This window comes from Microbaculum marinisediminis, from assembly GCF_025397915.1.
Taxonomy (GTDB): domain Bacteria; phylum Pseudomonadota; class Alphaproteobacteria; order Rhizobiales; family Tepidamorphaceae; genus Microbaculum; species Microbaculum marinisediminis.
Genome location: NZ_JALIDZ010000015.1, coordinates 1 through 54,884 on the forward strand (window position 1 = coordinate 1; position 54,884 = coordinate 54,884).

Annotated in this window: 53 protein-coding genes and 1 pseudogene; 20 read left to right on the plus strand and 34 right to left on the minus strand. The window is 67.3% G+C overall.

The window, feature by feature from the left end; all coding sequences use genetic code 11:
• Positions 1–142: 142 nt before the first annotated feature.
• From greA to MUB46_RS23205, 3 genes are all read right to left on the minus strand, one after another.
• On the minus strand, positions 143–616 hold the full coding sequence (gene greA, locus MUB46_RS23195) for a transcription elongation factor GreA (protein ID WP_261618354.1): 474 nt from the start codon (positions 614–616) through the stop codon (positions 143–145).
• A gap of 115 nt (positions 617–731) precedes the next feature.
• Complete coding sequence (gene carB / locus MUB46_RS23200; protein WP_261618355.1) at positions 732–4,076, minus strand: carbamoyl-phosphate synthase large subunit; 3,345 nt, start codon at positions 4,074–4,076, stop codon at positions 732–734.
• A 195-nt stretch (positions 4,077–4,271) separates the two neighbouring features.
• Positions 4,272–4,547, minus strand: a complete 276-nt coding sequence (locus MUB46_RS23205; protein WP_261618356.1) for a helix-turn-helix domain-containing protein — start codon at positions 4,545–4,547, stop codon at positions 4,272–4,274.
• Between the two features lie 496 nt (positions 4,548–5,043).
• On the opposite strand from MUB46_RS23205, the gene ypfJ reads away from it, so the two are divergent.
• Positions 5,044–5,949, plus strand: coding sequence for a KPN_02809 family neutral zinc metallopeptidase (gene ypfJ, locus MUB46_RS23210; RefSeq protein ID WP_261618357.1), 906 nt, complete (start codon positions 5,044–5,046; stop codon positions 5,947–5,949).
• 18 nt (positions 5,950–5,967) lie between these two features.
• On the opposite strand, the gene rnk is transcribed toward ypfJ, so the two are convergent.
• Together rnk and MUB46_RS23220 are read right to left on the minus strand one after the other, a co-directional pair.
• Positions 5,968–6,384: a nucleoside diphosphate kinase regulator gene (rnk, locus tag MUB46_RS23215; protein WP_261618358.1), complete on the minus strand. Its 417-nt coding sequence runs from the start codon at positions 6,382–6,384 to the stop codon at positions 5,968–5,970.
• 139 nt (positions 6,385–6,523) lie between these two features.
• Entirely contained in the window at positions 6,524–7,057 is a 534-nt protein-coding gene (locus MUB46_RS23220; protein WP_261618359.1) for a GreA/GreB family elongation factor, read from the minus strand.
• A gap of 394 nt (positions 7,058–7,451) precedes the next feature.
• On the opposite strand from MUB46_RS23220, the gene MUB46_RS23225 reads away from it, so the two are divergent.
• Entirely contained in the window at positions 7,452–7,976 is a 525-nt protein-coding gene (locus tag MUB46_RS23225; protein WP_261618360.1) for a cupin domain-containing protein, read from the plus strand.
• Between the two features lie 158 nt (positions 7,977–8,134).
• Positions 8,135–8,602, plus strand: a complete 468-nt coding sequence (locus MUB46_RS23230) for a hypothetical protein (protein ID WP_261618361.1) — start codon at positions 8,135–8,137, stop codon at positions 8,600–8,602.
• A 116-nt stretch (positions 8,603–8,718) separates the two neighbouring features.
• Here MUB46_RS23230 and carA read toward each other — a convergent pair whose 3' ends face one another.
• Positions 8,719–9,951: a glutamine-hydrolyzing carbamoyl-phosphate synthase small subunit gene (gene carA / locus MUB46_RS23235; protein ID WP_261618362.1), complete on the minus strand. Its 1,233-nt coding sequence runs from the start codon at positions 9,949–9,951 to the stop codon at positions 8,719–8,721.
• Between the two features lie 242 nt (positions 9,952–10,193).
• Between carA and MUB46_RS23240 the strand changes: the two genes are divergently transcribed.
• The 3 genes from MUB46_RS23240 (at position 10,194) to rpoD (ending at position 14,985) form a co-directional block, all read left to right on the plus strand.
• The gene (locus tag MUB46_RS23240; protein WP_261618363.1) at positions 10,194–10,646 is read left to right on the plus strand and encodes a GatB/YqeY domain-containing protein; all 453 of its coding nucleotides are present in this window, start codon (positions 10,194–10,196) and stop codon (positions 10,644–10,646) included.
• 145 nt (positions 10,647–10,791) lie between these two features.
• A complete protein-coding gene (gene dnaG, locus MUB46_RS23245) occupies positions 10,792–12,771 on the plus strand; it encodes a DNA primase (RefSeq protein ID WP_261618364.1) in 1,980 nt (659 codons plus the stop codon).
• A 189-nt stretch (positions 12,772–12,960) separates the two neighbouring features.
• Entirely contained in the window at positions 12,961–14,985 is a 2,025-nt protein-coding gene (gene rpoD / locus MUB46_RS23250) for an RNA polymerase sigma factor RpoD (RefSeq protein WP_261618365.1), read from the plus strand.
• Positions 14,986–15,046: 61 nt separating this feature from the next.
• Here the strand turns inward: rpoD and MUB46_RS23255 are convergent, their stop codons facing one another.
• From MUB46_RS23255 to MUB46_RS23265, 3 genes are all read right to left on the minus strand, one after another.
• Complete coding sequence (locus MUB46_RS23255) at positions 15,047–15,640, minus strand: nucleoside deaminase (protein ID WP_261618366.1); 594 nt, start codon at positions 15,638–15,640, stop codon at positions 15,047–15,049.
• A gap of 102 nt (positions 15,641–15,742) precedes the next feature.
• Positions 15,743–16,006 (minus strand): YiaA/YiaB family inner membrane protein, encoded by a 264-nt coding sequence (locus MUB46_RS23260; RefSeq protein WP_261618367.1) that lies wholly within the window; start codon positions 16,004–16,006, stop codon positions 15,743–15,745.
• 42 nt (positions 16,007–16,048) lie between these two features.
• Positions 16,049–16,765 carry a PspA/IM30 family protein gene (locus MUB46_RS23265; RefSeq protein WP_261618368.1) on the minus strand — a complete coding sequence of 239 codons (717 nt, stop codon included), beginning with the start codon at positions 16,763–16,765 and terminating at the stop codon, positions 16,049–16,051.
• Between the two features lie 223 nt (positions 16,766–16,988).
• On the opposite strand from MUB46_RS23265, the gene MUB46_RS23270 reads away from it, so the two are divergent.
• The 5 genes from MUB46_RS23270 (at position 16,989) to MUB46_RS23290 (ending at position 21,051) form a co-directional block, all read left to right on the plus strand.
• Positions 16,989–17,597, plus strand: a complete 609-nt coding sequence (locus MUB46_RS23270) for a TetR/AcrR family transcriptional regulator (RefSeq protein ID WP_261618369.1) — start codon at positions 16,989–16,991, stop codon at positions 17,595–17,597.
• Positions 17,598–17,743: 146 nt separating this feature from the next.
• The gene (locus MUB46_RS23275; RefSeq protein WP_261618370.1) at positions 17,744–18,223 is read left to right on the plus strand and encodes a YtoQ family protein; all 480 of its coding nucleotides are present in this window, start codon (positions 17,744–17,746) and stop codon (positions 18,221–18,223) included.
• 852 nt (positions 18,224–19,075) lie between these two features.
• Complete coding sequence (locus tag MUB46_RS23280; protein WP_261618371.1) at positions 19,076–19,927, plus strand: class I SAM-dependent methyltransferase; 852 nt, start codon at positions 19,076–19,078, stop codon at positions 19,925–19,927.
• 107 nt (positions 19,928–20,034) lie between these two features.
• Positions 20,035–20,451: a ketosteroid isomerase-related protein gene (locus MUB46_RS23285; RefSeq protein ID WP_261618372.1), complete on the plus strand. Its 417-nt coding sequence runs from the start codon at positions 20,035–20,037 to the stop codon at positions 20,449–20,451.
• Positions 20,452–21,051, plus strand: a complete 600-nt coding sequence (locus tag MUB46_RS23290; RefSeq protein ID WP_261618373.1) for a GNAT family N-acetyltransferase — start codon at positions 20,452–20,454, stop codon at positions 21,049–21,051. It abuts the gene before it with no gap.
• Positions 21,052–21,061: 10 nt separating this feature from the next.
• On the opposite strand, the gene MUB46_RS23295 is transcribed toward MUB46_RS23290, so the two are convergent.
• The 9 genes and pseudogenes from MUB46_RS23295 to MUB46_RS23335 all read right to left on the minus strand — a co-directional run bounded on the left by MUB46_RS23295 (position 21,062) and on the right by MUB46_RS23335 (position 31,184).
• On the minus strand, positions 21,062–21,790 hold the full coding sequence (locus MUB46_RS23295) for an SIMPL domain-containing protein (RefSeq protein ID WP_261618374.1): 729 nt from the start codon (positions 21,788–21,790) through the stop codon (positions 21,062–21,064).
• A 147-nt stretch (positions 21,791–21,937) separates the two neighbouring features.
• Positions 21,938–22,867 carry a methylenetetrahydrofolate reductase gene (locus tag MUB46_RS23300; protein WP_261618375.1) on the minus strand — a complete coding sequence of 310 codons (930 nt, stop codon included), beginning with the start codon at positions 22,865–22,867 and terminating at the stop codon, positions 21,938–21,940.
• 145 nt (positions 22,868–23,012) lie between these two features.
• A complete protein-coding gene (locus MUB46_RS23305) occupies positions 23,013–24,473 on the minus strand; it encodes an aldehyde dehydrogenase family protein (RefSeq protein WP_261618376.1) in 1,461 nt (486 codons plus the stop codon).
• Between the two features lie 633 nt (positions 24,474–25,106).
• A pseudogene (locus tag MUB46_RS23310) lies at positions 25,107–25,811 on the minus strand (ABC transporter ATP-binding protein); the annotation flags it as partial.
• Positions 25,804–26,580: an ABC transporter ATP-binding protein gene (locus tag MUB46_RS23315; protein WP_261618417.1), complete on the minus strand. Its 777-nt coding sequence runs from the start codon at positions 26,578–26,580 to the stop codon at positions 25,804–25,806. The gene MUB46_RS23315 and the pseudogene MUB46_RS23310, both read right to left, overlap by 8 nt.
• Positions 26,577–27,545 carry a branched-chain amino acid ABC transporter permease gene (locus tag MUB46_RS23320; RefSeq protein WP_261618377.1) on the minus strand — a complete coding sequence of 323 codons (969 nt, stop codon included), beginning with the start codon at positions 27,543–27,545 and terminating at the stop codon, positions 26,577–26,579. The genes MUB46_RS23315 and MUB46_RS23320 overlap by 4 nt, the downstream gene beginning before the upstream one ends.
• Positions 27,542–28,408 carry a branched-chain amino acid ABC transporter permease gene (locus MUB46_RS23325; protein ID WP_261618378.1) on the minus strand — a complete coding sequence of 289 codons (867 nt, stop codon included), beginning with the start codon at positions 28,406–28,408 and terminating at the stop codon, positions 27,542–27,544. Before MUB46_RS23325 ends, MUB46_RS23320 begins: the two co-directional genes overlap by 4 nt.
• A gap of 70 nt (positions 28,409–28,478) precedes the next feature.
• Entirely contained in the window at positions 28,479–29,678 is a 1,200-nt protein-coding gene (locus MUB46_RS23330) for an amino acid ABC transporter substrate-binding protein (protein WP_261618379.1), read from the minus strand.
• A 54-nt stretch (positions 29,679–29,732) separates the two neighbouring features.
• Positions 29,733–31,184, minus strand: coding sequence for an aldehyde dehydrogenase (locus MUB46_RS23335; protein ID WP_261618380.1), 1,452 nt, complete (start codon positions 31,182–31,184; stop codon positions 29,733–29,735).
• A gap of 254 nt (positions 31,185–31,438) precedes the next feature.
• Between MUB46_RS23335 and MUB46_RS23340 the strand changes: the two genes are divergently transcribed.
• A complete protein-coding gene (locus MUB46_RS23340; RefSeq protein ID WP_261618381.1) occupies positions 31,439–32,341 on the plus strand; it encodes a helix-turn-helix transcriptional regulator in 903 nt (300 codons plus the stop codon).
• Between the two features lie 6 nt (positions 32,342–32,347).
• On the opposite strand, the gene MUB46_RS23345 is transcribed toward MUB46_RS23340, so the two are convergent.
• The gene (locus MUB46_RS23345; protein WP_261618382.1) at positions 32,348–33,691 is read right to left on the minus strand and encodes an alpha/beta hydrolase; all 1,344 of its coding nucleotides are present in this window, start codon (positions 33,689–33,691) and stop codon (positions 32,348–32,350) included.
• Between the two features lie 190 nt (positions 33,692–33,881).
• Between MUB46_RS23345 and MUB46_RS23350 the strand changes: the two genes are divergently transcribed.
• The gene (locus tag MUB46_RS23350) at positions 33,882–35,057 is read left to right on the plus strand and encodes a fumarylacetoacetate hydrolase family protein (RefSeq protein ID WP_261618383.1); all 1,176 of its coding nucleotides are present in this window, start codon (positions 33,882–33,884) and stop codon (positions 35,055–35,057) included.
• A 37-nt stretch (positions 35,058–35,094) separates the two neighbouring features.
• Here the strand turns inward: MUB46_RS23350 and MUB46_RS23355 are convergent, their stop codons facing one another.
• Positions 35,095–35,562: a MarR family winged helix-turn-helix transcriptional regulator gene (locus MUB46_RS23355; RefSeq protein WP_261618384.1), complete on the minus strand. Its 468-nt coding sequence runs from the start codon at positions 35,560–35,562 to the stop codon at positions 35,095–35,097.
• Between the two features lie 180 nt (positions 35,563–35,742).
• Here MUB46_RS23355 and MUB46_RS23360 point away from each other — a divergent pair, with 180 nt between their 5' ends.
• From MUB46_RS23360 to MUB46_RS23375, 4 genes are all read left to right on the plus strand, one after another.
• On the plus strand, positions 35,743–36,705 hold the full coding sequence (locus tag MUB46_RS23360; RefSeq protein ID WP_261618385.1) for a catechol 2,3-dioxygenase: 963 nt from the start codon (positions 35,743–35,745) through the stop codon (positions 36,703–36,705).
• 108 nt (positions 36,706–36,813) lie between these two features.
• Positions 36,814–37,545, plus strand: a complete 732-nt coding sequence (locus tag MUB46_RS23365) for a PIG-L deacetylase family protein (RefSeq protein WP_261618386.1) — start codon at positions 36,814–36,816, stop codon at positions 37,543–37,545.
• Entirely contained in the window at positions 37,545–38,219 is a 675-nt protein-coding gene (locus tag MUB46_RS23370; protein ID WP_261618387.1) for a 4-carboxy-4-hydroxy-2-oxoadipate aldolase/oxaloacetate decarboxylase, read from the plus strand. Before MUB46_RS23365 ends, MUB46_RS23370 begins: the two co-directional genes overlap by 1 nt.
• An 8-nt stretch (positions 38,220–38,227) precedes the next feature.
• Complete coding sequence (locus MUB46_RS23375) at positions 38,228–39,286, plus strand: 4-oxalomesaconate tautomerase (protein WP_261618388.1); 1,059 nt, start codon at positions 38,228–38,230, stop codon at positions 39,284–39,286.
• Positions 39,287–39,289: 3 nt separating this feature from the next.
• Here MUB46_RS23375 and MUB46_RS23380 read toward each other — a convergent pair whose 3' ends face one another.
• From MUB46_RS23380 to phnC, 7 genes are all read right to left on the minus strand, one after another.
• On the minus strand, positions 39,290–40,171 hold the full coding sequence (locus MUB46_RS23380) for an NAD(P)-dependent oxidoreductase (RefSeq protein WP_261618389.1): 882 nt from the start codon (positions 40,169–40,171) through the stop codon (positions 39,290–39,292).
• A 119-nt stretch (positions 40,172–40,290) separates the two neighbouring features.
• Entirely contained in the window at positions 40,291–41,166 is an 876-nt protein-coding gene (locus MUB46_RS23385; protein ID WP_261618390.1) for a DMT family transporter, read from the minus strand.
• 191 nt (positions 41,167–41,357) lie between these two features.
• Complete coding sequence (gene phnN, locus MUB46_RS23390; RefSeq protein WP_261618391.1) at positions 41,358–41,954, minus strand: phosphonate metabolism protein/1,5-bisphosphokinase (PRPP-forming) PhnN; 597 nt, start codon at positions 41,952–41,954, stop codon at positions 41,358–41,360.
• Positions 41,951–43,093: an alpha-D-ribose 1-methylphosphonate 5-triphosphate diphosphatase gene (locus MUB46_RS23395; protein WP_261618392.1), complete on the minus strand. Its 1,143-nt coding sequence runs from the start codon at positions 43,091–43,093 to the stop codon at positions 41,951–41,953. The genes phnN and MUB46_RS23395 overlap by 4 nt, the downstream gene beginning before the upstream one ends.
• Positions 43,094–43,100: 7 nt before the next feature.
• The gene (gene phnE, locus MUB46_RS23400) at positions 43,101–43,913 is read right to left on the minus strand and encodes a phosphonate ABC transporter, permease protein PhnE (protein ID WP_315902779.1); all 813 of its coding nucleotides are present in this window, start codon (positions 43,911–43,913) and stop codon (positions 43,101–43,103) included.
• 115 nt (positions 43,914–44,028) lie between these two features.
• Entirely contained in the window at positions 44,029–45,027 is a 999-nt protein-coding gene (phnD, locus tag MUB46_RS23405; protein ID WP_261618393.1) for a phosphonate ABC transporter substrate-binding protein, read from the minus strand.
• Positions 45,028–45,078: 51 nt separating this feature from the next.
• The gene (gene phnC / locus MUB46_RS23410; RefSeq protein WP_261618394.1) at positions 45,079–45,924 is read right to left on the minus strand and encodes a phosphonate ABC transporter ATP-binding protein; all 846 of its coding nucleotides are present in this window, start codon (positions 45,922–45,924) and stop codon (positions 45,079–45,081) included.
• Positions 45,925–46,162: 238 nt separating this feature from the next.
• Between phnC and MUB46_RS23415 the strand changes: the two genes are divergently transcribed.
• Both MUB46_RS23415 and MUB46_RS23420 read left to right on the plus strand, forming a co-directional pair.
• The gene (locus MUB46_RS23415; protein WP_261618395.1) at positions 46,163–47,515 is read left to right on the plus strand and encodes an NAD(P)/FAD-dependent oxidoreductase; all 1,353 of its coding nucleotides are present in this window, start codon (positions 46,163–46,165) and stop codon (positions 47,513–47,515) included.
• 41 nt (positions 47,516–47,556) lie between these two features.
• Positions 47,557–48,321 (plus strand): Stf0 family sulfotransferase, encoded by a 765-nt coding sequence (locus MUB46_RS23420; protein WP_261618396.1) that lies wholly within the window; start codon positions 47,557–47,559, stop codon positions 48,319–48,321.
• Here MUB46_RS23420 and MUB46_RS23425 read toward each other — a convergent pair.
• From MUB46_RS23425 to phnG, 7 genes are read right to left on the minus strand one after another with little or no spacing between them, the layout of a single operon-like run.
• Positions 48,318–48,950 carry a DapH/DapD/GlmU-related protein gene (locus MUB46_RS23425; protein WP_261618397.1) on the minus strand — a complete coding sequence of 211 codons (633 nt, stop codon included), beginning with the start codon at positions 48,948–48,950 and terminating at the stop codon, positions 48,318–48,320. The genes MUB46_RS23420 and MUB46_RS23425 overlap by 4 nt on opposite strands.
• Positions 48,951–48,960: 10 nt before the next feature.
• Positions 48,961–49,650: a phosphonate C-P lyase system protein PhnL gene (gene phnL / locus MUB46_RS23430; RefSeq protein ID WP_261618398.1), complete on the minus strand. Its 690-nt coding sequence runs from the start codon at positions 49,648–49,650 to the stop codon at positions 48,961–48,963.
• A gap of 10 nt (positions 49,651–49,660) precedes the next feature.
• The gene (gene phnK, locus MUB46_RS23435) at positions 49,661–50,458 is read right to left on the minus strand and encodes a phosphonate C-P lyase system protein PhnK (RefSeq protein WP_261618399.1); all 798 of its coding nucleotides are present in this window, start codon (positions 50,456–50,458) and stop codon (positions 49,661–49,663) included.
• A gap of 1 nt (position 50,459) precedes the next feature.
• Positions 50,460–51,326, minus strand: a complete 867-nt coding sequence (locus MUB46_RS23440; protein ID WP_261618400.1) for an alpha-D-ribose 1-methylphosphonate 5-phosphate C-P-lyase PhnJ — start codon at positions 51,324–51,326, stop codon at positions 50,460–50,462.
• A complete protein-coding gene (locus MUB46_RS23445) occupies positions 51,323–52,444 on the minus strand; it encodes a carbon-phosphorus lyase complex subunit (protein WP_261618401.1) in 1,122 nt (373 codons plus the stop codon). The genes MUB46_RS23440 and MUB46_RS23445 overlap by 4 nt, the downstream gene beginning before the upstream one ends.
• 3 nt (positions 52,445–52,447) lie before the next feature.
• Positions 52,448–53,062 (minus strand): phosphonate C-P lyase system protein PhnH, encoded by a 615-nt coding sequence (gene phnH / locus MUB46_RS23450; protein WP_261618402.1) that lies wholly within the window; start codon positions 53,060–53,062, stop codon positions 52,448–52,450.
• Positions 53,059–53,538 carry a phosphonate C-P lyase system protein PhnG gene (phnG, locus tag MUB46_RS23455; protein WP_261618403.1) on the minus strand — a complete coding sequence of 160 codons (480 nt, stop codon included), beginning with the start codon at positions 53,536–53,538 and terminating at the stop codon, positions 53,059–53,061. The genes phnH and phnG overlap by 4 nt, the downstream gene beginning before the upstream one ends.
• A gap of 137 nt (positions 53,539–53,675) precedes the next feature.
• On the opposite strand from phnG, the gene phnF reads away from it, so the two are divergent.
• Positions 53,676–54,476 carry a phosphonate metabolism transcriptional regulator PhnF gene (phnF, locus tag MUB46_RS23460; RefSeq protein WP_261618404.1) on the plus strand — a complete coding sequence of 267 codons (801 nt, stop codon included), beginning with the start codon at positions 53,676–53,678 and terminating at the stop codon, positions 54,474–54,476.
• Positions 54,477–54,884 lie beyond the last annotated feature (408 nt).

Below are 54,884 nucleotides of genomic sequence, written 5' to 3' on the forward strand. Positions count from 1 at the left end.
CCCGCGAAAGCGGGAATGAGCGGAGGTCCGCCGCGGCCGTGCCTGATCGCGTCCCGACTCCCGCTTTCGCGGGAGTGAGCGGGCGAAAAGGGAGCTTTTGCGGGAGTGAGCGGACGAAACGGGAGAGCCCCGCTCCGCCGGCCTACTTGAAGCTGATGTTGAGGATCTCGTAGCCGCGGGCGCCGCCAGGGGCCGCGACCTCGAAGGAATCGCCCTGCTGCTTGCCGATCATGGCGCGGGCGATCGGGGAGGAGATCGAGATCTTGCCCGCCTTCACGTCGGCCTCGGTGTCGCCGACGATGCGGTAGACCTTCTCCTCGTCCGTATCCTCGTCGACGATCTTGACGGTCGCGCCGAAGGTGACGGTGTTGCCGGCCAGCTTGGTGACGTCGATCACGTCGGCGCGGCCGATCTGGTCCTCGAGCTCGGCGACGCGCGCCTCGTTGAGGCCCTGGGCTTCCTTCGCGGCGTGGTACTCGGCGTTCTCCGACAGGTCACCATGCGCGCGCGCTTCCGCGATTGCCTGGATGATGCGCGGGCGTTCCACCTGCTTCAGCCTCTTCAGCTCGCTTTCGAGCGCGGAATAGCCTTCGGCCGTCATCGGAATCTTGTTCATCGGAGAAATCGCTCCAAAAGAAAACCGCCCGCGGAGCGACTCAGCGTCACCACCGCGGCCAGCAGGGATGTTCGAATATGCGCTGGAAAAGAGCAATGCCCTCTTTTTGGCGCACCTATTGCGCCGCCGAGATGGTCTTCGCCCCCGCGCCGGCCCCCACATAGGCCTGAAGCGGTTCGACTTCAAGAGTCCCGGTCTTCATCGCCCGGATGCCCTCGGCGGCCGCGACGGCACCTGCCACCGTGGTGTAGTAGGGCACCTTGTGAAGCAGCGCGGTGCGCCGGAGCGAGCGGGAATCGGCCAGCGCCTGCGCGCCTTCGGTGGTGTTGAAGACCAGCTGGACCTCGCCGTTCTTGATCGCGTCGACGATATGCGGGCGACCTTCCAGCACCTTGTTGATCTTGGCGCAGGCGATGCCCTCGCTTTCCAGGTAGCGCTGGGTGCCGCTGGTGGCGACGATCTTCATGCCGCAGTCGGAGAGCATGCGGATGGCTTTGAGGATCCTGGGCTTGTCGGAATCGCGCAGCGAGACGAACACGGTGCCTTCGACGGGCACGCGGGTGCCGCCGCCAAGCTGTGACTTGGCGAAGGCGAGCGCATAGTCGCGGGCAAGGCCCATGACCTCGCCGGTCGAGCGCATCTCCGGGCCGAGCACGGTATCGACGCCGGGGAAGCGGGCGAACGGGAACACGGCTTCCTTCACCGCGATATGGTCGAGCGGCCTGGACTGCAGGCCGAAGCCGGCCAGTGGCTCGCCGGCCATGACGCGCGCCGCGATCTTGGCGATCGGCAGGCCGATGGTCTTGGCGACGAAGGGGACGGTGCGGCTCGCCCGCGGGTTCACCTCCAGCACGTAGATGTCGTCGTTCTGGATTGCGTACTGGACGTTCATCAGGCCGCCGACCTCCAGCCCGAGCGCCATCGCCCGGGTCTGGCGCTCCAGCTCGGCGATGATCTCCTCGGACAGCGAGTGGGGCGGCAGGGCGCAGGCGGAATCGCCGGAATGGATGCCCGCTTCCTCGATGTGCTCCATCACGCCGCAGATGAACACGTCCTTGCCGTCGCACAGGGCGTCGACGTCGACCTCGATGGCATCGGCCAGGTAGCTGTCGAACAGCAGCGGGTTCTTGCCGAGCACCGTGTTGATCTGGCCGGTCTTGTCGTTGGGATAGCGCGTCTTGACGTCTTCCGGCACCAGCGCGGGCAGGGTGCCGAGCAGGTAGGCGTCGAACATCTTCTCATCGTGGATGATCGCCATGGCGCGGCCGCCGAGCACGTAGGAGGGGCGCACAACGAGCGGGAAGCCGAGCTCGGCGGTGACCAGCCGGGCCTGCTCGATCGAATAGGCGATGCCGTTCCTGGGCTGGCGCAGACGCAGCTTGTCGAGGAGGCGCTTGAAGCGGTCGCGGTCCTCGGCGAGGTCGATCATGTCCGGCGAGGTGCCGAGGATCGGCACGTCGGCGTCCTGCAGCGCCTGGGCGAGCTTCAGCGGCGTCTGGCCGCCGAACTGGACGATGACGCCCTTAAGCGTCCCCTTCGACTGCTCCTTGCGGATGATCTCGAGCACGTCCTCGGCGGTCAGCGGCTCGAAATAGAGCCGGTCGGAGGTGTCGTAGTCGGTCGAGACCGTCTCCGGGTTGCAGTTGACCATGATCGACTCCAGCCCGATGTCGTCGAGCGCGAAGGCGGCATGGCAGCAGCAATAGTCGAACTCGATGCCCTGGCCGATGCGGTTGGGACCGCCGCCCAGGATGATCACCTTGTCGCGCCCGCTCGGGTCGGCCTCGTCGGCGGCCTCGCCGATGAACGGGGTCTCGTAGGTCGAGTACATGTAGGCGGTCGGCGAGGCGAACTCGGCCGCGCAGGTGTCGATGCGCTTGTAGACGGGATGCACGCCCAGCGTCGCCCGCAAATCCGCGACCGTGCGTTCGTCGGTGCCGGTGAGTTCGGCGAGACGGGCGTCGGAAAAGCCCATCGCCTTGAGCCGGCGCAGCGGACCGGTGGTCTGCGGCAGGCCGAGGCGGCGCACCTCGGCTTCCATGTCGACGATCTCCTTGATCCGGGCGATGAACCAGGGATCGAACTTGGATGACGCGTGGACGACGTCCTCCGTCGCGCCGGCGCGCAGGGCCTGGGCGATCTTGAGGATCCGGTCCGGGCGCGGCTCGCCGAGGGCGGCGCGGATGGCGTTCTTGTCGTCGCCCTCGCCGAGACCGGGAATCTCGATGTCGTTGAGGCCGGTCAGCCCCGTCTCCAGGCCGCGCAGGGCCTTCTGCAGCGACTCCGAGAAGGTGCGCCCGATCGCCATGACCTCGCCGACCGACTTCATCGAGGTGGTCAGCAGCGGCTCGGCGCCGGGAAACTTCTCGAAGGCGAAGCGCGGGATCTTGGTGACCACGTAGTCGATGGTCGGCTCGAACGAGGCCGGCGTCGCGCCGCCGGTGATGTCGTTTTCCAGCTCGTCCAGCGTGTAGCCGACCGCGAGCTTGGCGGCGACCTTGGCGATCGGGAACCCGGTGGCCTTGGAGGCGAGCGCCGAGGAGCGCGACACGCGCGGGTTCATCTCGATGACGATGAGCCGGCCGTCCTGCGGATTGACGGCGAACTGGACGTTGGAACCGCCGGTCTCGACCCCGATCTCGCGCAGCACCGCGAGCGAGGCGTTGCGCATGATCTGGTATTCCTTGTCGGTCAGCGTCAGCGCCGGCGCGACGGTGATGGAATCGCCGGTGTGGACGCCCATCGGATCGACGTTCTCGATCGAGCAGATGATGATGCAGTTGTCGTCCCTGTCGCGGACGACCTCCATCTCGTATTCCTTCCAACCGATGATCGATTCCTCGATCAGCACCTCGTTTGTCGGCGAGGCGTCGACGCCGCGCTCGATGATCTCGAGGAACTCCTCACGATTGTAGGCGACGCCGCCGCCCTGGCCGCCGAGGGTGAACGAGGGACGGATGATCAGCGGCAGGCCGATCTCGTCCAGCGCCGGCAACGCCTCGACCAGCGAATGGGCAAGCATCGAGCGCGGCGTCTCGAGGCCGATCTTCGTCATCGCCTCGCGGAACAGCTCGCGGTCCTCGGCCTTGTCGATGACCTCGGCGCGGGCGCCGATCATCTCGACGCCGAACTTCTCGAGCACGCCGTCGCGGTTGAGAGACAGCGCGGTGTTCAGCGCCGTCTGGCCGCCCATCGTCGGCAGGAGCGCGTCCGGCCGTTCCTTCTCGATGATGCGGGCGACGACCTCCGGCGTGATCGGCTCGATATAGGTCGCGTCGGCCAGGTCCGGATCGGTCATGATGGTGGCCGGATTGGAGTTGACCAGAATGACCCGGTAGCCCTCTTCCTTCAGCGCCTTGACGGCCTGGGTGCCGGAATAGTCGAACTCGCAGGCCTGGCCGATGACGATCGGGCCGGCGCCGATGATGAGGATCGATTTGATGTCTGTGCGTTTGGGCATATCTGTCGGCGCGCTGGCTTGCGCGGGCGCCCCGCGCCGCTTTCGGGGGCGCGTTTCGCTCGCTGGGGTGTACGTATGGGTTGGCCGGGCGCGATACATAGGGGAAAACGCGCGCGTGAGGAAGCCCGGTATCGGGCGGAATTCGCGTAAGGCGGAATTGGCGTCGGAGGGAAGGCGTCTCGGGCGGAATTCGTCTCAGGCGGAATCCTGGCCTTCGGGCTCCGACAGCGTGCTGATCTCGGTGCCGTCGAAATCGGCGATGCCCTGGGACAGAGCGTAGCAAGCCAGCCGCACGGTCTTGGGAATCTCCACCTTCTTGCCGTCGCGTTCGCCCTTCTCATAGTACTGGATCATACGTTTCTTGAGGCCGAGCAGGTCTGCGGCCTCCTTCTGTCGCAGTCCCTGCGCCTTGCGCCAGGCGCGGAACTGGTTCGACGTCATGGTGCCGTTGAATTTCTCTGAATTCGGCATGCCGCGCCGGTCCCTGTTTCCGTCACGAAATATTCATTAACCTGACATGCACAATGTGCGGTTTATCCTTGACTGAATCGCACACAGTGCACATAGTGTGTCTCACGAAAGCGCACTTGGTGCCTTCGATCAAGACCAATTCTAGTTCGGAGCACCAAGAGACTGAAGAAAGGATAACAACATGCTGGTCGATCTGCTCATTGCACGGGCAGCCATGGGGCCGCGGCATGTGGACATGCATCGGTCCGCGACATTCAACTGTCGACTGCATGCCCTCCTGCGTCGCGCAGGGCGATTGTTCGGCTAGGTCCGGCAAGGAAACATCAAAACGGGGCGCGGCACTACGATCCGCGCCCCGTTTTGATTCCAGGCCGCGTCCGGCGCCGCATCCGGCGCAAGAATCGTCGAAGATGGTGCGGCGGCTTTGCGTTGCCGCCTGAGCGAACCCGCCCTACCATCGGCGCAGCCAATCGGAGCGGCGAAGGGAACAGCAGTCATGCGGTGGCGAGGCCGGCGGGGTAGCGACAACGTGGAAGACCGGCGCGGGGCCGGCATGTCGGGCGGGTTCGGCATTCCCGGAGGCGGCATGCGCATGCCGCGCGGCGGGGCCGGCCGGGCGGGCTTCGGCGGCATCGGCTTCCTGATCGTCATCGTCGTCGTGGCGATGCTGCTGGGCATCAACCCGCTGACGCTCCTGCAGGGCGTGGACGGCACGATGCCGGCGCAGCCCCAGGGCGAGGCGCCGGCGCCGCCGCAGAGCGACGAGATGGCCCAGTTCGTCTCCGTGGTCCTGGCCGATACGGAAGACACCTGGCAAAAGACGTTCCGCAGCGAATTCGGCGCCGACTACCCGCAGCCGCGGCTGGTGCTCTTCACCGGCGCGATCCGGTCCGCCTGCGGCTTCGCCCAATCGGCGACCGGGCCGTTCTATTGTCCCGGCGATCGCAAGGTCTACATCGACCTAGCCTTCTACGATGAGCTTCGCCGCCGCTTCCAGGCGCCGGGCGATTTCGCCCAGGCCTACGTGATTGCCCACGAGGTCGGCCACCACATCCAGAACCTCACCGGCGTGTTGCCGAAATTCGACGAGATGCGGCGGCGGCTGCCTCAGGCCGAGGCCAACCAGCTGTCCGTCCGCGTCGAGCTTCAGGCCGACTGCTATGCCGGGGTCTGGGCGCACGATACCGCGCAGAAGGGCCTGCTGGAGACGGGGGATATCGAGGAGGCGATGAACGCCGCCACCCAGATCGGTGACGACGCCATCCAGAAGCGCACCCAGGGCTATGTCGTGCCGGACGCCTTCAATCACGGAACCTCGGCTCAGCGCCAGCGCTGGTTCCGCATCGGCCTGACCGAAGGCCGAATGGAGGCGTGCGACACGTTCAGCCCCGAGCGGGTGTGACGGCTACGCGCCGGCCGCTCAGGCCGCCGGCGTGACCTCGAGGACCGTCAACCACCGGACTTCGCCGCCGCGGGTCGCCCACGAGATCTCGGCGCCTTCCGACAGTCCGATCAGGGCGGCGCCGATCGGGGTGAGCACCGAGACGCGCTTGGCGCCGATGTCCGCGTCCGCCGGCATCACCAGCGTGACGGACTGGACGCGGTCCAGGGCGTTGTCGCGATAGGTCACGGACGAGCCGATGCTGACGACGTGAGCCGGCAGTGAGCCGGCCGGCACCACCGTGGCGCGTTCGATCTCGCGCAAGATCCGGTCCGAAATCTCCGGAATCCGTTCGGATACGGCGAAGGCGAGGTCCTGAAGCCGGGCGGCATGGTCTGCATCGAAGAACACTGGCGGTTCGTCCTTCGAGGGGATGGGATTGTTTTCTGGCGACATTTCGATTGGTCTCCTATGACGCATCGCGCCGCGGCGCGACATGCGGGCGCCACGGCGTTAAAGAGCTGCTAGCGAATTCAAGATGCGGCGCGGACACCCGAGGGCGGCGCGGACCGCTCCTCGTGGCTGTCCGAGTCATTCAGCCCCGCAGAGTCCGGCGGGCGGCTTCGGGCTGAAACGCGACGTCCAGTACCGTGACGTGACCGATGCTGCCGTCGTCCTGTACCAAAGGCGCATGCTGCCCAGCGGTCATCCCGAGGAGCGTCATGCCCAGGAGCGAGCGGACGGTGACGGCAGCCGACTCGTCGTCCTTGTGCTCCCAGTGGCGGAGCACGCACGTGGTGTCCGGCTCACCGTTGACCGAGTAGGCCACGCGACTGTTTCCCGTGACCACGTCCGGCGAGATGTCGTCGCTCAGCACGATCCGCGCGTCCGCCAGCTTGGTGCGGATGAGGCGAAGCAGCAGGCGATCGTCGGTCCCGGTTCCGCGTGGCAATTGCAGCAGATGCCCTTCCACCAGGGTGTAGTCCTTGATGGTCATCTGGCACTCGATGGGTCTCAGCAGCTCCAGGCGAGGGGAATCCGCCGCGCCGTTAAGCGGGTCGAACCCCATTTCCAGTTTGTCCAGAAGCTGATCGTCCGTTTCGACGCACGGCAACGTGAATGCACGCATGGTGCTCCCTCCAGAGGACCGTGCGGTCATCCGGCCTCGGTTATCCAATCTGATTTTGTTGGAAACCCCCGAAGCGGGTGTAGCGTAAGCGCTAACCTGCCCGCTCGGGGCTAGGAGCCTGCGAGCAGGGACCCTGCAAATAGCAGGAATCGGTAATTTTTGACATTGTACGTCATGCAATAATAATGGTGATGGCGAGTGACAGTGTCAACCATGCTCCCATGGGCGGGCGCGTGAGGGTGGCGAGTGCGTGTCGAATGCCGTCTTTACAGCGGGCCGATCCCGGCCGTTTTGTGACGTCTGGATGATGATCCGCGGACCGAGGGCTGGACTCCCGGTGTTGCTGCGGTGCAGCATGCTGTCGCATCATTGATAATGCGCTAGGATCCGCTCGATGGCCGTTCAGGACTATGTCGCGTTGCCGCCGATCACGGCCGTCCATCTCGCCGATGACGGACGCATTCCCAACAGCCGCCTGCCGCTGTTGATCTTCCACGCCGCCATCGCCCCGCGCCTGGCAAGCGCCGAAGCGTTCGAAGCGCTGTTTTCGGCAAACGGCTGGACGCCGGCGTGGCGGTCGACGATCTTCCCGTATCATCACTTCCATTCGACCGCGCACGAGGCGCTGGGCGTTGCAGCCGGGACGGCACGTATCCTGGTCGGCGGCGACTACGGCCGGGAATTCGATATCGCCGCCGGCGACGCGATCGTCATTCCGGCCGGCGTCGGCCACAAGCGGCTGTCCTCGAGCCCGGACTTCGAGGTCGTGGGCGCCTATCCGCCCGGCCAGGACTGGGACTTGCTGAAGGGCGATCGCGGCGAGCGGCCGCTGGCGGACGAGAATATCAACCGTGTTCCGCTGCCGGATTGCGATCCGGTGAACGGATCGGGCGGCCTTCTGACCGAGCTCTGGAAATGAGCCCGGGCCCGGCGCCCGCAGGGGCACGGCCATTATCCTTACCGCTTTGCTAAAAACGTCGGAGCAATACCGCTTTCTGCCGCATTGTTTTATTTACCTGGCAAAGCTATCGAAAGCGAACAGCGTTTCGTGGACCAAGAGAGGAGATCACCAGTAAAATGACATTCTCACCCCGAAAGTCACTGTCCGCAGCGGGCGCCGCCCTGGCACTCTCTCTTGGCTGGTCCGCAGTCGCGGGTGCCGAGCCCGTCGTGTTGACGCCGTGTGCCGGCGACGAACTGGCGGGCGAATGGCTCGTGCTCTATCAGCTTCGTCAGGCGGAATATTGCCAACTGACGCTCGACGATACCGGGCTCATCACCGATGCGACCTGCTATTCGCGGAAGGGTAAACCCCTGCGCGCGGAAATGAGCGGCAAGCTTCTGCTCGAACCGAGTTGCGCCGTCGTGAACGACGGCGACCCTATCCGCCTGTCGAAACTAAAAGGCAAGGGGAAGGGCAAGTACGGGAAGTTCGAGGTCGAGGCGCAGTTGAGCGAGGACCGTTCGACCATGGTCGGGCTGTTCCGCTTCCGCACCCATCTGTCGCATATGACGGCGCAGCGCACCGACGTTCCCACCGAGTAACTCGGGGATATCCGCATCGAATTGCGGGGCGCCCGGTTCCCATGGAGCCGGGCGCCTCTTTTTTTGCGTGCCTGGCCGGTGACGTGCGTGCCGACGTCCGGCGAGCCGTCGCCGCCTCAGCGCTCGGCGAGCGCCGGCTCGTTTCTGTTTTCCCGGATCAGGTTGACGAAGCGCGTGAACAGGTAGTGGCTGTCCATCGGGCCGGGCGACGCCTCGGGGTGATACTGCACCGAGAAGACCGGCCTGTCCTTGACCCGGATGCCGCAATTGGACCCGTCGAAGAGAGAGACGTGGGTTTCCTCGACGGTGTCGGGCAGGCTGTCGCGGTCGACCGCGAAGCCGTGGTTCATGGACGTGATCTCGACCTTGCCGGTGGTATGGTCCTTGACCGGGTGATTGGCGCCGTGGTGTCCCTGATGCATCTTCACGGTGCGTCCGCCCAGGGCCAGGCCGAGCATCTGGTGGCCGAGGCAGATGCCGAAGACGGGCAGGCCGGATTCGACCAGCGTGCTGATGACCGGCACGGCGTATTCGCCGGTCGCCGCCGGATCGCCGGGCCCGTTCGACAGAAAGATCCCGTCCGGCTTCATCTCGAGGATCCGCGCGGCGTCGGTCGAGGCGGGTACCACCGTCACCTTGCAGCCGAGCCCGGCGAGCTGCCGCAGGATGTTGCGCTTCGCGCCGTAGTCGATCGCCACGACGTGGTACTCGGGCGATTCCTGCCGGCCGTATCCCGCACCCCATACCCAGGGCGTCTCGTCCCAGACATAGGTCTGCGCGGTCGTGACGTCGGGGACCAGGTCCATGCCCACGAGGCCCGGCCAGCCGGCGGCCTGGGCCTTCAGTGCCTCGATGTCGAAGCTGCCATCCGGGCTGTGCGCGATCACGGCGTTGGGCATTCCGGTTTCGCGGATCCGCGCGGTCAGCGCCCGCGTGTCGATGCCGCTGAGGCCGATGATGCCGCGATGCTTGAGCCATTCGCCGAAGGGCCGGGCCGAACGCCAGTTCGACGGCTCGGTGATCGGCGTGCGGAGAATGCAGCCGCGCACCCCCGAGGCAGAGGCCATGTTGACCGTCTCGATGTCCTCGTCGTTGGTGCCGACATTGCCGACATGCGGGAAGGTGAACGTGACGATCTGGCCGGCATAGGAGGGATCGGTCAGGATCTCCTGATAGCCGGTCATGGCGGTGTTGAAGCAGACCTCGCCGACCGCGTGGCCGGTGGCGCCAAGCCCCATGCCTTCCAGCACCGTTCCGTCGGCGAGGACGAGAAGCGCCGTCGCAACGGGGTCCGCCCAGCCTTCACCTTGCCCGGAGGCGACAGCCTCCACGGGACCTTGCGCAGCCATACAAAGCTCCTTACATATCCGCGCCGTGACGAGCCGCCCCGCCGTTCAGGCGGAGACTTGGCGGCTGATGTGTCGGCCAATAGGGATCCAAGCGGAAGCTAGGACACAGGCAAATCCTCGTCAAGGAACGAGGGTTAGAAATTATCGCTGAAATATCAATGACTTGCGGGATATCTCTCGGTTGCGTCACCGGCGCACACTAGGGTATTCTGCAATCTGTCGGGCAAAAGGACGGACAACAGATGTTGCGCGACCAGATCAACGATGCGCTCAAACTGGCGGTGAAAGGCCAGGACAAACGCCGTATGGCGACGCTGCGCCTCATTAATGCCGCGGTCAAGGACCGCGACATAGCGGCGCGGACGGGCGGCAAGGACAGCGTCAGCGACGACGAGATTCGCGAGCTCCTGCAGAAGATGGTTCGGCAGCGCGAGGAATCGGCGACGGTCTATGCCGAGGCCGGGCGCACCGAGCTTGCCGAGCAGGAGCGCGAGGAGATCGCGATCATCCGCGATTTCCTGCCCCGTCAGCTCTCCGAGGACGAGGTGCGCTGCGCCTGCGAGGCGGTGGTCAAGGACATCGGCGCGCACGGCCTGCGCGACATGGGCAAGTGCATGGCGACGCTGAAGGAGCGTTTCCCCGGCCAGATCGACTTCGGCCGCGCCTCCACCGTCGTCAAGCAGATGCTGGCCTGACCCGGCCCGCGCAACCGAATCGGACACTGAAGGTCCCGGCCATCGCCGGGACCTTTTGCGTTTCCGCCGGTGATTCGCGAATCGATTCGCTTCAACCGATTCGCGGGCGTATATTCACCGCCATAGCTCACGATCTTTGGTCCCGATGAAGTTTCCGCCCTCGTTGCTCGACGAGATCCGTGCCCGGCTGCCGGTTTCCGACGTGGTCGGCCGGAAGGTGAAGCTGCGTCGGCAGGGCCGCGAGTTCATCGGTCTGTCCCCGTTCAACGCCGAGAAGTCGCCGTCCTTCACGGTCAACGACCAGAAGGGCTTCTATCACTGCTTTTCCTCGGGCAAGCACGGCGACATCTTCCGTTTCCTGATGGAAACCGAGGGGTTGAGCTTCCCCGAAGCCGTCGAGCGGCTGGCCGGCGAGGCGGGCGTGCCGATGCCCAAACCCGACCGGCATGCCGAGCAGCGGGAACGGGAGCGCGCCGGCCTTGCCGACGTGATGGAGGCGGCGGCCGCGTTCTTCGAGGCGAGCCTCAGGCAGCCGGAAGGCCGGGAGGCGCGGGACTACCTGGTCAATCGCGGCCTTGACGACCAGACGTGCAAGCGGTTCCGCATCGGCTATGCGTCCGGCGGGCGCTATGCGTTGAAGGAACATCTGGGCAAGCTCGGCATCGCCAACGAGGCGATGGCCAAGGCGGGTCTGCTGATCACCGGCAGCGACATTGCCGTGCCGTTCGACCGCTTCCGCGACCGCGTGATCTTCCCGATCACCGACCTGCGGAACCGGGTGATCGCCTTCGGCGGGCGGGCGCTGCGGTCCGATCAGCAGCCGAAATACCTGAATTCGCCGGAAACCGAGCTGTTCCACAAGGGCCGGGTGCTGTTCAACATGGCCGCGGCCCGCCGCGCCGCCCAGGAAAAGGCCACGGTGATCGTCGCCGAGGGCTACATGGACGTGGTGGCGCTGACCAGGGCCGGTTTCGGCAATTCGGTGGCCCCGCTCGGCACCGCGCTCACCGAGGATCAGCTCGCGCTCCTGTGGCGGGTCGCCGACGAGCCGGTTCTGTGTTTCGACGGCGACGCGGCCGGCCTGCGCGCCGCCTTCCGGGCCGCCGACCTGGCGATGCCGCATCTGCAGGCGGGCAAGAGCCTGCGGTTCGCGCTTCTGCCCGAAGGCAGCGATCCCGACGATCTGGTGCGCGAGGCCGGTGCCGCCGCGCTGGCAGAGGTGATCGACAGGGCTCGGCCGCTCGCCGACATGCTATGGACGCGTGAGGTCGAGGCCACGCCGCTGGACACGCCGGAGCGGCGCGCGGCGTTCGAGAAGCGGCTCGCCGAGACCATCGGCCGGATTCCCGATGTCCGCGTGCGCCGCCACTACGGCGAGTTGTTCCGCGACCGGCTGGCCGAGTTCTTCGGCCGCCGCGCCGACCGCGACCGCGGCGGCCGGGCGGGGGGCTGGACGGGCGGCGGGCGCCATGGCAACGACCGGCGGGGCGGCGGGCGCGCGCCCTGGCAGCGCGGCGCCGACCGGGCGGCGGCGGGCGCATCGGCGGGCTTTTCGGGACAAGGGGGGGGCGGCCGGGCCAGTTCCGATCTGGTGCGGCGTCTGGCCAGTGCGCGGCAGGCGTTGCCCCGCCGCGAGGCGATCCTGCTGCTGACGCTGCTCAACCACCCGGAATTGCTGACGGAACGGGCCGAAGCCGTCGCGCACATGGAGCTGTCGCACCGCGACCTGGACCGGCTGCGCGGGGCGCTGCTCGATATCGCGGCGCACCACGACTGCGATCCGGCGGATGCCCGCAAGCGGCTCGTGGCGAAGGGGCACGGAGACCTGGTGGACCGGCTGGAATCACTCTGGACGGGGGCCGGGCGGGCCGAATGGTGGGTGGCGCCGGACACCGCGACAGTTGACGCGGAACGCGCTTGGGACCATACGGCGGCCTTGCATCACAAGCTCGTCACGTTACATAGGGAACTCAAGGCAGCCGAGATGGCGCTCCAGGCAGAGCCGAGCGACGAGAATCTGGCACGGCTGTACGACATTCAAGCACAGCTTGCCAACGCCGAGGGTACCGAGGCGCTGATGGACGGATTCGGTCAGGCGTCAGGCCGTCCGATGCGGGCTTTCTGAACCGGCGATAAAATCGGGCCGGAGCGAACCAGGAACGAAATCGGGTTAACTTTAATCACGGATTAAGGGGCAGGCAGTAGCACGGATGATCGACTAGGCGCAGTAGCCGCGATTTTCAAGGCCGCTCGCCGACGAGGCAATCGTCCGGTCCCCTTTGTCATCCGGGACCCTTTGTCGGGAGACAACTACATGGCGACTACCGCGAAGAAGGCGGAAGAGGCTCCGGAACAGCAGACCGACGCGCCGGACGGCCCGTTGCTCGACCTGTCGGATGCCGCGGTCAAGAAGATGATCAAGGCCGCCAAGAAGCGCGGCTACGTGACCTACGAGGAGCTCAATCAGGTGCTTCCCTCCGAGGAAGTCACCTCCGAGCAGATCGAGGATACGATGGCGATGCTCTCCGACATGGGCATCAACGTCATCGAGAACGAGGAAGCCGAGGAAAACGACGACTCGGGCGATGAGGAGGAAGGCGGCGAGCTGGTCGTCGCCCAGCGCACCGCGGTCGCCACCACGTCCGCGAAGTCCGAGCCCGCAGACCGCACCGACGATCCCGTGCGCATGTACCTGCGCGAGATGGGCTCGGTCGAGCTGTTGTCGCGCGAGGGCGAGATCGCCATCGCCAAGCGCATCGAGGCCGGCCGCGAGGCGATGATCGCCGGGCTTTGCGAGAGCCCGCTGACCTTCCAGGCCATCATCATCTGGCGCGACGAGCTCAACGACGGCAAGATCCTGCTGCGCGACATCATCGACCTCGAAGCGACCTATGCCGGCCCGGATGCCAAGGCGCCGGCCGCCGACAACAACAACGTCCAGGACGCGGCGAAGGACGAAGCCGAAAAGCCCGCCGCCAAGGGCAACGGCAAGGCCGCGGCCGACGGCGAGGCGTCCGAGAACGCCGAAGGCGAGGGCGACGGCGACGACGACGACGACGAATACGAGGCCAACATGTCGCTGGCCGCCATGGAGGCGGAGCTGAAGCCTCAGGTGGTCGAGACCTTCGACACCATCGCCGCGAACTACAAGAAGCTGCGCAAGCTGCAGGACCAGCACGTCGAGAACCGGCTGAAGAACGCCAATCTCTCGCCGAGCCAGGAGCGCCGCTACAAGAAGCTCAAGGAAGAGATCGTCGTCGAGGTGAAGAGCCTGTCGCTGAACCAGCAGCGCATCGACGCCCTGGTCGAGCAGCTCTACGACATCAACCGCCGCCTGCTGGGCTACGAGGGCCGGCTGTTGCGCCTGGCCGAATCCTACGGCGTCGACCGCGAGGACTTCCTCAAGCAGTACCGCGATCACGAGCTCGACCCGCACTGGATCCGCCGCGTCGCCAATCTCGGCGCCAGGGGCTGGAAGGACTTCATCGCCTCCGAAAAGGACACGACGAAGGACATCCGCTCGGCGATCCAGCAGCTCGCCACCGAGACCGGCCTGGAGATCGGCGAATTCCGCCGCATCGTCCACATGGTGCAGAAGGGCGAGCGCGAGGCCCGCATCGCCAAGAAGGAGATGGTGGAGGCCAACCTGCGCCTCGTCATCTCGATCGCCAAGAAGTACACGAACCGCGGCCTGCAGTTCCTCGACCTGATCCAGGAAGGCAACATCGGCCTGATGAAGGCCGTCGACAAGTTCGAGTACCGCCGCGGCTACAAGTTCTCCACCTACGCCACGTGGTGGATCCGCCAGGCGATCACCCGCTCGATCGCCGACCAGGCGCGCACCATCCGCATCCCGGTGCACATGATCGAGACGATCAACAAGATCGTTCGCACCTCGCGCCAGATGCTGCACGAGATTGGCCGCGAGCCGACGCCCGAGGAACTGGCCGAAAAACTCGCCATGCCGCTGGAAAAGGTGCGCAAGGTCCTGAAGATCGCCAAGGAGCCGATCTCTCTCGAGACGCCGATCGGCGACGAGGAAGACAGCCATCTCGGCGACTTCATCGAGGACAAGAACGCCGTGCTGCCGATCGACGCGGCGATCCAGGCGAACCTGCGCGAGACCACCACGCGCGTGCTCGCCTCGCTCACCCCGCGCGAGGAACGTGTGCTGCGCATGCGCTTCGGCATCGGCATGAACACCGACCACACGCTGGAGGAAGTCGGCCAGCAGTTCTCGGTGACGCGCGAACGCATCCGCCAGATCGAGGCCAAGGCGCTGAGAAAGCTGAAACACCCGAGCCGCTCGCGGAAATTGCGGAGCTTCCTCGACAACTGAGGCGGGCTTTCAGGACTGGACATGGAAGACGGCGGGCCTCGGCCCGCCGTTCTTCGTTTTCCTACCCGAACAGCGCCTTCGTCTCGTCGAGCAGAACGCCGCCGGTGATCTCGATCGTGCGGAACGGCGCCTGCGCGGCGATCTCGGCGGAGGGGACCATGATCTGGTGCATCCTGGTCGACAGCCAGTCGATAGAGACGCCGTAGACGACGCGGCCGAAGCCGCACCAGACGATCGCGCCCATGCACATCGGGCAGGGCTCGCCCGTCGTATAGAGCGTCGCGCCGTGCATCGCCTCGGCGCCATGCTCGGCGATGCAGGTGCGGATCGCGACCATCTCGCCATGCGCCGTCGGGTCGCGCGGGACGCCCGCGCTGCGGCCGGGATTGAAGCCGCGCGCGATCACCGCGCCGTCCCTGACGATCACGGCCGCGAACCGCTTCGTGTTGGAGGCGGCCAGATCGACCGCCTGGCGCATGAAGCCGTCGTCCTCCGGCCGGGCCGGCTGCGCGACGGCGCCGGCGCTGGCGGATCGCGGTTTCAGCAGGACGGGCGCCAGCAGGGCGGGGGCAAGAGCCGAGGCGGTTCCCGCGGCGATACGCGCGAGCTGCCTTCGGGTCGGGCGGCAGCAGGTGTGGTTGGTCTCGCCGGTCATGTCGGTCGGCCTCCGCGTTGTGCCTGCCGACACGATAGCAAAAAGCCCCCCGTTCAGGAGCGGAGGGCTTTCTGTTTCGTCATCGCTGGGGTAGGGCGCCGGTCAGGCCTCCTTGCCGACGTACTCGTTGATCAGCTTCTCGTTGCGCGCCTTCTCGATCTTGGAGGCGAGCTGCTCGGCGACCATGTCGTCCGTGCGGAACTTCACGAAGTTCACCAGGGCGGCGGTCAGGAGCAAAACGCCCATTCCCCAGTAGCCCTTGGTGGACAGGTCGACCGGGGCGAGCCAGACCGACAGGGCCAGCATGAAGTAGGCAACGACCACGGCGGCGCCGTTGAAGGTGATATAGATCTGATTGCGGTTCATCGTTTCAGTCCTCGTGTCTTGGTTCGATGGATCTGGTTGTGATCAGGCGGCCGTCTCGCCGGCCTTTGCTTCAGGGGCCTTCCCGGCCTTGCCCTTGAGACGGGCGAGGACGTCGTCGGCCCGGACCTTGTCCTGCGGACCGAAGCCGGCGGCGGCCATGCGGTCCTTGACTCCGTCGTGGCTGAGCTCCGCCTCGATCTCGTCGAGAATGCCGCTCTCCTCGAACGGGTCGTCGCGGGCGATGACCTGCTCGATCAGGTCCTCTGCCTCACGGATCGGAGTCGTGTTGCCGATCGACCGGTTCAGCTTGCGCTGCGCCTTCCGTTCGGCATCGATCGCCTGTGCGGTGATCTGTCCCTGCTTGAGGTCGACGACGCGGCGGTGAGCCTTTTCGATGGAAAGGCGCATCCGCTTGATCTTCTCTTCAAGGCTCCTGTGCGTGACGACACGCACCTCGCGCTCGTTCTCAAGCTCGGCGATGGCCGCGGCGCCGTCATGGGCGTGCTTCTTGTCGCCGGCGTTCAGGGCCTGGCGCGTGCGTTCCTCCAGATCCCGTATCTGGCCGTTCAAGGCTTCAACCGACCGGCTTTGCGCCCGCTCGCGCAGGATGATCGATGCGAGGGTCTCCTTGGCGGCCGAGAGCGAGGCCTCCGCCTCGCGGATTTTCTGGCCGATGAGATCGACCGCGTAGTGGTCTTTCAGTTTCGCCTCGGCCCGGGCACCGGCGCCGGACATCAGCGTCTTGAACAGGTTCAACATGATTGCCTCCCTTGGCTCATAGATTTGAACAATGTTCACAAATGCACCATATCCTATTTTGAATGTCGTTCAAGAACTGTTTTGAACTGTGTTCAAAGACTGGTGGTTATGATTAATGAACGGTTACGGAACCGAATCGCGGCGGACCGCTCCGGGCTCTTCGCGCCCTCGGCGGGCGTCGTTTTGAGCGGCGGCATCCGGAGGCGGAGCCGGGAGGCAGAACATGACACTGAACAAGACTGAGGTGCGCGAGCGCGCGCTCGAGGTCGCCGGCCAGCTGATGGCGGCGGAAGGCGGCGAGGGGCTCAAGGCCCGCGCCGTCGCCAAGGAGGTCGGGGTCTCGGTCGGTACGATCTACAATATCTTCGGCGACCTCGACGATCTTCAGAGGGCGGTCAATCTGAAGCTGCTCGACGCGCTCGGCGCGGCCAGCGAGACGGTTATGACCGAGATGCGGCAAGCCGGGGTTACCGATGTGCGCGCGCTTCTGATCGGCCTGGCCCGCACCTATTTCGACTTCGTCCGAGCCAACACCCGCCACTGGCAGGCGCTGCTTGCCCTGAACGCCCGCATTCCGCTTTCCGACCAGCCGGATTGGTACGCGGATCGCTTCGATCTCCTGTTCGGGATCATCGGCGATGTGCTGCGCGCCACGCCGCTCGGCGGCGACGATGAACGGCGCAACGTCGCCGCGCACGCCCTTTGGGCGAGCGTGCACGGCATCGTCACCGCCGGCTACGCGCGGCGCGGCCGCCTGGACGGGGAGACGGAGATCTGGCGGCAGGTCGACATGCTGATCAGCGCGTTCCTGAAGGGGCTGGACAGGGCCTGAAGGGGCTGGCCGGACCTGAAAAAGGCTGGAACGACTGCCCCACCCACAGGCAGCACGAAAGCGAACGGCACCTATGACGCCGGCGCGGTTTGTCCCCGCTCCCGCGCCCGTGCTACCTCCCTGGCGTCTATCAACGGAGGCTTTCCATGACCTGGCGCGTGTATCTTTCCGGCGAGATCCATACCGACTGGCGCGAGCGCATCGTCGAGGGGGCGCGGGCCGCCGGCCTCGACGTCGCCTTTTCCGCGCCGGTGACCCATCACGAGGCGTCCGACGATTGCGGCGTGGCGATCCTGGGACGCGAGCCCGACAAGTTCTGGCACGACCAGAAGGGCGCGCGGCTCAACGCGATCCGCACCCGTACGCTGATCGGCGACGCCGATGTCGTCGTCGTGCGGTTCGGCGACAAGTACAAGCAGTGGAACGCGGCCTTCGACGCGGGCTATGCCGCGGCGCTGGGCAAGCCGCTGATCATCCTGCACCCGGCGGAGCACCAGCACGCGCTGAAGGAGATTGACGCCGCGGCGTCCGCCGTCGCCGAAACGCCCGAGCAGGTGGTGGCCTTGCTTCGTTACGTCATCGACGGCGCCCTGGAGGGCTATACCGGCCGGCAGGCGGCGGAATAGCCGCCATCCATTCCGGATCCCGTCCCCGCAAGCGGGCGCACGCGAAGGCGCGAACGCGGCCCCGAATTGGTCTCGACTTGCCAGGACCCAACGAGATCGCTTCCCTTAAGGCAAGGGGGAGGCGATCCGGATTGGCCGGAAATCACGGCGGATTCTCTGTGTTTTGGGCCGATTTGGTGTTGGCGCCGGACCCATCGGTCGGCAAGCCGCGGATATGGGGTGGCAATAGTTCCCCTACCGGGAACGCTGCATTCCGTTTTTTGCGCCTTGTGACCGTCTGAAACATTCGAAACACTTTTTTTCGCTGCCGGCCGTGCAGCTGAAACGTATGGCAGCGAAAGTGACACCCGTCGGTCGCGGTATTAGCGTCGCAGACGGGACTTTAGAAGGTGCCACCGGTTTCCGTAGGGCGACGAGGGCCCCCAACCTCGTAGCCCGTTGCTGGGATCCAATTCCAGCCGGAACCGGCGGCGCCGACTAACACCCCGCTGTCCCCCGCGTTCTCGTCTCGCCATACGCTTGCGCCGTTGCCGACGAGGGCGATGCCGCCCTTCCTCCTACGCGGTGTCGCCCCCGATCTCGCAGCGGCGTCCCGGATTTCCCCGGTCCGGACGCCGCTGGCATTTTCCACCCGCCCCCACCCACACCGAGCCGGACTCCGGCACTTTGCCGGCGGGCGCGGATGTCGAAATCCGGACATTTCCTGTCGTGATTTGCAATCGCGTCACATTCGGCCTATATGGGGTGCGTCCAACCAAATATTTCTGTCTCGACGCGGAGGGTTATCGCTCTCGGTGCTGGAGATGCTTGTCTGTTAATCAGGAGGTAAAACGACGTCCAATGGGGGATAATATGACAGAGCTTGATAAGACGGGAAAAATTGTTCTTGATCATGTCTATAACAAGCCCGACCCGAGGCCGTATTTTTCTGCCCTTCAAGCCTTCGATTATTCGATCCCCGGCGAGGCGGCGCCCGTCTTCCGGCAGGTGATCGCGGCCCTGCGCGAGACGGGTGAAACCCAGCCGCTGAATCTCGTCGACCTGGGCTGCTCCTATGGCGTCAACGCGGCGATCCTCAAGCACGGCCTCAGCATGGACGAACTCTACGGCCGGTATGCGGGCGCCGAGACGGCGGACCTCGACCGCGACATCCTGATCGCGCGCGACCGGGACTTCTATACGGACAATCCGGCCGACCCGGACCTCGAGTTCTTCGGCCTGGACGTGGCCGACAAGGCGATCGACTACGCGGTCGAGACGCAGATGCTGGACGGTGGCATCGCGGCGAACCTGGAGACGGGCGCCCTGCCGGACACCGCGGCCGAGCCGGTCTCCGAGGCGGATCTCGTCATCTCGACCGGGTGCATCGGCTATGCCAGGCAGTCGACCCTGAAGAAGATCATCGAGGCCGGCGACGGCAATCCGCCCTGGATGGCGCATTTCGTGCTGCGCATGTTCCCGTACGAGCCGTTCGACGATCTGCTCAGCGAGTACGGCTATGTGACCGAGAAGCTGCCCGGCACCTTCCGCCAGCGGCGGTTCGCCTCGGCTGCCGAAGAGGCGCGTGTCCTCGACAATCTGGCCGCGCTCGGCATCGATCCGAGCGGCAAGGAGGCGGAGGGCTGGTACCACGCCGAGTTCCACCTGTCGCGGCCGAAGGCGGCGGCCGAGGCGGCTCCGCTGGAGCGCCTGTTCCGGCACTAGCGGCCCTGTCGGTCATGAGGCGGCGGTCATGACGGGGCGGTCATGGCGGGTTGGCGGGCGGACCCGGTGCGCTTGACGGCGCGTCCCGATTGCGGCCTAACAGCGTCATGACCGATGCCCAGACCAAGACCATAGACCTCGTCGCCCGCTACTACCGGGCTTTCAACACCGGCAATGTCGAGGGAATGCTCGACTGCCTTGGCGATCACGTCGTCCACGACGTGAACCAGGGCGAGCGGCGGGTGGGCAAGGAAGCGTTTCGCGAGTTTCTCGCCCATATGAACCGCTGCTACACAGAGCAGGCCGTGGACCTCCTGGTGATGGCCACGGACGACGGCGCGCGCGCCGCCGCCGAGTTCACCATCCTCGGCGCCTATCAGGTGACCGACGAAGGGCTGCCGGAGGCGCGGGGTCAGACCTATCGGCTGCCGGTGGGCGCCTTCTTCGAGATCGAGAACCACCGCATCGTCCGCGTCACCAACTACTACAACCTGAAGGACTGGGTCGCTCAGGTGGAGGCGTAGGTGGGCGTCGAGATCACGACGCTGTCGGGCGACGGCGTCGCGCCGATCATCGCCCCGATCATCGACGGCCTGGCGCGCCTGCGGATCTCGGTTTTCCGCGACTTCCCCTATCTCTACGCGGGCGACCGTGCCTACGAGGCGCGCTATATCGGCGATTTCGTCGCGATCCCCGGCGCCGCCGTCGTGGCGGCGATGGACGGCGGCCGGCTGGTGGGCGCGGCGACCTGCGCCCCGCTCGCCGGCGAGGTGGCGGCCTTCCGCAGGCCCTTCGAGGATGCGGGGATGGATGTCTCGCGGTTCTGCTATTTCGGCGAGTCCGTGCTGGACCCGGCCTATCGCGGGCAGGGCATCGGGCACCGGTTCTTCGATGGCCGCGAGGCGCATGCCCGCGCGCTGGGGCTCGACCACGCGACCTTCTGCGCGGTGATCCGTCCCGAGGACCATCCGATGCGGCCCGCCGGCTACCGCCCGCTCGACGCCTTCTGGACCAAGCGCGGCTACGGCAAGGTCGACGGTCTTGTCGGCCGGTTCTCCTGGACGGATATCGGCGCGGAGGCCGAGACCGACAAGCCGATGCAGTTCTGGACGCGGGCGCTGTAGCGCCTGCGCCTTATTCCTTGATTTCCCAGGTCACGCTGACAGTGACGCTGAGCGACTGCTCGCCGGCCTCGACCGGCACGGCGGGTGCGGCTTCGGCACGCATCATCATCGCCTTGCGCGGCGCCGGCGCGAAGCCGCCGGCCTCGGCGATCGACTGGATGCGCGAGAGTTCGACGCTGGCGGCGTCGGCATAGATCCGGGCCTTGCGGGTCGCATCGGCAATGGCGAGGCCGCGGGCCTCGTCGAGGCGCTTGTCGGCGTCGGAGACGATGAAATCGATACCGTTGATCCGGTTGGCGCCGACGGTGACGGCCTTGTCGAGCACGCCCCCGAGCGTGTCCAGATCGCGTACCTTGACCGCAACGGAGTTGGTCACCGAGTAGCCGACGATCTTCGGCGACTCGGCGTCGTCTCCGTTCTTGGGATAGTGGTAGCGGGGCTGCACGCTGAAGCCGGAGGTCTGGATGTCCCTGGCCTCGATATCGGCCTCTTTCATCGCCGCGATCACGGCGGCGATCGCTTCGTTGTTGGCGTCGAGCGCCGCGCGGGCGGTCTCGGCCTCGGTGACGACCCCGGAATGGATCAGGGCCATGTCGGGCCTGGCGAGGATCTCGCCGGTGCCGGTCAGCGAAAGGGTCGGGCGGGGGGCTTCATCGGCGTGCACCGGGCGGGCCATCAGCGCGGCGGTGACGATCGCGCCGGCAACCAGGCCGGCCCTCAGGATGACGGTAAGATGCATCGGATCCTTTCCGTTGCGGGTCTCAATGTTGGGGGAGACCTTCACCACCCAATTGAGACCGCAATACGGCGCCGTTATCGGAATATCGTGGTTAACGATGCGTAAAACCTGTCGATAAGGCGCCGTTTTAGAGCGGATTGGATCGGATCAGGCCCGGCGGTCGCGGATCAGGCCGGACCGCTCGATCACCTCGGGGATCGAGGCCTCGTTGAGCGGGGCCATGATATGGGCGCCGGCGACCCCGTCGATCCCGGCAAGCTGCTGCAGCAGCTCGACGCAGATCGTGCGGCCTTCCGCCTTCGGGTCGGCGGCCCGTTCCATGCGCTCGACGATCCACTCCGGCATGGTGACGCCGAAGAGCTTGTCGCGCATCCAGATCGCCGAACGGGCGGAGGCGAGGGGGGCGACGCCGATCAGGACATGCACCTTGTCGGTCAGCCCGTGGTCGGCCAGGCGGGCCACATAGCGGCGCACGACCTCGGGGTCCATGCAGAACTGTGTCTGGACGAACTGGGCGCCGCCGGCGACCTTCGCCGCCAGGCCGTCCGGGGTCCAGTCCGGCGCCGGGTCGATCGGCATGTCGGCGGCGCCGATGAAGAACGGGGCGTCGCCCTTCACCTCGCGGCCCGACGGCAGTTCGCGGCGGTCGCGGATGCCGATGACGGTCTCGGTGAGGCCGCGCGAATCGAGATCGAAGACCGGCTTGGCGTCCGGCTGGTCGCCGGCGGTGGGATCGTCGCCGCGCAGGATCAGGAGGTTTCGGATGCCGAGGGCGGCGGCGCCCATCAGGTCGCTCTGGATGGCGATGCGGTTGCGATCGCGGCAGGTCATCTGCATCACCGGCTCGACGCCGGCGCCGGCCAGCAGCGCGGCGGACGCGAGCGAGCACATGTGCGACCGGGCGCCGGCTCCGTCGGTGACGTTGACGGCGTCGGCGAGCCCCTTCAGCGGCATCGCCTTGTCGAGCAGCAAGCGCGGGTCCGTCGCCGCCGGGGGAACCAGCTCGGCGGTGATGGCGAAATGGCCGGCCTCCAGCACGGTCTGGAGATTGCTCTTGTGGTCTGCTTCTTCGGCCATGCCGGCGGGTCCCTTCCAGTTCTGGTGTCGTTGCGACCGGTCCGCCGGCGCGTCTTGGATGTAACTACCCAAGCCCGCGGCAGCGGTTCGATCAAGCCTGTCCCGGAAAGAAAGCGCCCGGCGACCGCTCGATCGCCGCTTGTCCTCAGAACATCGGCGGGTAGGGCCGGCCGCCGCGATCGAGCGTGATCCAGCGGGTCTCGGTGAAGGTCTCCATCGACCAGCGGCCCCCGTGCTTGCCGACGCCCGAGGCCTTGACGCCGCCGAAGGGCACGTGCGGCTCGTCGTTCACCGAGGAGCAGTTGACGTGGCAGTTGCCGGTGTCGAGCCGCCCGGCGATCGCGAGCCCGCGGCTCTCGTCCCCGGTCATCACCCCCGCCGACAGGCCGTATTCCGTATCGTTGGCGATGCGGATCGCCTCCTCGTCGGTCCGGAACGGGATCACCGGCACGACCGGGCCGAAGGTCTCTTCGTCATAGATCTTCATGCCGGGCGTGACGCCGGTCAGGATCGTCGGCTCGACGAAGCGGCCCTCGATCTTGCCGCCGAGCGCGATCTCGGCGCCCTTGGCCAACGCGTCTTCCAGCTGCGCGCGCACCTTGTCGACCTGCTTGTCGTTGATCAGCGGGCCGATGATGTTGCCCTTGTCCCTGGTCGGATCGCCGACGCCGAGCCTGGCGGCGCGTTCGACGAACTTCGCCAGGAACTGGTCGAAGATCTTCTCGTGGACGAGCACCTTCTCCACCGACATGCAGATCTGGCCCTGATGCATGAACGCGCCGAAATTGGCGGCCTGGGTGGCGCGTTCCATGTCGGCGTCGTCGCAGACGATGAGGGAATCCTTGCCGCCGAGCTCGACGCAGCATTTCTTCAGGTGCGCGCCGGCCTTGGCCGCCACCTGGCGGCCGACGGCGGTCGAGCCGGTGAACGAGATGCCCTTCACGTAAGGGTTCTCGATCAGCTCGTCTCCGACCTCCTGCACCTTGTCGCGCGAGCAGGTGACGACGTTGAGGACGCCTTCCGGCACGCCGGCCTCCTCGAATACCTCGGCGAACAGTAGGCCGCCGCAATAGGGCGTTTCCTCGGAGGGCTTCAGCACCACCGTGTTGCCGGCGGCGATCGGGAAAGCCAGGCCGCGCGCGGTCAGAAGCACCGGGAAGTTCCACGGGCTGATCACCGAGACGACGCCCATGGCGCGGCGTACCGCCATCGACATCTTGCCGTATTCCGAGGGCAGCACCTCGCCGACCGACTGGTAGTTGGCGGCCGCGGCGGCATGGAATATCTCCGGAACGTATCCGGTCTCGAACATGCCCTTGCCGAACCAGCCACCGCCCTCGGCCTGCAGCGCCTCGACGATCTCCATCTTCCGCTTCTCGAAGACCTCGGCCACCTTCAGCATGTAGTGGGCGCGCTTGGTGAAGGGCAGCTCGGACCAGGCCGGAAAGGCGGCCTGGGCGGCCTCGATCGCGGCGCGCGCTTCGGTGCCGCCGGCATCGGGCACCTGCGCCCAGACCGAGCCGTCGGCCGGGTTGTAGTCGGCGAAGGTCGACGGGGCTGTCGACCAACCGCCCGCGATGTACATGCCTTCGAATACTCTCGCCATCGTCGTCTCCCTGGTACGTGTGTCGTTGGATTCCGCCGCCTTCTTCCCGGCTGCTGTTGCAATGGGTCCTGGATCAAGTCCAGGACACACGGCTGTTCGTGAGGCTTGGCCGCGCCTCGAAAACAAAGGCGCGTCCCGGACCTGATCCGGAACCCAAAGGGCCGTGCCGTGTGCTTGTGGCCATCGTCTTCATCCCCTGGCCCTGCGCGCCCTTATGTGGGCCGCGTGAATTGCGCTGGCCCGGTCGGCCAGCTCAGCGGCCATGCGGCTCAGCGCGCTGACGTCGCCCTTGGCGCCCGGCGGGTTGCCCTGCGGGGCGGCCGGTGGGCTGGCCGGCGCCTGCTCTGCGGCCTCGTCCGTCTGCGCCGCCCGCCGCGCGCGGATGTGGGCGGCGTGGATCTCGGCTGCCCGCGTGGCCAGGTCGGCGGCCATGCCGGCGAGGGCCTTGGCGTCCGGATTCTCGTGCGCGGCGGCGGCACTCACCGCGCGCAGGCTTGCGATGTGGGCGGTCTGGATGTCGGCGGCGCGCCGGGCGAGGTCGCCGGCCATCCGTGACAGGTCCCGCGCCGTCGCTGCAGGGTCGATGGCGACGGGTTCTCCGCGTGGTTGCACTGCCGGTTCGGTTTCCGCCGCCCCGCCCAGATAGGCGCGGCGCACGGCGGGATCGCCGGCGAGCGCGGCGGCGGCGTTCTCGCCGACGATGTGGCCGTTTTCCAGAAGGTAGCCGCGGTCGGCGATGGCGAGGCTCTGCCTGGCGTTCTGCTCGACCAGCAGGATGCCGACGCCGGTCTCGCCGATGGCCTTGAGCGTCCTGAACAGCTCCGTGCACAGAAGCGGCGACAGGCCGAGCGAGGGCTCGTCCAGCATCAGGATGTCGGGACGGCTCATCAGCGCGCGGCCGATGGCCACCATCTGCTGCTCGCCGCCGGACATGGTGCGGGCGATCTGGCCGCGGCGCTCGGCGAGGCGGGGAAACAGCGCGAAGACGCGGCGGAGATTGGCGCTTTCCCCGGCGCGGGCGCGGCGGGCGTAGGCGCCCAGCGTTAGGTTCTCCAGGACGGTCAGATCACCGAAGATGCCGCGGCCCTCGGGCACCAGCGCGATGCCGCGCTCGACGATCTCGGCGGGGCTCAGTCCGGCGATCGGCCGGTCGTCCATCGCGACGGCCGAGCCGGGCGCGGGAACGACCATGCCCGCGATCGCCTTCAACAGCGTCGACTTGCCGGCGCCGTTGGCGCCCAGCACGACGCAGATCTCGCCTTTGCGCACATGCACCGAGACGTTCTCGAGCGCCTTGTGGCGGCCGTAGAAGACGGACAGGGCCTTGGTCTCAAGCATCGGACTCCCCCAGATAGGCGCGGACGACCTCCGGATCCGACAGAACGTCCTCGACGCTGCCGTCGGCGATTGTCCTGCCGGTGTTCATGACGACGCAGCGGTCGCAGAGCGAGCGGATCGCGTCCATCACGTGCTCCACCATGACGATGGTGCGCCCTTCCTCGCGCAGCGCGGCGACCAGCTCGATGCCGATCTTCAGCTCGCTCGGGTTGAGGCCGGCGAGCCATTCGTCGAGCAGCAGCACGCGCGGGTCGCCGGCGAGCGCGCGGGCGAGCTCGAGCCGCTTCTGGTCGATATAGGTCAGCGCCGTCGTCGGCGTGTCGCCGCGTCCGGCAAGACCGACCCGGTCGAGCAGGTGGCGGGCGCGGTCGCGAACCTCTCCGCCCCAGGACTGGCGGTGGCCGAACACCGCGCCGGCGATGACGTTGTCCTCGACGCTGAGCGAGGGCAGGACGCGGACGAGCTGGAAGGTGCGGGCGACGCCGGCCCGGGCGATGGCGTGGGCGGGCAGGCCGGAGATGCGTTTGCCGTCGAGCGTGATCGCGCCGGCGGTGGGCTTCAGCGCGCCGGAAATCAGGTTCAGCATGGTGGTCTTGCCGGAGCCGTTCGGCCCGATCAGGCCGAGCAGCTCGCAGGGCATGACGTCGAAGCTGACGTCGTTGACGGCGACGAGGCCGCCGAACGCCTTGCGGGCGCCGTCGATGGCGAGCAGAGGCCTGGGCCGCGGGCCGGCGTTCGGGCTGGCGTTCGGGGCGAGCGCGGGCGTCATGCGATCCACCGCGTCTTTCCGGCCGGCTGCGCCGCGCCGCCCCTGAGCCGGGCGTAGGCGGTTTCGATCCAGCCGGTGATGCCGTTGGGGATCAGGTAGACGACCGCCAGGAAGGCGAGGCCCATCAGGATCGACGTGTGGTTGGGAAACTGCGCCGAGACCGCGTCGAAGACGATGGTGAAGGGGATGACGCCGACGAGCGGGCCCCACAGCCGCCTGGTGCCACCGAGCAGCGCCATGATCACCACCTGGAAGGAGATCATCGGGTTGAAGGCCGACGGCGGCTCGATATAGGCGAAGCGCGGGGCGAGGATCGCGCCGACGACGCCGATGAAGGCGCCGGAGACGACGAACAGCAGCACTTTCGCCCGCGCGGTGTCGATGCCGACATGGGCCGCGACCGTCTCGTCGTTGCCGATGATGCGCATGGCGAAGCCGAGGCGGGAGCGGTTGATCGCCCAGCCGGTCAGGAAGATCGCGGCGGTCAGCGCCAGCAGCATCCAGAAGATGTGAGTCTCGGTGAAGTCGGTGAAGACGTAGAGGCCGATGCCGGTGGTGAAGTTGGTCTGTACCCAGGTGACGATCTGGCGGATCAGTTCGGCCAGCCCGAGGGTGAAGATGACGAAATATACGCCCGACAGCCTGAGCGTCGCCAGCCCGACGAGCGCGGCGACGAAACCGGACAGGACGGCGGCGATCGCCACCAGCAGCCAGAACGGCAGGGTGTCGATGCCGATGCCGACCGTGTAGGTGCCGATGCCGAAGAAGGCGGCGGTGGCGAGCGAGATGTAGTGGGTCGGTCCCGAAAACAGCGTCCAGGCGGTGCACAGGGCCGCGTACATGACGATGTTGACGCCGAGCGACAGGTAGTAGCCGTCGTCGAACAGGGGCAGGCAGGCGATGCCGGCGAATGCCAGCGCGGCCAGCAGCCCGACGCCGATCTCGTGCGGTTCCGGCCGGTTCATGCCTGCTTCCTCCCGAAGATGCCCTGCGGCCGGAACAGCAGGGTCAGGACGAACAGGAAGTAGGTCGCCGCCAGCGTCAGGCCGGGGTCGATCAGGCTCGCCACCGTCGTCTCGGCGACGCCGAGGATCAGGGCGGCGAGCACCGCGCCGCGCACGTCGCCGACCCCGCCCATGATGACGATGATCAGCGCCTTCATGGTGAAGACGACGCCCATCGAGGCGTTGAACGTGTAGAAGGTCGACAACAGCCCGCCGGCCGCCGCGGTCAGCGCGCCGCCGAGCGCGAAGGCGAAGGCCGAGGCCCGGGCGACGTCGATGGCGACGAGGCCGGCGGAGACCGGATCGACGGCGACGGCGCGCACGGCGGTGCCGTAGCGGGTGTGGTACAGGAACAGGTAGAGGGCGCCGGCGATGATCACGGCGGCGAGGAAGGCGACGACGCGGTTGAGCCCGAAGGGGCTGCCGAAGATGTCGAAGGGCTCGGCGAGGAAGGCGTAGCTGAAGTATTCGCCGCCGAAGCCGAGCAGCATCAGGCCCTGGAACAGGAACATCAGGCCGAAGGTGGCCAGGATCGAGTCGACCTCGAGCTGGCCGCGGTTGCTGGCGCGCGTCACCAGCGGGCGCAGCAGCAGCGCATAGACGAACCAGTTGATCACGAACGCGGCGGGGGCGACGAAGCCGAGGCTCGCGATCGGATTGATGTGCAGGACGGAGAAGAACCAGAACGCGCCGAAGCAGGCGGCGACCAGCGTCTCGCCGGTGGCCAGGTTCATGATGCGCGCGACGCCGTACTGGAGCGTCAGCCCCAGGGCGATGAGCGCGTAGGTCCCGCTCAGGAGTACGCCGGTTACAACGATTTCCATCGGGCCTTTCCGGTTCCGGACACCCGGCGCGGAGTATACCCCGCGCCGGATGAGGGAGTGTTAAAGGCGCTTACCAGCCCGTCTTGGCCACCGGCGCGACCGCGCCGTCGAGGCCGGTCGAGGCGACGCCGTGGAACTGGCCGTCCTTCCACTGGCCGACGGTCCAGAACGTCCGGTTGACGTTGCCGTCGAAGGTCATGCCGCCCATGATCGTGTCGAACGAGCCGTTGGTGAGCTGCTCGATGACCTTGGCCTTGTCCAGCGTTCCTGCCCGCTCGATGGCCTGCTCGAGGACCTGCAGGCTCGAATACATCACCGGGCTCGCCCAGTAGTCCGCGCCGACGCCCGTGACCTCCTGGTGCTGCTTGTACCAGGCCTGCATCGCCTCGGTGTCGGGATTGACGCCGCCGGCGCCGAGAACGCCCTCGGCCGAGGCGCCGAACTTGCCGACATAGGCCGGGAAGGCGGTGGCGACGCCGACATAGAAGGCGCCGACGTCGAGGCCGGCGATCTTGGCCTGGTCCGTCAGGCCGAAGGTGTCGGGCGGATAGGAGAAGGCGATGAAGGCGTCCGGATCGGCGTTCTTGGCCTCGCTGATGACCGGGGCGAGATCCTGGGTGCCGAGCGGATATGAGGAGTCGTAGACGATCTCGAAACCGGCCTTCTCCAGCGCTGGCTTGCCGGCATTGGCGAGCTCGATGCCGAAGGCGTCGGCAACGTTGACCACGGCGACCTTGTTGCCGATGGCGCCGGCGTCCTTGAGCGTGGTCAGGACGTCGGCGACCGACTCGGCGAAGGCCGTCGAGGTGCCCAGCGTCCAGAACGAGTTCGGCCAGCGCGCGGCCGACTCGTCGACCTTGTCGGACACCGCGGTGACGGCGATCTGCGGGTAGCCGTACTTGGCGAACAGCGGCGCGGTGGCGAGGTTCAGGCCGGTGCCGTAGGGCGCGACGATGAAGTCGGCCTTGTCGACGGTGGCGAGGCGCTGGATGTTCTTCACCGCCTCCTCCCCCGAGGTGCGGTCGTCATACTCGATCAGCTCGACCTTCATCTGCTTGTCGCCGACCTTTATGCCGCCCTTTTCGTTGACGTTGTGCACCCAGAGCTGAAGCGCCGGCCAATGGGTGACCGCGGCGCCGCCGGCCAGCGGGCCGGTCTTGGGGGCGCTGGCGCCGATCTTGATGGTGTCCTGGGCGGCGGCGGTCCCCGCCGTCAGGCTGCCGGCCACCAGCGCGGCGGCGCCGATCTTGAGGATGTCTCTGCGTTTCATGGTGTCCTCCCTGGTCGTAAGCGGTTTTCCGTTCTCGTTGCCCGATCCGACCGTTCAGATCGGGTAGTGCTGCGGTTCGGTCTGGATGGTGATCCAGCGCAGTTCCGTGAACTCGTCGATGCCGGCCTTGCCGCCGAAGCGGCCGTAGCCGGACGCCTTGATGCCGCCGAACGGCATCTGCGCCTCGTCGTGGATGGTCGGCGCGTTGATGTGGCAGATGCCGGACTCGATCGCCTGCGCCACCTTGAGCGCGCGGGCGATGTCGCGGCCGAAGACGGCGGCGGCGAGCCCGTATTCGGTGTCGTTGGCGACGGAGACGGCCTCCGCCGCGTCGGCGACGCGGATGACCGAGGCGACGGGGCCGAAGGATTCCTCGTAGTAGATGCGCATGGTCGGGATCACGTCGGCGAGGATCGTCGGATCGACGAAGACGCCGTGCTGGCTGCCGCCGGCGACCAGCCGGGCGCCCTTGCGCACCGCGTCGTCGATCAGCCCCTTGACGCGGATCGCGGCCTGTTCGGTGATCATCGAACCGAGCTGGCAGGCGGGATCGGACGGATCGCCGGCGCGGATGGCCAGGGCGCGCGCCTTGAAACGGGTCAGGAACGCCTCGGCGACCGTCTCGTCGACGATGATGCGCTCCGTCGACATGCAGATCTGGCCCTGGTGGAAGAACGCGCCGAACACGGCGGCGTCGACGGCCTCGTCGAGATCGGCGTCGTCGAGAACGATCAGCGGCGCCTTGCCGGAAAGCTCCAGCAGGCAGCGTTTCAGGTGGCGGGCGCAGGTCTCGGCGATGATGCGGCCGACGCGGGTCGAGCCGGTGAAATTGACGCGGCGGACGGCGGGATGGGCGATGAGTGCCTCGACGATGCGGTCGGCGTCGTCGGGCGCGTTGCTGACGACGTTGAGGGCGCCGGCCGGCAGGCCCGCCTCCTGGAACACCTCGCCGATCAGGCCGTGGGTGCGCGGGCACAGCTCCGAGGCCTTGAGAATGACGGTGTTGCCGCAGGCCAGCGGCCAGGCGGCGGCGCGCACGCCGAGCACGATCGGCGCGTTCCAGGGCGCCAGCGACAGCACGACGCCACAGGGCTGGCGAACCGCCATGGAGAACGAGCCGGATTTGTCGGCGGGGATCACCTCGCCGGCGAGCTGGGTGGTCATGGCGGCGGCTTCGCGCACGATCGACGCCGCCAGGCGGCAGTTGTATTCGCCCCAGCCGCGCGTCGCGCCGGTCTCGGCCGTCATCGCCCCGGCGAAATCGTCGATGCGGGTGAGGATCAGGTCGGCGACGCGGTTCAGCGTCTCGCGGCGCGCGTTCGGGCCGAGGCCGGACCAGACGGGAAAGGCGGAGGCCGCGACATTGGCGGCGTGGACGGCGTCCTCGACGCTGGCGGCGGCGGCGCGGGTCGCGACCGCGCCGGTGATCGGATTGACGCGTTCGAAGGTCGCGGCGTCCGAGGCCGCGACGCTTTCGTTGCGGATGAGGAGTGCTGCGTCGAGCATCTCCCGTCTGTCCTCCCGGTCACCCGGTCCCGGCCGTCGCGGTCATGTCGTCGTATTGGCCGGGGCAGGCGTTGTTAGTGATCTTTTCAGCAGTGCGGTCTCGGGCCGCTTGTGCCGGTGTCGCCTAGTCTTCAACCATAGAAGGCATTAGCTGGTTTAAAATGCAGATATGTCGGTTTCTCTTGCGAATATCTGGCTATTTGCGCCGGGCAGATCTATAAAAAACACTCCTAAACTTGCAAAATGAGCCGAGCATGGCGCTGCAAGCCGCATCAGCCTCCGTCCCGATCCGGGCCGAACGCATCGAAAGCGGCCTGCAGGCGCGGCACTGGTCGCTGAACCGCGAGGCCGCGGCGGCGGCCCGGCAGATCATCCTGCTGGCCGACGGCGAGGGGGAGGCCGAGACGGACGGCATCGCCTATCCGGTCTCCGCGCCCGCGATCCTGTGGCTCGGCAGCGCCCGGCCGGTGCGGCTGCGGACCGGGGCCGGCGCCACCGGCTTCCTGGGTGGCATCGGCAACGCGGTGCTGGTCGATGCGATCGGCGACGAACCGGAGTCGGTCAGCCTGCGCTACATGGTCGACCGCACCTTCCAGCTTTCGCTGGCCGGCCAGCGCGTGCTCTCCGCCGATATCGTGCGTGCCTTCGAGGCGATCCTGCGCGAGCTGCGCCAGCCGCAGAGCGGGTCGCCGATGCTGATCGCGGCCCATGTGCGGATCGTGCTGGTCTCGATGTTGCGGATTTCCGGGGTCGAGGAGCCGGCGATGCGTGGGCGCGGGGAGAAATCGCAGGTGCTGCAGCGGTTCCGGCAGCTCGTCGAGATGCACTTCCGCGACCACTGGGCCGTCGCCCGCTATGCCGGGACGCTGGGCATCTCGCGCGACCGGCTGCACGCCATGTGCACCGCGTCGCTCGGCAAGGGGCCGAAGGCGCTGATCGCGGAGCGGCTGGCGCGCGAGGCGGGCCTGCGGCTCGAGCGCTCGACGCTGACCATCGAGCAGCTCAGCCATTCGCTCGGGTTTCGCGATCCGGCGCACTTCTCGCACTTCTTCAAGCGCACCACTGGCCTGACGCCCGGCCAATACCGCAGGATGATGGCTTCGTCCGATCCGGAGACGATCGCCGGATCGCCGGCGAGCTTCGCCGACTGGCCGTAGCGGGCGCTACCGGCCCGAGATCGTCGCCTGCTCGGCGTCGCCGGTCGTTTTGTCGGGCGTACCGGCGACATCGGCCGCGTCGCCGTCTATCTGCAGGCTGTCGCTGACGGACTGGCCGAAATGGTTGACGCGGTCGTCGTAGGTTTCCCGCGTTCTCTGGTCGAAGACGGCGACGGGGGCGGTGACCAGCAGGCCGGCGGCGGCGCCGATGTTTGCGCCGGTCGTCGTCGCGAACTGCCCGATGTGGTCGCCAACTCCGGGCTCGTAGGTGTTGAGATCCTGCCCGGCGGCGAGCTGCCGGCCGATCAGATGCACCGCCTGCGGGCTCTCGGCGAAGGTCGCGTGGTTCATCCGGTCGCTGGTTTTCTCGTTGGTGAGGTCGACGACGGCGATGCGTTCGCGGGCCAGTTCGTCGCGATAGCGCGGGTCGTTCGGATCGATGGCGCCGAGCCGGTCGGTGCTGCCCCACAGGCGGCGCGAGAATTTCAGCGCCTGGTCCTTCTGCGAGACGAACAGGGTGAAGCGCGGGCGCGGCTCGCCGAACGCGGCGACCTGGGTGCGGAACACGTCGACGTCGACGTCCGGCGCGGCCAGCATGACGTCGCCGATCTTGGTGGCGATGTGGCCGTTGCGGATCGCCATCTGGCGCAGGGATTCGAGCGTCAGCCAGTTGCCCATCGAATGGGCGAGGATCGAGATGTCGGACACCGACTTGTCGCGGGCGAGCCGGGCCAGAAACTCCTCCAGCGCGTCGCGCGAATAGTTCGTGCTCTCCCGGTCGTAGGTGTAGGAGAGCAGGTTGCCGCGCGAGGGCCAGGTGAACAGCACCGGCACCACGTCGGCGTCGGAATCGTGGACGATCTGCGCGAAGCGGTAGACCGCGTCCTCGAAACGGTTGTTGTAGCCGTGGACGAAGACAAGAACGTGCCGGCCGGGCGTTCGCGCGATCTTGTCCTTGAATCGGGCGATCGCCGCGTCCTGGTCCATGTATTCCGACCTGACCGTGACGAAATCGCGCTCCGGATCGCCCGGCAGACGTCGCGGCCACTGAACCTCGCCGACCGTGCGGTTGTCTTCGGGCGGGATCGAGATCGCGAGGTCGGCATAGGCCATCCGGCTGCCGCGGTCGCCGGAGAACATCAGCGCGGGTTGCGTGTCGTCCGGGCTGCGGGTGGTGGCGACCAGGATTTCGACCTGCTCGGTGCCGTAGACCGGCCCGGGAAACGGCTCCAGAACGCCGGTCGCGCGCGTCGAGCAGCCGGCGGCCAGCCCCGCCAGCGCCAGCAGCGCCGCGATGCGGCCGAGGGGCCGTGCGAACGGTGCTTTCTGCGAACTCGAACCGAAAATCATGCAAACGCGATCCCGCCGCCGGAGCCTGGTTAATTTAGTCGGCGCGCGAGCTTCTATATCGGGTTTTGGCGCCGCTGTCGCCATTCTCGAATCGGAATGGTCACCGGCCCGCGCCGGATCGGGGACGGCTCGCCGCGCCGCGCCGCCGGTGCTATCGGTAGTCCCAGAAGACAAATGGGGGGAGAAACCGATGAGCCTCGATACGTCAACGATATTCGCCCTGCCGGATGATGCCGACAGCGCCGTGCTGGTGGGGCGCGTCTGGCGGCCCGATGTCGGCGGACCATCGGTGGTGGCGGTTCGCGACGGGACGGTCGTGGATATTTCGGCGGCCGTGGCGACGATGCGCGACCTCTGCGAGCACGCCGACCCGGCGGCGGTCGCGAAGGCGACCCAAGGTGAACGCGTGGGCGACCTAGCCGACGTGCTAGCCAACGCGCCGCGCGAGCGACGCGATCCCGCCAAGCCGTGGCTGATCGCCCCGATCGACCTGCAGGCGGTGAAGGCGGCCGGCGTCACCTTCGCCGTCAGCATGCTGGAACGGGTGATCGAGGAGCAGGCCGCCGGCAAGCCCGAACGCGCCGCCGAGATCCGCGCCATGATCACCGAGACGATCGGCCAGGATCTGTCGACACTGCAGCCAGGCTCCGAGCAGGCGATGGCGCTGAAGGCCTATCTGATCGAGAAACAGGCCTGGTCGCAGTATCTGGAAGTCGGAATCGGCCCGGACGCCGAGGTTTTTTCCAAGGCGCAGCCGATGTCGGCGGTCGGCCATCTGGCCGAGATCGGCATCCATCCGCGCTCCACCTGGAACAATCCCGAGCCGGAGGTGGTGCTGGCGGTCTCCAGCCGGGGCAGGATCGTCGGCGCCTGCCTCGGCAACGACGTCAACCTGCGCGATTTCGAGGGCCGCTCGGCGCTGCTGCTGTCGAAGGCCAAGGACAACAACGCCAGCGCCTCGCTCGGACCCTTCATCCGCCTGTTCGACGCCTCCTTCGGCCTCGATGACGTTCGCTCGGCGACTATTTCGCTGGAGGTGGTCGGCAAGGACGGATTCCGGCTCGAGGGGATGAGCGACATGGGCCGGATCAGCCGCGACCCGGCCGATATCGTCGGCCAGACGGTCGGCGAGAACCACCAGTATCCGGACGGTTTCGTGCTCTATCTCGGCACCATGTTCGCGCCGATCGAGGACCGCGACCACCCTGGCCAGGGCTTCACCCACAAGATCGGCGACGTGGTCACGATCGGCGCGGCGCGGCTCGGGCGGCTGTCGAACCGGGTGGTGCACTGCGCCGACGCCGAGCCGTGGACATTCGGAACGGCCGCGCTGATGCGCAACCTGGCGAAGCGGGGGCTGCTCTAGGACCGTTTGCCCGGCGGCGACCGTGGTGCAGTCGGCTTCACCGTACGCGGGTCTGGGCGCCCGTATCCTGACCGACGTGGTCGCGCAGGGCGTCGATCACCCGCATCATCATGGCGAGAAACCGATCGCGCTCGTCCGCCGACAGGCAGCCCAGTGCCGCCTCGTTGGCGTCGATGGCGCCCATGATCGCCGGCTCGAGTACGGCCTTCGCCTTGTCCGTCAGGTGCAGCGTCTGGGCGCGGCCGTCCGTCTCGTGCGGGCGGCGGAGGATGAGGCCGTCCCGCTCCATGCGCGACAGGGTGTTCGTCATGGTCCCCTGTTCGACGCCGAGGCGCTCGACCAGCAGGCGCTGGGTGACGCCGGGATCGCGCCAGATCTCCACCATGGTGGTGAACTGGGCCGGGGCGAGGCCATAGGGCTCGACGGCCTTCTGGAGCGCCTTGGTGAACAGGCGCCCCATCAGGTTGGCGAGATAGCCGGCGGATTCGCTGCGTTCGAATTTCATCGGCGCAGTTTAGCAAAGGCGCATGCTTTGCAAAGTGTATTGTATGCTTTGTAAATTTGCTTGCCCGGAGAGGCCCGCGACTGCGATAGTTGGGTTATCCTACTAGCGCGCTCGTCCGGCCGGGTATGGCCAGCGACGACTGCGACCGCGAATGAAGACGATCAGACGACGGGAACGCCCATGGCAACCGAACCCTGTTTCGACGTCGCCCATCTCGGCCATGTCGAGCTCTTCACGAACAAGCCCGAGCAAAGCCTCGATTTCTTCGTCAATGTCTATGGTCTGACCGAAAGCGGCCGCGACGGCGATTCCGTCTATCTGCGCGCCTGGGACGACTACGAGTTCCACACGCTCAAGCTTACCGCCTCGAAGGCCACGGGCATGGGCCACGTGGCCTACCGCACGTCCTCGCCGCAGGCGCTGGAGCGGCGCGTCAAGGTGATCGAGGACATGGGCTGCGGTATCGGCTGGATCGACGGCGATCTCGGCCATGGCAGGGCCTTTCGCTTCAACGATCCGGACGGCCATGTCTTCGAGCTCTACTACGATACCAACGACTACCTGCCGCCGGAGGCCGAGAAGCCGGCGCTGAAGAATATCGCCCAGCGCTACCATGGACGTGGCGTGGCCGTGCGCCGGCTCGATCACCTCAATCTTCTGGCGACCGACGTCTCCAAGATCCGCGACTTCATGGTCACGTCGCTCGGCAGCCGGGTCACGGAAATGATCCAGCTCGACAACGGCCGGCTCGGCGGCTGCTGGTTCACCGTCAACAACAAGTCCTATGACGTGGCCTTCACCGAGGATCACACCGGCATCCCGGCGCGTTTCCATCACATCACCTATGCCGTCGACCAGCGCGAGGACGTGCTGCGGGCCGCCGACATCTTCCTGGAAAACGGCGTCTTCATCGAGACCGGCCCGCACAAGCACGCGATCCAGGGCACCTTCTTCCTCTATGTCTACGAGCCCGCCGGCAATCGCGTGGAGGTCGCCAATGCCGGCGCGCGGCTGATCCTGCGTCCCGACTGGAAGCCGGTTGTGTGGACGGAAGCCGAACGCAGGAAGGGCCAGGCCTGGGGCCTGAAGACCATCGAGTCCTTCCACACGCACGGCACACCGCCGGCGGAATCGGTCGAGTAGGGCAGGCGCGGGACATGGCCCTGATCGTCAGGCGGGAAAAGGTGTCCGTCTTTTGCAAACTGATCGTGCGAGCGAAGATATCGGCGTAGTCGACACCGGGAGCCATGGATGGCCAGCAAGACCGCCCTCGTCATTTCCGCCCATTCCGCCGATTTCGTCTGGCGCTGCGGCGGTGCGATCGCCCTGCACCAGCAGCGCGGCTACGACGTCACCATCGTCTGCCTGTCATTCGGCGAGCGCGGCGAGAGCGCCAAGCTGTGGAAGCAGGACGGCGCGACGCTGGAGCATGTGAAGGCCGCGCGCCGCAAGGAGGCGGAAGCCGCCGCCCGGGCGCTGGAGGCCCATGACATCGCGTTCTTCGATCTCGGCGACTATCCGCTGGAGATGGACCGCGAGGCGAAGTATCGGCTCGTCGACGTCATCCGCAAGGTGCAGCCGGCGTTCATGCTGTCGCACTCCATGGACGATCCCTACAACACCGATCACCCGTACGCGACGAAGATGGCGCTGGAGTGCCGGATGATCGCGCAGGCCTGGGGGCACAATCCGGGCGAGACGGTCCTCGGCGCGCCGCAGCTCTACCTGTTCGAGCCGCACCAGACCGAGCAGTGCGGCTGGAAGCCCGACACGATCCTCGACATCACTCCGGTCTGGGACCGGAAGCGCCGGGCCATCGAGTGCATGGAAGGCCAGCAGCATCTCTGGGACTACTACACCAACGTGGCCCAGAACCGCGCCAACCAGTTTCGTCGCAATTCCGGCGGACAGTCGGGCGGGCGCGAGGCGAAATACGCCGAAGCCTTCCAGTCGATATTCCCGCGAACCGTGGATGAACTGTGATGTCCGGTATCGTCGTCCAGACCATCGAGCGCGCCGACACGGCCCAGCTCGCCGAACTCGCCGATTGCGGCGTCGCCACCGTTCACGAGGCGATCGGGCGGACCGGCATGCTGGCGTCCTACATGCGGCCGATCTATGCCGGCGCGCGGATCGCCGGCTCCGCGGTGACCGTGTCGATCCCGCCCGGCGACAACTGGATGATTCATGTCGCCGTCGAGCAGTGCCGGGCGGGAGACATCCTCGTCGTCGCGCCGACGAGCCCCTGCGACAACGGCTATTTCGGCGAATTGCTGGCCCGTTCGCTGATGGCGCGCGGGGTGCAGGGGCTGATTATAGACGCGGGCTGCCGCGACGTGCGCGATCTCACCGAGATCGGCTTTCCGGTCTGGTCTAAGGCGGTTTCGGCGCAGGGCACCGTCAAGGAGACGCTGGGCTCGGTGAACGTGCCGGTCGTCTGCGCGGGGGCGCTGATCAATGCCGGCGACGCGATCGTCGCCGATGATGACGGCGTCTGCGTCGTGACGCGCGAGGCGGTGCCCGACGCCGTCGCCCGGTCGCGGGCGCGCGAAGCGAAAGAGGCGGAGACGCGCAAGCGCCTGATGGCGGGCGAGCTCGGCCTCGACATCTACGGCTTCCGCGATCGCCTGAAGGCCAAGGGCCTGAGATATGTCTGAGCTGGCCCATGTCTGAGGGCATCCGCTGCATGTGGATGCGCGGCGGCACCTCTAAGGGCGGGTATTTCCTCGCCGCCGACCTGCCTTCCGACCCGGACGAGCGGGACGCCCTCCTGTTGGGTGTCATGGGCTCGCCGGATGCCCGCCAGATCGACGGGATGGGCGGCGCCGATCCACTGACGTCCAAGGTTGCGGTGGTGAAGCCGTCCGAGCGACCGGACATCGACGTCGACTATCTGTTCCTGCAGGTCTTCGTCGACCGGCCGATCGTCACGGACGCGCAGAACTGCGGCAATATCCTGGCCGCCGTCGGTCCCTTCGCCATCGAACGGGGACTGGTGACGGCGCAGACAACGCGGACCGACGTGCGCATCTTCATGGAAAACACCGGCCAGGTCGCGGTCGCGACCGTCGAGACGCCGGATGGCCATGTGCGCTACGACGGCGGAGCCCGCATCGACGGGGTGCCCGGCACGGCGGCGCCGATCCCCATCGCGTTCGAGGATACGGCCGGCTCCTCCTGCGGTGCGCTGCTGCCGACCGGCAATGCCGCCGATGTGATCGAAGGCGTCGCGGCGACCCTGATCGACAACGGCATGCCGACCGTGGTGATGCGTGCCCGCGACCTCGGTATCACCGGCCAGGAGACGCCGGCGCGGTTGGAAGAAAACGCCGACTTGCGGGCACGGCTCGAGGCGATCCGCCTGAAGGCCGGGCCGATGATGGCTCTCGGCGACGTCGCCGAGACGTCGGTACCGAAGCTGACGATGGTCTCGCCGCCGAAGGCGGGCGGGGCGGTCTCGACGCGGACCTTCATTCCCCACCGCTGCCATTCCTCCATCGGCGTGCTCGGCGCCGTCAGCGTGGCGACCGCTTGCCTGCTGCCGGGAAGTCCGGCAGCGGAGCTTGCCGCGATCCCCGAAGGCCGCGAGAAGACGCTGTCGATCGAGCATCCGACCGGCGAGATGACCGTGGTGGTGACGCTCGACGATGCCGGCGCGGTGCAGCGCGCGGCAATCCTCAGGACCGCGCGCAAACTGTTCGACGGGGTGGTGTTCGCCGATTAGGCCCTAGCGCTTCGCCCCGGGCTTCAGTGCTGCCAGCAGCGCATCGATATCCGCCGCGGTGTTCTTGCCTTTCGGCAGGATGCCGAGCGCGCCGATCCGGGTTTGCGCGGCGGCGATGGCCGCGGCGATGTCGCCGTTGAGGCCGAGTTCGCGCAGCGTGACGGCGGATTCCTCCATCTCCGCGCCGCGGCGAATGCCATGCCGAGCGACCCGCTCCAGTTCGTAATCGGCGAATTTCTCCCAGCCGAGGCCGGGGAAACTTGCCGCGAGCGAGGCGACGACACGGTCGAGACAGCCCGAAGCGCGGGCGGCGAGCAGCATTTCGACGGTGATCGCCTCGAGACCCTTCACGAACAGGCTGCGCACCATCTTGATCGCCGTCGCCTCGCCGATATCGTCGCTGACGATCTCGTATTCGAAGCCCAGACGGCCGAGATCCCGTTCGATCGACCGGGCGGCGGGACCAGCGAGCAGCACCGGCGTGGCGTGGCCGCGCGGGTGCACGGGCCCCATCACGGCCATGTCGACATAGGCGGCGCGGCTGCTTGTGAGGAGTTGAGACGAGACGCGCTTGCGGCCCGGCGAGACGGAGTTGATGTCGATGAAGACGTGGCGATCCTCGAGGCAGGTCGCGCATTCGCGGGCCGCGTCGAGGCTGGAGGCGGCGGTGACGGCGGAGATCACCCAGTCGGACTCGGCGGCGACGTCGGAGGGGTGCGCCAGCGGATGGACGTTGCGTTGGCGGGCGATATTCGCGGTCGGCCCGTCCATGCCTTCGGCGTCGAACAGGATGTCGTAGGTCGCGAAGTGCTCGACGCCCTTGTCTGCCAGCGTGTCGGCGAAGGCCCGGCCCGCCTCGCCGAAACCGATGAACCCGATACGCATCGACCTGGCTCCTTCTGCCAACACGATCCTACATCGCACCCGCCGGGCGTGTCACAAATAGGGCGCGGCCAGCAATTGGCGCGCTCAGCAGCAGGTTTGCGCTCAGCAATTTGTTGCGCTCAGCGCCGGGGCCGTTGCGCCCGCTGGGCGAGCACGATCGCGACACCGCCGAGCGTGGCAGCCGAGGCGACGAGAAGGCGCAGCGTCGGCTGCTCGGAGATCAGGAGAACACCACCGACGGCCGCGATGACCGGAACCGAGAGCTGCACCGTCGCGGCGCGGGTCGCGGTGAGGCCCGGCAGCGCGGCGTACCAGATGACGTAGCCGCAGGCCGAGGCGAGGGCGCCGGAGAGGACGGCGAGCGCGAACCCGTGTCCGCTCACGCTGTACTGGCTCATGAAGCCGAGGCTGGCGATCACGGTCAGCGGCACGGCGTAGATGAAGTTGCCCGCCGTCGCGGCCAGCGGGTCCCGTGCGCCGCGGCCGATCAGGGAATAGACGCCCCAGGAGATGCCGGCGACCGACATCGCCGCCGCGCCCAGAGGATCGGGCGCGGTGACCCCCGGCGAGACGAGATAGACGAGCCCCAGGATCGCTAACGCCAGCCCCGCCCAGGACAGACGCGAGAAGTGCTCGCCCGACCGCAGCGCGACGATGAACATCGTGAGCTGCACGGCGCCGAACAGGATCAGCGCGCCGGTTCCCGCGCTCAGCGACAGATAGGCGAAGGAAAAGAAGATCATGTAGGCGAACAGCGCGGCCACCGACCGCCAGTTCGCCTCCGGGCGGCCCTTTGTCCCGTGCCGCAGGAGCAGGATCAGCGCCAGCGTTGCCGCGCCGGAAATCAGGCGGACGCTGGTGAAACTCGCCGCATCGATCAGCTTCGGCGCCAGGGCGAGCCGGCAGAGCAGCGAGTTGGCGGCGAAGGCCAGCATCGCCGTCCCCGTCAGGAGCGCGGTGCGCGTCGTGATGTGACCGGTCGTTGCCGTGGTCATGGCGGCCCTCGTCGGCGCGACAAACCGTCATCCCTACGAGAGCCTCGCCGAGGGGCCGGGTCAACCGGTGATTTCGGTGCCGGCCCGCATGAGCCCTGTCGAGACAGGATTTTAGCCTGTGTCCGGGGGACTCGAAACTGTCGTGCCGGGCAAGCAACGGTCGAGCCGTCCGCGCACGTCGGCGGTCCCTCCTATTCCGCTGGCTGGCGAACCGCCTCGCGGATGTGGCGTTCCACGACACCTTGCAGCAGCCGGGCGGCGGCTTCCGGTTCTCTGTCGTTTACGATCTCAACCAGTTCCACGCCATCGGGGATGGTGATGGGAACCGGCGTCAACCGCTCCTCGATATCGGCGCCGGTCTCGCGGCCGCGTCCTTCGAGCCGTGCGCGCAGGATATCGGGGGACGCGGTGACGTTGACCACGGTCACGGTACTGTAGCGGTCCGCCACCGTGGGGATCGCCTTGCGCGACAGGTTGGCGATGACGACGGCGCCGGCCGCGATCCAGTCGTCGACGATCAGCGGGATCGCGTATCCAAGCCCGTGGGCGCGCCAATGCAGGGCGACATCGTCTGCCCCGACCATCCGGGCGAACGCCGCCTCGCTCAGGCTGTCGTGGTCTTCCGTGGCGCTATCGGCGGGCCGGGTGACGAGACGGCGGGCGAAGCGGACGCCGGAATGATCGGCGAACGCGTCGGCGACAAGACGGATCAGGGTATCCTTGCCCGCCCCCGAGGGGCCGACGACGGGCACGAACGTGCCCGGTCCGATCCGCTGACTGCCGCTCATGCGACCCGCTTTCCCTTGCGCCAGACCGCGCGCACCACCGGCACATCGTCCTCGAAGCAGACACGGACCAGATCGGCCGACAGCCCTTCCGCGATCTCGCCGCGATCGTCGAGACCGACGGATCTGGCCGGGTTGGCGGTGACGAGGCGGATCGCCTCTGGCAGCGTGATCGAGGCGACGCGCCGCGGCAGCACGAAGGCGGCATGCAGCAGGCTGAAAGGGATGTAGTCCGAGGACAGCACGTCGAGGAGGCCTTGTTCGGCAAGGTCTATGGCGGACACGTTACCCGAATGCGAGCCGCCGCGCACGACGTTGGGGGCGCCCATCAGAACCGCCAGACCGGCGCGATGTGCCGCGCCGGCGGCTTCGACCGTGGTCGGGAACTCCGACAGCACGACGCCGGCCTCGATCGCCTCGACGACATGGGCTTCGGTCGCGTCGTCGTGGCTGGCCAGGACGATCTCGGAATTCCGGCACTGGTGGTAGAGCGAGGCGCGGTTCGGCGCGGCGTGGCGGTCGTGCAGGGCGTGGCGTTCGGCGATGAAGGCGTCCAGCTCGGCATCCGACATGCCGACCTTGCCCTTGTAGTACTCGCGGAACTTGTCGAGGCTGACGAACTGGCGCTGGCCCGGCGTGTGGTCCATCACCGAGACGAGCTTGAGGGCCGGGTGGTCGAGAAACGCTTCGGCCTCCGACACCACGTTCGGCGAGGCGATCTCGCAGCGTAGGTGCAGAAAATGTTCGGCCCGCAGCCGGCCCGCCTTGCCGGCCGCCGTGATCGCGTCGGCGAGCGTGCGCATATGGTTCGCCACGTCGGTCTTGTCGTTGTCCGAGCCGACACGCAGCGCGTCGAGCACCGTGGTGATGCCGGAGGCGGCGATCTGCGCGTCGTGCGACTGCACGGCGGCGATCGGGTTCCAGGCGACGCCCGGACGCGGCGAGAAATGGCTTTCCAGATGGTCGGTATGCAACTCGACCAGACCGGGGATCAGGTAGTCGCCCTCGAGGTCCTCGGCGGCGGCGACGGACGTGGTGCCGGGATCGACGGCCCGGATCGTCCCGTCAACGATGGACAGGCTGCCGGCGACGACCTCGGCGGGAAGGACGAGGCGGGCGTTGGTCAGGATCGTGTCGTGCATGACGGCCTCAGATCACCAGCTTTCTGAGGCGCTGCGACACGATGTCGATGATCGACACGGTGATCACCACGATGATCAGGATCGCCGCGGTCTCGGCGTAGTAGAAGCCGCGGATCGACTCGAACATGATCTGGCCGATGCCGCCGGCGCCGACGATGCCGAGCACCGTGGCGGAGCGCACGTTGGTCTCGAAACGGTAGAGCGAAAAGGAGATCCAGAGCGGCAGCACCTGCGGCAGGACGCCGTAGATGATCTCCTGCAGCCGGGTCGCGCCGGTCGCGCGGATACCTTCCACGGGGCGCGGGTCGATCGCCTCGACGGCCTCGGAAAAGAGCTTGGAGACGACGCCCATGTTGTGGATGAACAGCGCCATGACACCGGCGAACGGGCCGAGGCCGACGGCGACGACGAACAGCACCGCGAAGACGATCTCGTTGATCGCCCGGCAGGCGTCCATCAGCCGGCGCACCGGCTGGACCACCCAGGCCGGGGCGATGTTGTTGGACGACAGGAGCGCGAAGGGAATGCCGAAGACGATCGCCAGCACCGTGCCCCATATGGCGATCTGCACGGTCAGGATCATCTCGGTGACGTAGTATTCCCAGTCGCGGAAATTCGGCGACAGGAAGCCCGAGGCGTAGTCCGCCATGTTGCTGGCGTCGGTGAACAGGTTCACCAGCCGGGACATCTCGGCCGGGCCCCAGCTCCAGGCGAGCACCAGGGCGAGACCGCCCCAGATCAGCAGCCGGTAAAGCATGTCGCCGAAGGACGTGCGCGGCAGTTCGACCGGGCGGGGGGCGGCGGGTGTTGCTGGTGTCATCGGGCCAGGTGTTATCGGGGAGACTGATGTCATCGGGCGTCTCGCGAGCGGTCTTTCCACGAAAAGAGGCGACGCCGGTCAGGTTGCCGGCGCCGCCTTGTGAGGGGGCGGCCGATCAGGCCTGCGGGACCTTGGCCATCAGGCCTTCGTACTTGGTCTTCTCCGCCTTCAGCTCTTCGAGCGCCTTGGCCTTCTCGTCGGCGGCCATCTTGTCGTCCGCCTGGACCTGGAACTCCTGCTTGGTGATCTCCATGATCCGGATCGGATAGAGCTGGGCGTCGGAGGACGGCTTGAACGGCGCCCACTTCAGGCCGGCGAGCACATCGCGCGCCTTGGCGACCTCGTCGGGGGCCCCGAGACGGCCGTAGGACATCATGAAGGTGTAGATCTTGTCCTTGGCGGCCTGATCCAGGTCCTTGCGCCAGACCAGCGGATCGGACGGGATCAGCGGCGACTTCCAGACGACCTTGATCTTCTTGAACGCCTCGGGATTGTTCTCCTCGATGCGGGCAAGGTTCTCGGTGTTGTTGGTGGCGACGTCGACCTGGTTGTTGGCCACCGCCATCGCATTGGTCTCGTGATTGGCGTTACGGACCGTCTTGAAGCATTTCTTCGGGTCGACGCCGTTCTTGGCGAAGATGAAGGTGGTGGGGACGAGGAAGCCCGAGGTCGAGTTCGGGTCGCCGATGCCGAAGTTCAGCGAGGCGTCGCACTTCAGCACGTCTTCCAGCGAATTGATCGGTGAGTCGACCGGCGCCAGCAGCAGCGACCAGTAGCCCGGATTGCCGGATACATCGACGGACTGGGCGAAGACCTCGCCGTCGGAGCGGTCGACCGCTTCCATGGCCGACTTGTTGCCGTACCAGGCGACGTGGACCTTGCCGAAGCGCATGCCCTCGATGATGCCGGCATAATCCGAGGCGAAGAACGGCTTCACCTTGAGGCCGGTCTGGGCCTCCATGGCGGCGAGGAACGGTTCCCACTGGGTCTTCAGGTTCTGGGTGGATTCGGTCGAGATGATGCCGAAGTTGATCTCGGTCGTCTCGGCGTGGGCGGCGCCCAGCAGCGAGACGGAAATCGCCGCGGCGGCAAGGCCCTTAGCGACAGCGTTCATGGTGTCCTCCATAGGAACTGGGGGTTGGGACCGTCTGGACTGATCAGGCGGTCACGCGCCGGCGAAGGCGACGGCCGGCTGCAGTGCGATCTGCGGCCGGGGCGCCCTTTCCGGGACGTCTGGGAGCACGAGTTCCTCGCTGGCATCGCCATAGAGTTCGCGCAGAAAATCATGCGTGAGGGCCTCGCTCGGCCCGTCAAAGGCGACCTCGCCGTCGCGCAGCGCGATGGTGCGCGGGCAGTAGCGGCGGGCGTATTCGACCTGGTGCAGCGATACGATGACGGTAATCCCGTCGTTGCGGTTGATTTCCGACAGCGCCTCCATGACGCGCTTGGCGGACGCCGGATCGAGCGAGGCGATCGGCTCGTCGGCAAGCACGATCTGCGCGCCCTGCACCATGGCGCGGGCGATCGCGGCGCGCTGCTGCTGTCCGCCGGACAGGGTCGAGGCACGCTGACGGGCGGTCTCGGCGATACCGACGCGCGCCAGCGCCTGCATGGCGACGATCTTCTCGTCGCGGCTGAACAGGCCGAGGGTGCCGCGGATGGCCGGTATGCGACCGAGCACGCCGGTCAGCACATTGGTCAGCACCGAAAGCCGGTTGACGAGATTGAACTGCTGGAAGATGACGCCGATGTCGCGGCGGATGTCGCGCGCGTCGGCCGTCAATCGGCCGCCGGTCTGCACGAACCGGTCTCCGACCATGACCTTGCAGCCGTCGTTCCGGTCCGCCTGGACGAGGCCGGCGACATGGCGGATGAGCGTCGACTTGCCGGATCCGGATGCGCCGATCAGGGCGACCATCTCGCCACGATCGACCGAAACGGAAACGTTCTTCAGCGCGCGTTTGCCGCCGCGAAATGTCTTCGAAAGCCCTTCGACCACGACTGTTGTCATGGCGATTACCCCGCTGGTTTAGCAATGATCCCGACTGTGAACTCGGGATGAGGCTTAGCGGGGCTACATGACGGCTGTTTTGCGCTTGCTTGTCGGTTCGATGACAATCCCCGGGCCCCGCAACGCAAGGGATTCATGGGGGTTTTCGCCGTGGTTCCCTGTGCAAAATGCGCTTGACGTGACGGTCTTTCGGGTCGCATCAGACTGACGGTCGCCGAATTGATCGGGAGAGCGGGTTTTGGCGCAGCACATCTATCATCCGGCGGCCTTCGATCCGTCCCGACCCGTCGGCAGCTACTGGGATGCGACCGCCGAACCGCTGACGGTCGACACGCCTGCACTGTCGGGGGACGAAACCTGCGAGGTTGCCGTCATCGGGGCCGGATACACGGGCCTGTCGGCGGCGCTGCATCTGGCCCGCGACCATGGCGTCGATGTGCGCGTTCTGGAAAAGGCACATCCGGGTTGGGGCGCGTCGGGACGAAACGGCGGTTTCTGCTGTCTGGGCGGAACCAAGGTGTCGCATTCGACGCTGGTGAAGCGCCATGGCGACGCCGAGGCGCGACGGTTCTCCGCCGCCCAGCGCGAGGCGATCGCGCTCGTTCGGGACCTGTCCGAAAGCGAAGGCTTCGACGTCGAGGCGAGCGGCGACGGCGACATCGAAGTCGCCCATGACAAGGGCGCGGTGCGGGATCTGGAGGCCACCGTCGCGCACATCCGCGACGTGCACGGCGTCGACTGCACGCTCTATCGCAAGGCCGAGCTCAGGCGGGCCGGTATGGTGATGGAGGGGGCGGAAGCAGCGCTGCACCTTCCGCTCGGTTTCGGCCTACATCCGATGAAATACGCCCGCGGCCTTGCCGCCGCGACGGTGAATCGTGGCGCCGGGGTGCACGGCCAAAGCCCGGTCGAGGCGTGGCAGAAGACGGACGGCTGGCATGTGCTGTCGACGCCGGGCGGGCGTTTGCGGGCGAAGACGGTGATCGTGGCGACCAACGGCTACACGGCGGAGGATCTGCATCCCGGCTTGACCGGCCGTGTGCTGCCCGCCCTGTCGAACGTCATCACCACGCGGCCGTTGACCGAGGCCGAGCGCGAGGCGCAGGGCTGGACGACCCATGCGATGGCGTATGACAGCCGCAATCTGCTGCACTATTTCCGTTTGCTGCCGGACGGGCGTTTCCTGCTCGGCGCGCGCGGCGGCGTGTCTGCGGCTCCCGACGGAACGGAGCGGATGCAGGACGACATGCGCAAGCGGCTCGCGCGCATGTTTCCCGCCTGGGCCGATGTCGAAATCAGCCATTTCTGGCGCGGCTTCGTGTGCATGACGGCCGATCTCGTGCCCCACGTCGCCCGGTTGCCCGACGACGGCAGCGTCATCCACGCGCTGGGTTATCACGGCAATGGCGTCGCGATGGGAACCTGGTCGGGCCGGGCCGCGGCGCGGCTCGCGGTTCGCGACAAGCCCGACCACGAGATCGTGCCGGCGGCGGCCGGCCAGCCCCTGCCACGCTTTCCGCTGCCGGGCCTGAGGCCGCTTTATCTGCGTGGGGCCTACGTCGCCTATTGGCTGATGGACGAAGTTCTCTAGGCTGCGGCCGATTTTCTCAACGACGAGCGGAACCGGGTACCATGTACGACGCATATATCCTCTGCGGCACGCCGCGAACGGGAAGCACGCTGCTGTGCGGCCTGCTCGCGTCGACACAGGCGGCGGGGGATCCGGACTCGTTCTACAGCCGCCGGTTCATGCCGGCGTGGGCGGAGGAGTGGGGTCTGCCGAGCCCGGATTCGATGGCCGAGAGGGACTACGACATCACCTATCTCGCAGCGGCGATCGAAGTCGGGAAGGGTGGAACGGCCATCTTCGGGCTTCGGCTGATGCGCGAGAACCTCGACGACCTGTCGGCGATCCTCGACCGGATCCATCCCGGCCTGCCGTCCGACGCGGCGCGGTTCGAGCGGGCCTTCGGCAAGACGCTCTACATCCATCTGTCGCGCGAGAACAAGCTCGCCCAGGCGGTCTCCCTGGTGAAGGCGCAGCAGACCGGTCTCTGGCATATCGCGCCCGATGGAAGCGAGTTGGAGCGGCTCGCTCCGCCGCAGGACCCTGTCTACGATTTCGAACGGATCAGACAGGAACTCGCCGAGCTCGAAAGCCACGATACGGCGTGGAACACGTGGTTCGCGGCGCAGGGCATCACCCCGGTGCGGATCGGCTACGAGCGCCTGTCGGCCGATCCCGCTGCGGCGCTGGTGCGCCTCTGTGAAGCGCTCGGGATCGCGGCGCCGCATATCGCGGACGTCAAGCCCGGCGTGGCGAAACTCTCCGACGAGACGAGCCTTGAATGGATGCGCCGCTACCGCGCAGATCTCGCGGCTGTCGCCCGGTCCTAGGCGCTTTGCGCGGCCTCGACTTCGTAGCGGTCGAGGAAGGCTTCGGCGTCGAGCGTTCGGAAGTCCTCGAGCGCGGTGCGCAGCCGCGCGTGCGGCCAGTCCCACCAGGCGAGCCGGTCCATGCGGTTGCCGATCTCCTCGGGGAACCGCCAGCGGATGAACTTCGCCGGCACGCCGCCGACGATCGCATAGGCCGGCACGCCCTTCGAAACCACCGCGCCGGCGCCGATCACCGCGCCGTTGCCGATCGAGACGCCCGGCAGGATGGTCACGCCGTGTCCCAGCCAGACATCGTGGCCGATGGTCACCGCGTTGTCGCGGCGCCAGTCGAAGAACGCGGTCTCGGTGCCGGCATCGTCGAAATAGTCGGCGGCGCGATAGGTGAAGTGATGCAGGGTGGCGCGCCACACCGGATGGTTGGTGGCGTTGATGCGGGCGTGGCTGGCGATATTGACGAACTTGCCGATCCGCGCCGCCCAGATCTCGCACTCGCGCATCATGTAGGAATAGTCGCCGACCGTGCTTTCGCTCACATGGCAGCGCTCGGCGATCTCGGTATAGCGGCCGAGGGCGGAGTCGGTGACGATGGCGCTCTCGTGGACCAGCGCCTTTTCGGAGAGGCGGGGCATCGCCATGTCCTCACGTGAAGGCCTGAACGTCGACGCAGTGGTCGGCGACCGCGTCGCGGACGATTGCATCGTGGAAGATACCGAGAACCGCGGTGCCGGCCTTCTTTCGCTCGTCGATCAGTTCGACCACGATGTCGCGATTGGTGGCGTCGAGCGAGGCGGTCGGCTCGTCGAGGATCAGAATCGGCCGCTGGGCGACGAGGCCGCGGGCGATATTGACGCGCTGCTGCTCGCCGCCGGAGAAGGTTGCCGGCGGCAACGACCACAGGCGTTCGGGCAGGTTGAGCCGGGCAAGCAGCGTCGCCGCGCGGTCCCGCGCCTCGGCGGGCGAGGTGCCGAGCGAACGAAGCGGCTCGGCGACCACGTCGATGGCGGGCACGCGCGGCACCGCCCGCAGGAACTGGCTGACATAGCTGATGGTGCGGAGCCTCAGGTCGATCACCCGGCGTGGCGGGGCCGAGGCCATGTCGAAGATGCGCGCGCCGTCGACCACCAGGATCTGGCCCTCATCGGCGACGTAGTTGCCGTAGATCATCCGCAGGATCGTGCTCTTGCCGGTGCCGGAGGGGCCGGTGAGGGCGACACATTCGCCCTCCTTCACCGCGAGCTCGACGCCGCGCAGGACGGGGATTTCGATGCCGTCCTGCAGGTGCATGACGAAGGTCTTGCCGACGCCGGAGAGACACAAACGCATGGTCATGGGGTTTTCCTCACGGCTGCAGGACGGACGCGACCAGAAGCTGGGCGTACGGGGTGCGGGGGTCGTCGAGAACCTGATCGGTGAGGCCGCTCTCGATGACCGTGCCGCGGCGCATCACCATCAGCCGGTGCGAGATCATGCGCGCGACCGCCAGATCGTGGGTGACGACGATCGCCGCGAGGCCCAGGTCGGCGACGAGGCCGCGCAGCAGGTCGAGCAGGCGCGCCTGCACCGAGACGTCCAGGCCGCTGGTCGGCTCGTCCATGAAGACGAGGCGCGGGCCGGTGACCAGGTTGCGGGCGATCTGCAGGCGCTGGCGCATGCCGCCGGAAAAGGCGTCGGGGCGGTCGTCGATTCGGTCGGCGGCGATCTCGACCCTTCCCAGCCAGTCGAGCGCCTCCGCGCGGATGGCGCCGTAGTTGCGCGCGCCCACCGCCATCAGCCGCTCGCCGACATTGCCGCCGGCCGAGACCGTCATGCGCAGGCCGTCGCGGGCGTCCTGATGGACGAAACCCCAGTCGGTGCGGGCCAGAAAGCGCCGCTCCGCCTCGCTCATGGCGAAGATATTGCGCGCCTGGCCGTCGCGCATCCGGTACTCGACGACGCCGGCCGTCGGCGTCAGGCGCCCCGACAGGCAGTTCATCAAGGTGGTCTTGCCGGATCCGGATTCGCCGACGATCGCCAGCACCTCGCCGGGCCACAGTTCGAAGGACACGTCGTGACAGCCGATCCGGCTGCCATAGAAATGCGAGACGCCACTGGCGCGCAACAGCGGCAGGTCGTCGTCGATATCGCCTGGGTGAGTCATGTCAGGTCTCCGCGGGGATTTCGGCCCGCCGCTCCTCGCAATGGTCGGAATCGGAACAGACGAACATGCGCCCGCCGGCGTCGTCGGTGACGATCTCGTCGAGGTAGACGCCGATCGAACCGCACAGCGCGCAGGGCTCGGAGAAGGTCTGGACCGCGAAGGGATGGTCCTCGAAGTCGAGGCTGTGCACGTCGGTGTGCGGGGGAAGTGCGTAGATGCGCTGCTCGCGGCCGGCGCCGAACAGCATCAGCGCGTCGGACCGGTTCATCTTCGGATTGTCGAACTTGGGGATCGGCGAGGGGTCCATCACGTAGCGGCCGTCGACCAGCGCCGGATAGGCATAGGTCGTGGCGATGTGGCCGTGGCGGGCGATGTCCTCGTACAGCTTGACGTGCATGATCCCGTATTCCTCGAGCGCGTGCATCTTGCGGGTCTCGGTCTCGCGCGGTTCGAGGAAGCGCAGCGGCTCCGGGATCGGCACCTGGAAGACGAGGATCTGGTCTTCGCCCAGGGGCCGCTCGGGGATGCGGTGGCGGGTCTGGATGACGGTCGCATCGGCCGTGCGCGTCGTCGTCCTCACCCCGGCGGTGCGGGCGAAGAAGCCGCGGATCGCCACCGCGTTGGTGGTGTCGTCGGAGCCCTGGTCGATCACCTTCAGCGTGTCGTCGGGACCCAGGATCGCGGCGGTGACCTGCACGCCGCCGGTGCCCCAGCCGTAGGGCATCGGCATCTCGCGGCTGGCGAACGGAACCTGATAGCCGGGTATGGCGATGCCCTTCAGGATCGCCCGGCGGATCATACGCTTCGTCTGCTCGTCGAGATAGGCGAAGTTGTAGGCGGTATCGGTCGTGGCGGCGTGCGCGTTCATTCCGCGGCCTCCTGGTGTTCGGCGCCGATGTCCTCGCCGGTTTCGTCCGAATATGCCGCCGCTTCGCGGTGCATTCGGCGGACGAGCTCCAGCTCGGCCTGGAAATCGACGTAATGGGGCAGTTTCAGGTGCTCGACGAAGCCGGTGGCGCGGATGTTATCGGCGTGCGACAGCACGAATTCCTCGTCCTGTGCCGGCGCGGTCGGCTCCTCGCCGAGCTCGTTCCAGCGCAGCGCCCGGTCGACGAGCGCCATCGACATGGCCTTGCGCTCCGACTGGCCGAAGACGAGGCCGTACCCGCGGGTGAACTGCGGCGGCGCCTTGGCCGAGCCCTTGAACTGGTTGACCATCTGGCACTCGGTGACGGTGATGCGGCCGATCGTGACCGGAAAGCCGAGCTCTTCGGGGATGACCTCGATTTCCACCTCGCCGATGCGGATCTCGCCGACGAAGGGATGCGACCGGGCGTAGCCACGCTGGGTCGAATAGCCGAGGGCGAGCAGGAACCCCTCGTCACCGCGGGCGAGCCCCTGCAGGCGCAGGGAACGGTCGGCGGGGAATTCCAGCGGCTCGCGGGTCAGATCGCGCACCGGCGTATCCGGATCGGCCTCCGGATCCGGCTCGATCAGGCCTTCGCCGCCGAGCAGGTCGGTGACGCGGGGGATCGGGGCGTCGCTGGCGGCGGCGGTTTCCGGGGGCGGCGGCGCGGTGTCCTCGGCCAGCGCGGGCTCGAGCAGCCGGTGGGTGTAGTCGAAGGTGGGGCCGAGCAGCTGTCCGCCGGGCAGGTCCTTGTAGGTCGCGGAGATGCGGCGGCGAATGCGCATCCGGGCGGTGTCGACCGGTTCGGACGCGCCGAAGCGGGGCAGGGTGGTGCGATAGGCGCGGATCAGGAAAATCGCCTCGATCAGATCGCCGCGGGCCTGTTTCACCGCCAGCGCGGCGAGATCGCGGTCGTAGAGCGAGCCTTCCGCCATCACCCGGTCGACGGCGAGGGCGAGCTGGCCGGCGATCTGATCGAGCGTGACATCCGGCACCGAGCGGTCGCCGCGCCGTTCGTCGGCGAGCAGCCGGTGGGCGTTGCGGATCGCCGATTCCCCACCCTTTACAGCGACATACATGAGTCAGGCTCCTTCTGTGCGGGTCGAGCGGGGCAGGGCGGAGAGGGTGTCGCCGCAGACGAAGACGAGGTCGACGCCGCGGGGAAACTGCGCGTGGTTGGCGCGAAGCTGATCGGCGAAGCCGACGGGAAGCGGGCCGGGCGCCAGCGTCGCCGTGGTCGCGATGCCGGGGCCGCGCAGGGTTATAAGGTTTTGATCTTTCAGGGTTTCGACGGCGACGATCAGCGTCGTCGAGCGGTCCGGATAGTCCGCCGTGCCCTGGCCGAAGGCCGACAGGGCGGGCATGCGGGCCGGGTCGGAGACGAGCGCGAAGGCGGCCTCGTCGGGCACCTGTGTGATCGGCGCGCCGGTATGGAAGCGCAGCCAGTCCGATACCGCTTGCGCGGCGGCGAGGTCGCGGTCGAGCCAGACCGGCGTTTCGTGGTCGAACAGGGTGAGCGCGAGCGCGCCGGCGGCCCGTGACAAGGGCGGTGGCGGGGCGGTTTTCGCTGTCAGTTCAACGACTTTCCCTGGACTCGCCATGGCGCTCATCACCCTGCGGAACACGGCCTGGGAGTCGAAGACCGGGTGTGCGAAACCGCCCGAGAGGGTTTCCGTCATTGCCGCGTGAGCCGTCATGACTCGTCCTCGCCGCGCACCATGGTGAGAAAGTCGACGCGGGTCGCCGCCGTGCGCTCGGCAACCGTGCTGTCCTCGGTCTCGCGGGCCCGGATCGCCGGTTCGACGACCGTTCTTTCCACCTCGGCGCGCCGGTCGCGGCGCTGCCACAGGGCGTCGAAAAGCGCGGCGAACCGGGCCTTTTCGGCGTCCCGGCCCATGATCCAGGCGAACCCGGCCTCGCCGCTGTCGAGCGAAACCGCGCAGCGGGTGACGGTGACCTCGCCGAGGTTGAACGGGGCACCGCCGCCGCCGATGCGGCCGCGGACCATGACGAGCCCGGCTTCGGGCTTGCGCAGCCAGCCCCAGTCAGGGCGGGACTCGAGGCGGTTCCAGGCGGCTTCGAGGACGGCGCGGTCGGCGGACGCGACGGCGTCCATCGCCCTGCGCCGGGCCTCCTCGGATGGTCTGTTCTCGGTCGTCTCGGCCGTCGTCATGGTCGTTCTCAAGTCGCCTCGCGTCGTCTTCGGGCCCGCTCGCGGGCCCTCCGTCGTTTCGGCTGGACCCAGGATGCAAAGTTGTCTATTAATCTAGACAATTGCATTGCCTTATAGCGACGGCAGGTGACGTCTCGATGACGGATGCGACGACGGCTGAAACGACCGGTTCGGGGACCAGTGCGGGGAGCGGCATCGACCCCGGGGCCGGCATCGGGGCGGCGCTGCGCGGCGAAGGCATCGCGCTGTGGCGCCGGATCGCCGACGTGCTGCGTCGCGAGATCGCCGCCGGCGCCCATCCGCCCGGGCAACGCATTCCCTCGGAGGCCGTCTTGGCCGAACGCTTCGGGGTCAACCGCCACACCGTGCGCCAGGCGATCGCGGCGCTGGCGCAGGACGGGCTGGTGAAGGCCGAGCGCGGGCGCGGCACCATCGTCACCAGCCGGCCCATCGACTACCCCATCGGCGCGCGGACGCGGTTTTCGGAAATCGTCTCGGGGCAGGCGCGGGCGCCCTCGGGGCGGCTGGTCTCGGCGAGCGAGACCGAAGCCGATGTGGAGGTCGCCGCCGCGCTGGCGCTGCCACGCGGCGCGCGGGTGCTCCGACTCGATACCCTGAGCGCCGCCGACGGGGTGCCGCTCAACGTGGCGACGAGCTGGTTCCCCGCCGACCGGCTGCCGGGCTTCGTCGCGCACTACGCCGAAACCGGGTCGATCACCAAGGCGCTGCGGCGTTGCGGCATTTCCGACTACCGGCGCCGTGAGACGCGGGTGACGGCGCGGATCGCCGATCCGGAGGACGCGCTGGCGCTGCACCTGCCGCCGGGCAGCGCGCTGCTCGCCACCGAAAGCGTCAACACCGATCCGGACGGCAAGCCGATCCAGTTTTCGCTGGCCCGCTTCGCCGCCGACCGGGTGCAGATCGTGGTCGAGAGCTGAGGGGCGCCTAGTCGCGCGGCATCATCGCGCGGATGGCCTGCATGGGTCCCGGATCACGTCCGGGACACGCGGCTTTTCGGGGGGCACGGCGGTGCCAAACAGTACGGCGGCGTGCTCCGGACTTGATCCGGAGCCCAGGGGGCGAAGCTAGCCACCCGGTGCTCAAGCACTACGGCCATGGCCGTATCGTCGTGCCCCTCCATTCACGTCATGCCCGGGCGCGACCCGGGCATCTCGTGCCACACGCCCGGGATTGCCGGGTCAGGCCCGGCAATGACGTAGGTGGGTCGGGAGGCCGCTCGGGCGTTTGCCGGACCCGGATCGCAATACCCGCCGCGGCAGCCCCGCGCGGGCTGGCCAAATCCGCCGGTCCCGGTGCCCCCCGTTCCGGACGCAAGGCGGGTGGCG

Bases quoted from the DNA above. Each gene is read 5' to 3' on its own strand.
- greA (WP_261618354.1), bottom strand. From the start codon at position 616: ATGAACAAGATTCCGATGACGGCCGAAGGCTATTCCGCGCTCGAAAGC.
- carB (WP_261618355.1), bottom strand. From the start codon at position 4,076: ATGCCCAAACGCACAGACATCAAATCGATCCTCATCATCGGCGCCGGC.
- MUB46_RS23205 (WP_261618356.1), bottom strand. From the start codon at position 4,547: ATGCCGAATTCAGAGAAATTCAACGGCACCATGACGTCGAACCAGTTC.
- ypfJ (WP_261618357.1), top strand. From the start codon at position 5,044: ATGCGGTGGCGAGGCCGGCGGGGTAGCGACAACGTGGAAGACCGGCGC.
- rnk (WP_261618358.1), bottom strand. From the start codon at position 6,384: ATGTCGCCAGAAAACAATCCCATCCCCTCGAAGGACGAACCGCCAGTG.
- MUB46_RS23220 (WP_261618359.1), bottom strand. From the start codon at position 7,057: ATGCGTGCATTCACGTTGCCGTGCGTCGAAACGGACGATCAGCTTCTG.
- MUB46_RS23225 (WP_261618360.1), top strand. From the start codon at position 7,452: ATGGCCGTTCAGGACTATGTCGCGTTGCCGCCGATCACGGCCGTCCAT.
- MUB46_RS23230 (WP_261618361.1), top strand. From the start codon at position 8,135: ATGACATTCTCACCCCGAAAGTCACTGTCCGCAGCGGGCGCCGCCCTG.
- carA (WP_261618362.1), bottom strand. From the start codon at position 9,951: ATGGCTGCGCAAGGTCCCGTGGAGGCTGTCGCCTCCGGGCAAGGTGAA.
- MUB46_RS23240 (WP_261618363.1), top strand. From the start codon at position 10,194: ATGTTGCGCGACCAGATCAACGATGCGCTCAAACTGGCGGTGAAAGGC.
- dnaG (WP_261618364.1), top strand. From the start codon at position 10,792: ATGAAGTTTCCGCCCTCGTTGCTCGACGAGATCCGTGCCCGGCTGCCG.
- rpoD (WP_261618365.1), top strand. From the start codon at position 12,961: ATGGCGACTACCGCGAAGAAGGCGGAAGAGGCTCCGGAACAGCAGACC.
- MUB46_RS23255 (WP_261618366.1), bottom strand. From the start codon at position 15,640: ATGACCGGCGAGACCAACCACACCTGCTGCCGCCCGACCCGAAGGCAG.
- MUB46_RS23260 (WP_261618367.1), bottom strand. From the start codon at position 16,006: ATGAACCGCAATCAGATCTATATCACCTTCAACGGCGCCGCCGTGGTC.
- MUB46_RS23265 (WP_261618368.1), bottom strand. From the start codon at position 16,765: ATGTTGAACCTGTTCAAGACGCTGATGTCCGGCGCCGGTGCCCGGGCC.
- MUB46_RS23270 (WP_261618369.1), top strand. From the start codon at position 16,989: ATGACACTGAACAAGACTGAGGTGCGCGAGCGCGCGCTCGAGGTCGCC.
- MUB46_RS23275 (WP_261618370.1), top strand. From the start codon at position 17,744: ATGACCTGGCGCGTGTATCTTTCCGGCGAGATCCATACCGACTGGCGC.
- MUB46_RS23280 (WP_261618371.1), top strand. From the start codon at position 19,076: ATGACAGAGCTTGATAAGACGGGAAAAATTGTTCTTGATCATGTCTAT.
- MUB46_RS23285 (WP_261618372.1), top strand. From the start codon at position 20,035: ATGACCGATGCCCAGACCAAGACCATAGACCTCGTCGCCCGCTACTAC.
- MUB46_RS23295 (WP_261618374.1), bottom strand. From the start codon at position 21,790: ATGCATCTTACCGTCATCCTGAGGGCCGGCCTGGTTGCCGGCGCGATC.
- MUB46_RS23300 (WP_261618375.1), bottom strand. From the start codon at position 22,867: ATGGCCGAAGAAGCAGACCACAAGAGCAATCTCCAGACCGTGCTGGAG.
- MUB46_RS23305 (WP_261618376.1), bottom strand. From the start codon at position 24,473: ATGGCGAGAGTATTCGAAGGCATGTACATCGCGGGCGGTTGGTCGACA.
- MUB46_RS23315 (WP_261618417.1), bottom strand. From the start codon at position 26,580: ATGACGCCCGCGCTCGCCCCGAACGCCAGCCCGAACGCCGGCCCGCGG.
- MUB46_RS23320 (WP_261618377.1), bottom strand. From the start codon at position 27,545: ATGAACCGGCCGGAACCGCACGAGATCGGCGTCGGGCTGCTGGCCGCG.
- MUB46_RS23325 (WP_261618378.1), bottom strand. From the start codon at position 28,408: ATGGAAATCGTTGTAACCGGCGTACTCCTGAGCGGGACCTACGCGCTC.
- MUB46_RS23330 (WP_261618379.1), bottom strand. From the start codon at position 29,678: ATGAAACGCAGAGACATCCTCAAGATCGGCGCCGCCGCGCTGGTGGCC.
- MUB46_RS23335 (WP_261618380.1), bottom strand. From the start codon at position 31,184: ATGCTCGACGCAGCACTCCTCATCCGCAACGAAAGCGTCGCGGCCTCG.
- MUB46_RS23340 (WP_261618381.1), top strand. From the start codon at position 31,439: ATGGCGCTGCAAGCCGCATCAGCCTCCGTCCCGATCCGGGCCGAACGC.
- MUB46_RS23345 (WP_261618382.1), bottom strand. From the start codon at position 33,691: ATGATTTTCGGTTCGAGTTCGCAGAAAGCACCGTTCGCACGGCCCCTC.
- MUB46_RS23350 (WP_261618383.1), top strand. From the start codon at position 33,882: ATGAGCCTCGATACGTCAACGATATTCGCCCTGCCGGATGATGCCGAC.
- MUB46_RS23355 (WP_261618384.1), bottom strand. From the start codon at position 35,562: ATGAAATTCGAACGCAGCGAATCCGCCGGCTATCTCGCCAACCTGATG.
- MUB46_RS23360 (WP_261618385.1), top strand. From the start codon at position 35,743: ATGGCAACCGAACCCTGTTTCGACGTCGCCCATCTCGGCCATGTCGAG.
- MUB46_RS23365 (WP_261618386.1), top strand. From the start codon at position 36,814: ATGGCCAGCAAGACCGCCCTCGTCATTTCCGCCCATTCCGCCGATTTC.
- MUB46_RS23370 (WP_261618387.1), top strand. From the start codon at position 37,545: ATGTCCGGTATCGTCGTCCAGACCATCGAGCGCGCCGACACGGCCCAG.
- MUB46_RS23375 (WP_261618388.1), top strand. From the start codon at position 38,228: ATGTCTGAGGGCATCCGCTGCATGTGGATGCGCGGCGGCACCTCTAAG.
- MUB46_RS23380 (WP_261618389.1), bottom strand. From the start codon at position 40,171: ATGCGTATCGGGTTCATCGGTTTCGGCGAGGCGGGCCGGGCCTTCGCC.
- MUB46_RS23385 (WP_261618390.1), bottom strand. From the start codon at position 41,166: ATGACCACGGCAACGACCGGTCACATCACGACGCGCACCGCGCTCCTG.
- phnN (WP_261618391.1), bottom strand. From the start codon at position 41,954: ATGAGCGGCAGTCAGCGGATCGGACCGGGCACGTTCGTGCCCGTCGTC.
- MUB46_RS23395 (WP_261618392.1), bottom strand. From the start codon at position 43,093: ATGCACGACACGATCCTGACCAACGCCCGCCTCGTCCTTCCCGCCGAG.
- phnE (WP_315902779.1), bottom strand. From the start codon at position 43,913: ATGACACCAGCAACACCCGCCGCCCCCCGCCCGGTCGAACTGCCGCGC.
- phnD (WP_261618393.1), bottom strand. From the start codon at position 45,027: ATGAACGCTGTCGCTAAGGGCCTTGCCGCCGCGGCGATTTCCGTCTCG.
- phnC (WP_261618394.1), bottom strand. From the start codon at position 45,924: ATGACAACAGTCGTGGTCGAAGGGCTTTCGAAGACATTTCGCGGCGGC.
- MUB46_RS23420 (WP_261618396.1), top strand. From the start codon at position 47,557: ATGTACGACGCATATATCCTCTGCGGCACGCCGCGAACGGGAAGCACG.
- MUB46_RS23425 (WP_261618397.1), bottom strand. From the start codon at position 48,950: ATGCCCCGCCTCTCCGAAAAGGCGCTGGTCCACGAGAGCGCCATCGTC.
- phnL (WP_261618398.1), bottom strand. From the start codon at position 49,650: ATGACCATGCGTTTGTGTCTCTCCGGCGTCGGCAAGACCTTCGTCATG.
- phnK (WP_261618399.1), bottom strand. From the start codon at position 50,458: ATGACTCACCCAGGCGATATCGACGACGACCTGCCGCTGTTGCGCGCC.
- MUB46_RS23440 (WP_261618400.1), bottom strand. From the start codon at position 51,326: ATGAACGCGCACGCCGCCACGACCGATACCGCCTACAACTTCGCCTAT.
- MUB46_RS23445 (WP_261618401.1), bottom strand. From the start codon at position 52,444: ATGTATGTCGCTGTAAAGGGTGGGGAATCGGCGATCCGCAACGCCCAC.
- phnH (WP_261618402.1), bottom strand. From the start codon at position 53,062: ATGACGGCTCACGCGGCAATGACGGAAACCCTCTCGGGCGGTTTCGCA.
- phnG (WP_261618403.1), bottom strand. From the start codon at position 53,538: ATGACGACGGCCGAGACGACCGAGAACAGACCATCCGAGGAGGCCCGG.
- phnF (WP_261618404.1), top strand. From the start codon at position 53,676: ATGACGGATGCGACGACGGCTGAAACGACCGGTTCGGGGACCAGTGCG.